At 73.3% G+C, this 56,679-nt stretch carries 44 protein-coding genes and 3 pseudogenes; 25 read left to right on the plus strand and 22 right to left on the minus strand.

Annotation, left to right across the window (positions count from 1 at the left end; all coding sequences use genetic code 11):
* On the minus strand, positions 1–858 hold an 858-nt coding region (locus ACVV2G_RS25520; RefSeq protein ID WP_453845108.1), incomplete at its 3' end, for an IS110 family transposase.
* Between the two features lie 419 nt (positions 859–1,277).
* Between ACVV2G_RS25520 and ACVV2G_RS25525 the strand changes: the two genes are divergently transcribed.
* From ACVV2G_RS25525 to ACVV2G_RS25535, 3 genes are all read left to right on the plus strand, one after another.
* The gene (locus tag ACVV2G_RS25525; protein ID WP_453845109.1) at positions 1,278–2,147 is read left to right on the plus strand and encodes an SCO6745 family protein; all 870 of its coding nucleotides are present in this window, start codon (positions 1,278–1,280) and stop codon (positions 2,145–2,147) included.
* A 95-nt stretch (positions 2,148–2,242) separates the two neighbouring features.
* Positions 2,243–2,374, plus strand: coding sequence for an LPFR motif small protein (locus ACVV2G_RS25530; protein ID WP_010042827.1), 132 nt, complete (start codon positions 2,243–2,245; stop codon positions 2,372–2,374).
* 115 nt (positions 2,375–2,489) lie between these two features.
* Entirely contained in the window at positions 2,490–4,847 is a 2,358-nt protein-coding gene (locus tag ACVV2G_RS25535) for a Tex family protein (RefSeq protein ID WP_453845110.1), read from the plus strand.
* 58 nt (positions 4,848–4,905) lie between these two features.
* Here the strand turns inward: ACVV2G_RS25535 and ACVV2G_RS25540 are convergent, their stop codons facing one another.
* A complete protein-coding gene (locus ACVV2G_RS25540; protein WP_453845198.1) occupies positions 4,906–6,549 on the minus strand; it encodes an ABC-F family ATP-binding cassette domain-containing protein in 1,644 nt (547 codons plus the stop codon).
* Positions 6,550–6,905: 356 nt separating this feature from the next.
* Between ACVV2G_RS25540 and ACVV2G_RS25545 the strand changes: the two genes are divergently transcribed.
* On the plus strand, positions 6,906–7,859 hold the full coding sequence (locus ACVV2G_RS25545) for an FAD-dependent oxidoreductase (protein ID WP_453845111.1): 954 nt from the start codon (positions 6,906–6,908) through the stop codon (positions 7,857–7,859).
* A 263-nt stretch (positions 7,860–8,122) separates the two neighbouring features.
* Here the strand turns inward: ACVV2G_RS25545 and ACVV2G_RS25550 are convergent, their stop codons facing one another.
* From ACVV2G_RS25550 to ACVV2G_RS25560, 3 genes and pseudogenes are all read right to left on the minus strand, one after another.
* Entirely contained in the window at positions 8,123–9,853 is a 1,731-nt protein-coding gene (locus ACVV2G_RS25550) for a BCCT family transporter (RefSeq protein ID WP_453845112.1), read from the minus strand.
* An 83-nt stretch (positions 9,854–9,936) separates the two neighbouring features.
* Positions 9,937–10,461, minus strand: a pseudogene (locus ACVV2G_RS25555) (carboxypeptidase); the annotation flags it as partial.
* 134 nt (positions 10,462–10,595) lie between these two features.
* Positions 10,596–11,501 (minus strand): NADP-dependent oxidoreductase, encoded by a 906-nt coding sequence (locus tag ACVV2G_RS25560; protein WP_453845199.1) that lies wholly within the window; start codon positions 11,499–11,501, stop codon positions 10,596–10,598.
* Positions 11,502–11,806: 305 nt separating this feature from the next.
* On the opposite strand from ACVV2G_RS25560, the gene ACVV2G_RS25565 reads away from it, so the two are divergent.
* Positions 11,807–12,163, plus strand: a complete 357-nt coding sequence (locus tag ACVV2G_RS25565; RefSeq protein ID WP_453845113.1) for a MerR family transcriptional regulator — start codon at positions 11,807–11,809, stop codon at positions 12,161–12,163.
* 306 nt (positions 12,164–12,469) lie between these two features.
* Here the strand turns inward: ACVV2G_RS25565 and ACVV2G_RS25570 are convergent, their stop codons facing one another.
* Positions 12,470–14,428, minus strand: coding sequence for a Xaa-Pro dipeptidyl-peptidase (locus ACVV2G_RS25570; protein ID WP_453845114.1), 1,959 nt, complete (start codon positions 14,426–14,428; stop codon positions 12,470–12,472).
* Between the two features lie 322 nt (positions 14,429–14,750).
* Here ACVV2G_RS25570 and ACVV2G_RS25575 point away from each other — a divergent pair, with 322 nt between their 5' ends.
* Complete coding sequence (locus ACVV2G_RS25575; RefSeq protein ID WP_453845115.1) at positions 14,751–15,548, plus strand: MerR family transcriptional regulator; 798 nt, start codon at positions 14,751–14,753, stop codon at positions 15,546–15,548.
* A 9-nt stretch (positions 15,549–15,557) separates the two neighbouring features.
* Here ACVV2G_RS25575 and ACVV2G_RS25580 read toward each other — a convergent pair whose 3' ends face one another.
* Genes ACVV2G_RS25580 through ACVV2G_RS25590 form a run of 3 tightly spaced genes read right to left on the minus strand, consistent with a single transcriptional unit; the run spans position 15,558 to position 20,314 of the window.
* A complete protein-coding gene (locus ACVV2G_RS25580) occupies positions 15,558–17,756 on the minus strand; it encodes a 3-hydroxyacyl-CoA dehydrogenase NAD-binding domain-containing protein (RefSeq protein ID WP_453845116.1) in 2,199 nt (732 codons plus the stop codon).
* 48 nt (positions 17,757–17,804) lie between these two features.
* A complete protein-coding gene (locus ACVV2G_RS25585; protein WP_453845117.1) occupies positions 17,805–19,019 on the minus strand; it encodes an acetyl-CoA C-acetyltransferase in 1,215 nt (404 codons plus the stop codon).
* An 11-nt stretch (positions 19,020–19,030) separates the two neighbouring features.
* Positions 19,031–20,314: a CaiB/BaiF CoA transferase family protein gene (locus tag ACVV2G_RS25590; protein WP_453845118.1), complete on the minus strand. Its 1,284-nt coding sequence runs from the start codon at positions 20,312–20,314 to the stop codon at positions 19,031–19,033.
* A 205-nt stretch (positions 20,315–20,519) separates the two neighbouring features.
* Here ACVV2G_RS25590 and ACVV2G_RS25595 point away from each other — a divergent pair, with 205 nt between their 5' ends.
* On the plus strand, positions 20,520–21,704 hold the full coding sequence (locus ACVV2G_RS25595; protein WP_453845119.1) for a saccharopine dehydrogenase family protein: 1,185 nt from the start codon (positions 20,520–20,522) through the stop codon (positions 21,702–21,704).
* A gap of 181 nt (positions 21,705–21,885) precedes the next feature.
* Here the strand turns inward: ACVV2G_RS25595 and mmpA are convergent.
* Positions 21,886–22,029, minus strand: a pseudogene (gene mmpA, locus ACVV2G_RS25600) (morphogenic membrane protein MmpA); the annotation flags it as partial.
* A gap of 216 nt (positions 22,030–22,245) precedes the next feature.
* On the opposite strand from mmpA, the gene ACVV2G_RS25605 reads away from it, so the two are divergent.
* Positions 22,246–22,440 carry a hypothetical protein gene (locus ACVV2G_RS25605; RefSeq protein ID WP_453845120.1) on the plus strand — a complete coding sequence of 65 codons (195 nt, stop codon included), beginning with the start codon at positions 22,246–22,248 and terminating at the stop codon, positions 22,438–22,440.
* Here the strand turns inward: ACVV2G_RS25605 and ACVV2G_RS25610 are convergent.
* Entirely contained in the window at positions 22,428–23,129 is a 702-nt protein-coding gene (locus ACVV2G_RS25610; RefSeq protein ID WP_453845121.1) for an endonuclease V, read from the minus strand. The two genes, ACVV2G_RS25605 and ACVV2G_RS25610, sit on opposite strands and share 13 nt — an antisense overlap.
* A gap of 356 nt (positions 23,130–23,485) precedes the next feature.
* Positions 23,486–23,815: a plasmid stabilization protein gene (locus ACVV2G_RS25615; protein WP_453845122.1), complete on the minus strand. Its 330-nt coding sequence runs from the start codon at positions 23,813–23,815 to the stop codon at positions 23,486–23,488.
* A gap of 374 nt (positions 23,816–24,189) precedes the next feature.
* Here ACVV2G_RS25615 and ssgD point away from each other — a divergent pair, with 374 nt between their 5' ends.
* Positions 24,190–24,606 carry a spore wall synthesis regulator SsgD gene (gene ssgD, locus ACVV2G_RS25620; RefSeq protein WP_453845123.1) on the plus strand — a complete coding sequence of 139 codons (417 nt, stop codon included), beginning with the start codon at positions 24,190–24,192 and terminating at the stop codon, positions 24,604–24,606.
* A 205-nt stretch (positions 24,607–24,811) separates the two neighbouring features.
* On the opposite strand, the gene ACVV2G_RS25625 is transcribed toward ssgD, so the two are convergent.
* A complete protein-coding gene (locus tag ACVV2G_RS25625) occupies positions 24,812–25,483 on the minus strand; it encodes a GOLPH3/VPS74 family protein (RefSeq protein ID WP_453845124.1) in 672 nt (223 codons plus the stop codon).
* A 351-nt stretch (positions 25,484–25,834) separates the two neighbouring features.
* Between ACVV2G_RS25625 and ACVV2G_RS25630 the strand changes: the two genes are divergently transcribed.
* Positions 25,835–27,460: an ABC-F family ATP-binding cassette domain-containing protein gene (locus ACVV2G_RS25630; RefSeq protein WP_453845125.1), complete on the plus strand. Its 1,626-nt coding sequence runs from the start codon at positions 25,835–25,837 to the stop codon at positions 27,458–27,460.
* Positions 27,461–27,734: 274 nt separating this feature from the next.
* Positions 27,735–28,709, plus strand: a complete 975-nt coding sequence (locus ACVV2G_RS25635; protein ID WP_453845126.1) for an acyl-ACP desaturase — start codon at positions 27,735–27,737, stop codon at positions 28,707–28,709.
* A gap of 126 nt (positions 28,710–28,835) precedes the next feature.
* Here ACVV2G_RS25635 and ACVV2G_RS25640 read toward each other — a convergent pair whose 3' ends face one another.
* The 3 genes from ACVV2G_RS25640 to ACVV2G_RS25650 form a co-directional block, all read right to left on the minus strand.
* Positions 28,836–29,081 carry a WhiB family transcriptional regulator gene (locus tag ACVV2G_RS25640; protein ID WP_453845127.1) on the minus strand — a complete coding sequence of 82 codons (246 nt, stop codon included), beginning with the start codon at positions 29,079–29,081 and terminating at the stop codon, positions 28,836–28,838.
* A 383-nt stretch (positions 29,082–29,464) separates the two neighbouring features.
* Positions 29,465–30,514: a LacI family DNA-binding transcriptional regulator gene (locus ACVV2G_RS25645; protein WP_453845128.1), complete on the minus strand. Its 1,050-nt coding sequence runs from the start codon at positions 30,512–30,514 to the stop codon at positions 29,465–29,467.
* A gap of 217 nt (positions 30,515–30,731) precedes the next feature.
* Positions 30,732–31,742 carry a multicopper oxidase domain-containing protein gene (locus tag ACVV2G_RS25650; RefSeq protein ID WP_453845129.1) on the minus strand — a complete coding sequence of 337 codons (1,011 nt, stop codon included), beginning with the start codon at positions 31,740–31,742 and terminating at the stop codon, positions 30,732–30,734.
* 199 nt (positions 31,743–31,941) lie between these two features.
* On the opposite strand from ACVV2G_RS25650, the gene ACVV2G_RS25655 reads away from it, so the two are divergent.
* On the plus strand, positions 31,942–34,419 hold the full coding sequence (locus ACVV2G_RS25655) for a ThuA domain-containing protein (protein WP_453845130.1): 2,478 nt from the start codon (positions 31,942–31,944) through the stop codon (positions 34,417–34,419).
* A 14-nt stretch (positions 34,420–34,433) separates the two neighbouring features.
* A complete protein-coding gene (locus ACVV2G_RS25660; RefSeq protein WP_453845131.1) occupies positions 34,434–36,632 on the plus strand; it encodes an OmpL47-type beta-barrel domain-containing protein in 2,199 nt (732 codons plus the stop codon).
* A 1-nt stretch (position 36,633) separates the two neighbouring features.
* Here ACVV2G_RS25660 and ligD read toward each other — a convergent pair whose 3' ends face one another.
* On the minus strand, positions 36,634–37,659 hold the full coding sequence (ligD, locus tag ACVV2G_RS25665) for a non-homologous end-joining DNA ligase (RefSeq protein WP_453845132.1): 1,026 nt from the start codon (positions 37,657–37,659) through the stop codon (positions 36,634–36,636).
* A 323-nt stretch (positions 37,660–37,982) separates the two neighbouring features.
* Between ligD and ACVV2G_RS25670 the strand changes: the two genes are divergently transcribed.
* Positions 37,983–39,050: an ATP-dependent DNA ligase gene (locus ACVV2G_RS25670; RefSeq protein WP_453845133.1), complete on the plus strand. Its 1,068-nt coding sequence runs from the start codon at positions 37,983–37,985 to the stop codon at positions 39,048–39,050.
* A 22-nt stretch (positions 39,051–39,072) separates the two neighbouring features.
* Here ACVV2G_RS25670 and ACVV2G_RS25675 read toward each other — a convergent pair whose 3' ends face one another.
* Positions 39,073–40,263, minus strand: coding sequence for a zinc-dependent alcohol dehydrogenase (locus ACVV2G_RS25675; RefSeq protein WP_453845134.1), 1,191 nt, complete (start codon positions 40,261–40,263; stop codon positions 39,073–39,075).
* Between the two features lie 211 nt (positions 40,264–40,474).
* Here ACVV2G_RS25675 and ACVV2G_RS25680 point away from each other — a divergent pair, with 211 nt between their 5' ends.
* Complete coding sequence (locus ACVV2G_RS25680; protein WP_453845135.1) at positions 40,475–41,446, plus strand: DUF3048 domain-containing protein; 972 nt, start codon at positions 40,475–40,477, stop codon at positions 41,444–41,446.
* Here ACVV2G_RS25680 and ACVV2G_RS25685 read toward each other — a convergent pair whose 3' ends face one another.
* Positions 41,447–41,911, minus strand: coding sequence for a MarR family winged helix-turn-helix transcriptional regulator (locus tag ACVV2G_RS25685; protein ID WP_453845136.1), 465 nt, complete (start codon positions 41,909–41,911; stop codon positions 41,447–41,449).
* Between the two features lie 223 nt (positions 41,912–42,134).
* Between ACVV2G_RS25685 and ACVV2G_RS25690 the strand changes: the two genes are divergently transcribed.
* The 7 genes from ACVV2G_RS25690 to pcaDC are packed head-to-tail and all read left to right on the plus strand — an operon-like array spanning position 42,135 to position 48,618.
* Complete coding sequence (locus ACVV2G_RS25690) at positions 42,135–42,890, plus strand: CoA transferase subunit A (protein ID WP_453845137.1); 756 nt, start codon at positions 42,135–42,137, stop codon at positions 42,888–42,890.
* The gene (locus ACVV2G_RS25695; RefSeq protein ID WP_453845138.1) at positions 42,890–43,534 is read left to right on the plus strand and encodes a CoA transferase subunit B; all 645 of its coding nucleotides are present in this window, start codon (positions 42,890–42,892) and stop codon (positions 43,532–43,534) included. Before ACVV2G_RS25690 ends, ACVV2G_RS25695 begins: the two co-directional genes overlap by 1 nt.
* Complete coding sequence (locus tag ACVV2G_RS25700) at positions 43,531–44,772, plus strand: thiolase family protein (RefSeq protein WP_453845139.1); 1,242 nt, start codon at positions 43,531–43,533, stop codon at positions 44,770–44,772. The genes ACVV2G_RS25695 and ACVV2G_RS25700 overlap by 4 nt, the downstream gene beginning before the upstream one ends.
* Positions 44,773–44,789: 17 nt before the next feature.
* Positions 44,790–45,563, plus strand: coding sequence for a protocatechuate 3,4-dioxygenase subunit beta (gene pcaH / locus ACVV2G_RS25705; RefSeq protein ID WP_453845140.1), 774 nt, complete (start codon positions 44,790–44,792; stop codon positions 45,561–45,563).
* Positions 45,564–45,569: 6 nt separating this feature from the next.
* Entirely contained in the window at positions 45,570–46,175 is a 606-nt protein-coding gene (gene pcaG, locus ACVV2G_RS25710; RefSeq protein WP_453845141.1) for a protocatechuate 3,4-dioxygenase subunit alpha, read from the plus strand.
* A complete protein-coding gene (pcaB, locus tag ACVV2G_RS25715; RefSeq protein WP_453845142.1) occupies positions 46,172–47,500 on the plus strand; it encodes a 3-carboxy-cis,cis-muconate cycloisomerase in 1,329 nt (442 codons plus the stop codon). The genes pcaG and pcaB overlap by 4 nt, the downstream gene beginning before the upstream one ends.
* Positions 47,497–48,618, plus strand: coding sequence for a bifunctional 3-oxoadipate enol-lactonase/4-carboxymuconolactone decarboxylase PcaDC (pcaDC, locus tag ACVV2G_RS25720; RefSeq protein WP_453845143.1), 1,122 nt, complete (start codon positions 47,497–47,499; stop codon positions 48,616–48,618). Before pcaB ends, pcaDC begins: the two co-directional genes overlap by 4 nt.
* A 34-nt stretch (positions 48,619–48,652) precedes the next feature.
* On the opposite strand, the gene ACVV2G_RS25725 is transcribed toward pcaDC, so the two are convergent.
* Positions 48,653–51,331 carry an ATP-binding protein gene (locus ACVV2G_RS25725; RefSeq protein WP_453845144.1) on the minus strand — a complete coding sequence of 893 codons (2,679 nt, stop codon included), beginning with the start codon at positions 51,329–51,331 and terminating at the stop codon, positions 48,653–48,655.
* Positions 51,332–51,576: 245 nt separating this feature from the next.
* On the opposite strand from ACVV2G_RS25725, the gene ACVV2G_RS25730 reads away from it, so the two are divergent.
* Positions 51,577–52,596 (plus strand): DUF2510 domain-containing protein, encoded by a 1,020-nt coding sequence (locus ACVV2G_RS25730; RefSeq protein ID WP_453845145.1) that lies wholly within the window; start codon positions 51,577–51,579, stop codon positions 52,594–52,596.
* Positions 52,597–52,740: 144 nt separating this feature from the next.
* Here the strand turns inward: ACVV2G_RS25730 and ACVV2G_RS25735 are convergent, their stop codons facing one another.
* Positions 52,741–53,355: a TetR/AcrR family transcriptional regulator gene (locus ACVV2G_RS25735; protein WP_453845146.1), complete on the minus strand. Its 615-nt coding sequence runs from the start codon at positions 53,353–53,355 to the stop codon at positions 52,741–52,743.
* A 249-nt stretch (positions 53,356–53,604) separates the two neighbouring features.
* Here ACVV2G_RS25735 and ACVV2G_RS25740 point away from each other — a divergent pair, with 249 nt between their 5' ends.
* Positions 53,605–54,414, plus strand: a complete 810-nt coding sequence (locus ACVV2G_RS25740; protein WP_453845147.1) for a phosphatase PAP2 family protein — start codon at positions 53,605–53,607, stop codon at positions 54,412–54,414.
* The gene (locus tag ACVV2G_RS25745) at positions 54,411–55,391 is read left to right on the plus strand and encodes a DMT family protein (protein WP_453845148.1); all 981 of its coding nucleotides are present in this window, start codon (positions 54,411–54,413) and stop codon (positions 55,389–55,391) included. Before ACVV2G_RS25740 ends, ACVV2G_RS25745 begins: the two co-directional genes overlap by 4 nt.
* Before the next feature lie 116 nt (positions 55,392–55,507).
* On the opposite strand, the pseudogene ACVV2G_RS25750 reads toward ACVV2G_RS25745, so the two are convergent.
* Positions 55,508–56,353, minus strand: a pseudogene (locus tag ACVV2G_RS25750) (phospholipase domain-containing protein); the annotation flags it as partial.
* Positions 56,354–56,679: the final 326 nt, after the last annotated feature.

Consider the following 56,679-nt stretch of genomic DNA (forward strand, 5'->3'; position numbering starts at 1 on the left):
GGTCCTGACGCCGACGCCGGGCATCGACGTCAGGACCGGGGAAAGAGGGTGGGCCTCCAGCAGGGCGTTGATCTGGGCTTCCAGAGCCCGGCGCTGGGTGTGGACGGCGGCGAGCGAGGCGGCCAGGGAGGGCACGACGATGTCGAGGGTGCCGGTGCCGGGCACGACGACGGTCTGCTCGTCGAGCGCGGCGAAGACGTCGTCGATCAGCCGGACGGCCATGCGTGGGGCTTTCGGTCGGATCAGGTCGACGAGTCTGCGGCGGCCGGCCTTGCGCAGGGCGGACGGGGAGCCGTAGCGCTCCAGCAGCCAGGTGACGGCCTGGTGGTCCAGGCGCGGGCCCAGGACGCGTTCAAGGCTGGGGTGGAACTGGGTGAGCAGGCCGCGTATCCGGTTGGAGGTGCGGGTGGCCTCGGCTGCGAGGTCCTGGTCGAAGCCGACGAGGACCGTGAGTTCGGCGGTGATCTCGTCGGTCAGTTCCAGGGACCGCAGGGTGTGCGGCATGGTGCGGGCCGCGTCCGCGATCACCGCGGCGTCCCTGGCGTCGGTCTTGGCCTCGCCCGGGTAGAGATCGGCGATCCGGCGCATCGCCAGTCCGGGCAGGTAGGCGACCTTGCAGCCCGCGTCCCGGGCCACGGTCAGGGGCAGGGCACCGATCGAGGCGGGCTGGTCCACGATCACCAGGACGGTGCCGAACTTCGCGGCCAGCTTGTCGAAGACGGCCCGCAGCTTCGGCTCGCTGTTGGGCAGCTGCTTGTCGAAGACCTTCTTCCCGGCCGGGGTGAGGCCGTGGCCGTGGTGAGTGGTCTTGCCGACGTCCAGGCCCAGGAACACGCCCACGTCTTCGGTGTCGAACATCGCGCCCTTCTCGGGGTGTCGAACGTGCCGGCCTCGGCAGTGGTGTCGTACTCGCGCATCCACGTTATGCAGACCTGCCGTCCGCGAACTGCCCGGCGTTGCGCCGGACCGGACGGTGGCCGGACCTCTGATCAGCGTCTCCGACGGCACCTCCCGGGCCCGGTGACACCACCCCCCAGGTCATCCGTCCGACAGGGGGCAAAAGTCATGCCGGACCCGGAGGCCAGCGGCCCCGTTGCGGGACCGCGGAAAACATAACGGGGGCGATGGGGCCGGAGGGTGCGGAATCACTCGGTGGGTGCTGGACGCAAGCGGCGCCGGTACGCGGCCGGGGCGGTGCGGAGGGCCCTGCCGGCGGCGCGGCGCATGGCCTCCGGGGGGTCCGGAGGACGTACTGAGCGGTTGGTAACGTGCGGAGCATGACAACTGCCGCCCTCGACCCACGCGCCGGCCGCCGCTGCCACAACGCGCTCAACACGCTGCACTCGACGCACTACTTCTCGCCCGACCTGGGCCGGGAACTGGGTGCCGTCGGGATCACCGACCCCCGGGCCGTGAATTTCGCGGCACGCGCCGCCGCGCTGGGACCGGTCGGCGCCGGCGCGGTGACGGCGACCTTCTACAACTACAAGCACGACCTCGTCGCCCGGCACGTGCCGGCGGTGTGGGAGACCGCCGCGCCGCAGCAGGTACTGGCCGCCCGCCTGCGTGCCGTGGACGCGACGCTGCGCCGGCTGCTGGGCGAGGAGACCGTGGCCTCCCCGGAGATGTCGGAGGCGGCCGGGCTGGCGCTGCGCGCCGCCGAGGGCTGCACGCGCTGCGCCCGCCCGTTGTACTCGGCCCACGCCGACCTGCCCGTGCCGAAGGCTCCGCACCTGGCCTACTGGCACGCGGCGACCCTGCTGCGCGAGCACCGGGGCGACGGCCACCTCGCCGTGCTGGCGGCCGCGGGCCTCGACGGCCTGGAGGCGCTGGTGACGCACACCGCGACCGGCAAGGGCATGGCGCCGAAGTGGGTCCTCAGCACCCGTGGCTGGACCCGCCGGGAGTGGAACGCGGCGGCGGACCGGCTGCGCGGGCGCGGGCTGATCGACGAGGCCGGAGAGCTGACCGGGGCGGGCGCGGCGCTGCGCGACGACATCGAGCGGGAGACGGACCGGCTGGACGCCGCCCCCTACGCGCACCTGGGCGCGGAGGGCGTGGCGCGGCTGACGGGACTCGCAACGGCGTTCGCGCGTACGGCACTCGGCGCGGGCGCCTTCCCCGCGGACCTGCTCGGGAAGGCGTGAACGCCGGTCCGGACACGCGGCGGGGCATGTCCGGCCGCCGACGAGGTACCCGTACTGTCCCGGCCGGAGGGGCCGGGAGAGGAAAGGGGCTGTTCGTGTTCCGTGCCATTGCAGACGTCCTGCGCCAGATCGGTGGCGCCATCGCCACCGTCGTGACGCTTCCGTTCCGGGCCCTGGCCCGGCTCTTCGGCGGAGCCTCGTCCTCCACCCGCAGCCGCAGGGTCTGACCACGGACCCGGTACCGGCGGTCCCGACCCGGCCCAGGTGGCGCCCTGATCCCCGATCTGCGGCGCCACCTGCCACAATTGCCGCGCAACCTCTGTGAGAAGGCGGTACGGGATCGTGACGACACCCGGGTCCAGCGCGTCCAGCGACGTGAGGTCCATCGAGAGCAGGATCGCCGAGGAGCTCGGCGTACGGGAGCGGCAGGTGCGGGCCGCGGTGGAGCTGCTCGACGGCGGCTCGACGGTGCCCTTCATCGCCCGCTACCGCAAGGAAGCGACCGAGATGCTCGACGACGCGCAGCTGCGCACGCTCGAGGAGCGGCTGCGCTATCTGCGGGAGCTGGAGGACCGCCGCACGGCGATCCTCGACTCGGTGCGCGAGCAGGGCAAGCTCACCGAGGAGCTGGAGGCGCGCATCCGCGACGCGGAGACCAAGGCGCGCCTGGAGGACATCTACCTGCCGTTCAAGCCCAAGCGGCGTACGAAGGCGCAGATCGCGCGGGAGGCGGGCCTGGAGCCGCTGGCCGAGGGCCTGCTGGGCGACCCGTCGGTGGACCCGCTCGCCGCGGCGTCCGCCTTCGTCGACGCCGACAGGGGTGTGGCCGATCCGCAGGCCGCCCTGGACGGGGCGCGCTCGATTCTCACGGAACGGTTCTCCGAGGACGCCGACCTGATCGGCGAGCTGCGCGAGCGGATGTGGGGTCGCGGGCGGCTCGCCGCCAAGGTGAAGGAGGGCAAGGAGGAGGCCGGCGCCAAGTTCGCCGACTACTTCGACTTCGCCGAGCCGTTCACCGACCTGCCCTCGCACCGGGTCCTCGCGATGCTCCGCGGTGAGAAGGAGGGCGTCCTCGATCTCGTCCTGGAGCCCGAGGAGGCCACCGACGGCCCGTCGTCCTACGAGGGGATCGTGGCGAGCCGGTTCGGGATCGCCCACCGCGGCCGGCCGGGTGACAAGTGGCTCGCGGACACCGTCCGCTGGGCCTGGCGCACCCGCATCCTGGTGCACCTCGGCATCGACCTGAGGCTGCGGCTGCGCACGGCCGCCGAGGACGAGGCGGTGAACGTCTTCGCCGCCAACCTGCGCGACCTGCTGCTGGCCGCGCCGGCGGGCACCCGTGCGACGCTCGGCCTGGACCCGGGTTTCCGTACGGGCGTGAAGGTCGCCGTGGTCGACGCGACCGGCAAGGTCGTGGCCACGGACGTGATCCACCCGCACGTCCCGGCCAACCGCTGGGACGAGGCGATCGCCAGGCTGGCGCGGCTCGCCCGGGAGCACGCGGTCGAGCTGGTGGCCATCGGCAACGGTACGGCGTCCCGCGAGACCGACAAGCTCGCCGGCGAACTCATCGCCAGGCACCCGGAGCTGAAGCTCACCAAGGTGATGGTGTCCGAGGCGGGCGCCTCCGTGTACTCCGCCTCCGCCTTCGCCTCCCAGGAACTGCCGGACATGGACGTCTCGCTGCGCGGCGCGGTGTCGATCGCCCGCCGGCTGCAGGACCCGCTGGCCGAGCTGGTGAAGATCGACCCGAAGTCGATCGGGGTCGGCCAGTACCAGCACGACCTGTCCGAGGTGAAGCTGTCCCGCTCCCTGGACGCGGTGGTGGAGGACTGTGTGAACGGCGTGGGCGTGGACGTCAACACGGCGTCGGCCCCCCTGCTCTCCCGGGTGTCCGGCATCACCTCGGGGCTGGCCGAGAACATCGTCGCGCACCGGGACGGCAACGGGCCGTTCACGTCGCGGACCGAGCTGAAGAAGGTGTCGCGGCTCGGCCCGAAGGCCTACGAGCAGTGCGCGGGCTTCCTGCGGATCAGGGGCGGCAGCGACCCGCTGGACGCCTCCAGCGTGCACCCCGAGGCGTACCCCGTGGTGCGCCGGATGGTGAAGACCGCCGGGCAGGAGGTGGCCGGCCTGATCGGCAACACGTCCGTGCTGCGCTCGCTGAAGCCGGCGGACTTCGTGGACGAGGCGTTCGGTCTGCCGACGGTCACCGACATTCTCAAAGAGCTGGAGAAGCCCGGACGCGACCCGCGGCCGGCGTTCCGGACGGCCACCTTCAAGGAGGGCGTGGAGAAGATCTCCGACCTGTCCTCCGGGATGGTGCTGGAGGGTGTCGTGACGAACGTCGCGGCGTTCGGGGCGTTCGTGGACGTCGGCGTGCACCAGGACGGCCTGGTGCACGTGTCCGCGATGTCGAAGAACTTCGTGAAGGACCCGCGGGACGTGGTGAAGCCCGGCGACATCGTGCGCGTGAAGGTGATGGACGTCGACATCCCGCGCAAGCGGATCTCGTTGACGCTGCGGCTGGACGACGAAGCCGCTCCGCAGGGCGAGCAGAAGCGGGAGCGCGGGGGACGGCCGCCCAAGCAGCGGCAGCAGCGTCAGCCCGCCGGAGGGAAGAGCCGGCCGGCATCGGCCGGGTCCGCTTCCGCCGACGGGGCGATGGCCGACGCGCTGCGGCGGGCCGGGCTGGCGTAGGCGCTCGGCGTGCTGGCGTAGGCGCTCGACGTGGTGGTGGGGGCGGGGGCGGGCTGGGTCACGCCGGCGCCTCCGTCACCTTGCCGTCCGCCACCTCCAGGCGGCGGGTCACGCGCACCGAGTCCAGCATGCGCCGGTCGTGGGTGATCAGCAGGAGCGTTCCCTCGTAGGCGTCCAGAGCCGATTCCAGCTGCTCGATGGCCGGCAGGTCCAGGTGGTTGGTCGGCTCGTCCAGGACGAGGAGGTTCACGCCCCTGCCCTGGAGCAGGGCCAGCGCGGCCCTCGTGCGCTCGCCCGGGGAGAGGGTCGACGCCGGGCGTACGACGTGGTCCGCCTTGAGCCCGAACTTGGCCAGGAGGGTGCGGATCTCGGCCGGTTCGGTCTCCGGGGCCGCCGTGCGGAAGGCGTCGAGCAGGGCCTCCCGACCGTAGAACAGCTTGCGGGCCTGGTCGACCTCGCCGAGCAGGACCCCGGAGCCGAGGGCCGCGTGTCCGGCGTCGAGCGGGACGCGGCCCAGAAGGGCGGCGAGCAGCGTGGACTTGCCCGTGCCGTTGGCTCCCGTCACCGCCACCCGGTCCGCCCAGTCGACCTGGAGGGAGACCGGGCCGAGGACGAAGTCGCCCCGGCGGACCTCGGCGTCGCGCAGGGTGGCCACCACCGCGCCCGAGCGGGGCGCCGAGGCGATCTCCATGCGCAGGTCCCACTCCTTGCGCGGTTCCTCGACGACGTCCAGGCGCTCGATCATGCGCTGGGTCTGGCGGGCCTTGGCGGCCTGCTTCTCGCTGGCCTCGCTGCGGAACTTGCGGCCGATCTTGTCGTTGTCGCTCGCCTTGCGCCGGGCGTTCTTCACGCCCTTGTCCATCCAGGTGCGCTGCATCTGGGCCCGGTCCTGGAGGGCCGTGCGCTTGTCGGCGTACTCCTCGTACTCGTCGCGGGCGTGCCGGCGGGCCACCTCGCGTTCCTCCAGGTACGCCTCGTAGCCGCCGCCGTAGAGGTTGATCTGCCGCTGGGCGAGGTCGAGTTCGAGGACCTTGGTGACGGTGCGGGCGAGGAACTCGCGGTCGTGGCTGACGACGACGGTGCCGGCCCGCAGGCCGGACACGAAGCGTTCGAGGCGTTCCAGACCGTCCAGGTCGAGGTCGTTGGTGGGCTCGTCCAGGAGGAAGACGTCGTAGCGGGACAGGAGGAGGGAGGCGAGGCCGGCCCGTGCCGCCTGGCCGCCGGACAGCGATGTCATCGGCTGGTCCAGGTCCACCGTCAGGCCCAGCGCTCCGGCGGTCTCCTCGGCGCGGTCGTCGAGGTCGGCGCCGCCCAGCGCGAGCCAGCGCTCCAGGCCGGTCGCGTAGGCGTCGTCGGCGCCGGGCGCGCCGTCGACCAGCGCCTGGGTGGCCTCGTCCATGGCGCTCTGGGCCTCGGTGACGCCGGTGCGGCGGGCCAGGAAGGCGCGGACCGTCTCACCGGGCCGGCGCTCCGGCTCCTGCGGGAGGTGGCCGACGGTGGCGGTCGGCGGGGACAGACGCAGTTCGCCCTGTTCCGGCGCGGTCAGCCCGGCGAGCATCCGCAGGAGGGTGGACTTGCCCGCGCCGTTGGCCCCGACGAGTCCGATCACGTCGCCGGGGGCGACGACGAGGTCGAGCCCGGTGAACAGGGAGCGGTCGCCGTGGCCGGCGGCGAGGTTCTTGGCGACGAGGGTGGCAGTCATCAGACCGTCGATCCTAGCGGCGGTCCGCGTCCCGTTCGGCCGGGTTCCCCGTGCGTCACCGCCGCCGCCCGTACGCGCCCCGGTGCCCGCGTCACCAGGCAGGGCGCCCCCTGCACCGTCCTGGTCCCGGTGCCTGCGGGGCACGGAGGCGGAACAGCGGAGGACGTCCGTCGACACCAAGTCCACGAAGTCCACGCAGTAGAGGGGGTGGGCCTGGTGGGCGCCGCCGGCGAGGACTCCCTTGGCCCGCATCGCCGGGGCCGGCCCGAAGACCGCGTACCCGACAGCCACGCGGTGCGTCTTCCCGGCGCGGGGCGGGTCTGTCACGGCGGGACGTGTTCGACTACGGTCCCCGTGTGGAACGCGGACGAGGTGACGACATCGTCGTCGTCGGCGGCGGGGTGATCGGGCTGACGACGGCCGTCGTTCTCGCCGAGCGCGGGCGGCGGGTACGGCTGTGGACGCGGGAGCCCGTCGAGCAGACCACCTCGGCGGTCGCGGGCGCGCTGTGGTGGCCGTACCGCGTCGAGCCGGTCGCCCTGGCGCGTGCGTGGGCGCTGCGCTCGCTCGACGTGTACGAGGACCTGGCGGTGCGGCCCGAGGAGAGCGGCGTCCGCATGGCCGAGGGGGTGCTGGGCGAGACCGGCCTGGACGCGGTGGACACGTGGGCGGCGGCGCGGCTGCCGGGGCTGCGGGCGGCGACCGCGCGGGAGTACGGCGGCACGGGGCTGTGGGCGCGTCTGCCGCTCATCGACATGTCGACTCACCTGGCGTATCTGCGGGCGCGGTTGGTGGCGGCGGGCGGCGTGGTGGAGACCCGCGCGGTGACCGCTCTGGCGGAGGCCGGGGCGCCGGTGGTCGTCAACTGCACGGGGCTGGGGGCCCGGAAGCTGGTGCCGGACGCATCGGTGCGTCCGGTGCGCGGACAGCTGGTCGTCGTGGAGAACCCCGGCATCCGGACCTGGATGGTCTCCACCGACCCCGTCTCCGGGGAGATGGCGTACTTCTTCCCGCACCCCGGCCGGCTGGTCCTCGGCGGCACGGCGGAGGAGGACGCCTGGTCGCCCGAGCCGGACCCCGCGGTCGCGGACGCGATCGTGCGGCGGTGCGCGGCGCTGCGCCCCGAGATAGCCGGGGCGCGGGTCCTGGGCCACCTGGTGGGGCTGCGCCCGGCACGGGAGGCGGTACGGCTGGAGCGCGAGGCGCTGCCGGACGGGAGGCTGCTGGTGCACAACTACGGGCACGGCGGCGGGGGCGCCACCGTGGCCTGGGGCTGTGCACGGGAGGCCGCCGACCTGGCCTCCCGCTGACCATCGACAGCGGACAGCGGACAGCGGACAGCGGACTATGGGCTATGGGCTGTGCGGGCTGCGGGCTGCGGGCTGCGGGCTGCGGGCTGCGGGCTGCGGGCTGCGCAGTGTCGTTCGGCGCTGACGGTGGAGGGCCGGCACGCGTGTGCGTGCCGGCCCTCCACCGGTCCCTGACTCCCGGCCGGCCCCCGCCGCCGGGGAGCGGCCCCGGCGTTCGGGTCAGTGGCGCTCGGCGACCGGCCCGGCGGTGCCTGCCGACCGGGTCAGTGGTGCTTGCCGATCGGGTCGCCCTCCACGTCCGTGCCGGGACCGGGGCCGATGCGGATCTCGAAGTCGCCCTCGTACTGCTTGTGGCCCTCGACGACGGCCAGCTCCACGGCTTCGGAGGCCATCTCGCCGCGCACGATCAGGGGGTCGCGGCGCAGATCGCGCATGAGGGCGACGCACATGCCGATCATCACGACGACGAAGGGTGCCGCCGCGAGGATCGTGAGGTTCTGCAGACCGGTCAGCGCGTCTCCCCCGCCGCTGCCGACCAGGAGCATGATGGCGGCGACCGCTCCGGTCACCACGCCCCAGAACACCACCACCCAACGGCTGGGTTCCAGCGCGCCCTTCTGCGAGAGGGTGCCCATCACGATGGAGGCCGCGTCGGCGCCCGACACGAAGAAGATGGCGACGAGGATCATCACCAGCAGGCTGGTGACGGTGGCGATGGGGTACTCCTGGAGCACGGCGAAGAGCCGGCCCTCCGGCGTGGTCTCGTCGCCGAGCCGGTTCTGCTCCTGGAGCCGCATCGCCGAACCGCCGAAGATCGCGAACCAGATCAGGCTGACGGTGCTGGGGACGAGGATGACACCGCCGATGAACTGACGGATGGTCCGGCCCCGGCTGATGCGGGCGATGAACATACCGACGAAGGGTGTCCAGGAGATCCACCACGCCCAGTAGAAGACGGTCCAGCTGCTCAGCCAGTCCGCCACGCCCTCGCCGCCGCTGATCTCCGTGCGGCCGGCCATCTCGGGCAGGTCGCCGAGGTAGGTGAAGACCGAGGTCGGCAGCAGGTCGAGGATGAGGATGGTCGGACCCGCGGCGAAGACGAACACCACGAGGAGCAGGGCCAGCACCATGTTGGTGTTGGACAGCCACTGGATGCCCTTCTCGACACCGGAGATCGCGGAGGCCACGAACGCCACGGTCAGCACCGCGATGATGCCGACCAGCAGGCCGCTGCTCACCTTGTCCATCCAGTCGAGCTTCTCGATGCCGGAGCCGATCTGCAGGGCGCCGAGGCCGAGCGAGGCGGCGGAGCCGAAGACCGTCGCGATGATGGCCAGGATGTCGATGACCCGGCCGCTGACGCCGTTGGCGTGCTTCTCGCCGATGAGCGGGGTGAACACGGCGCTGATGGTCTGGCGGCGCCGCCTGCGGAAGGTGCTGTAGGCGATGCCGAGGCCGACCACCGCGTAGATCGCCCACGGGTGGAGGGTCCAGTGGAACAGGGTGGTGGCCATGGCCGTCGCCATGCGGTCACCGGTGTCGGCGGGGCTGGTGCCCGGCGGAGCGGTGTCGAAGTGCGCCAGCGGCTCGCTGACGCCCCAGAACATCAGACCGATGCCCATGCCCGCACTGAACATCATGGCGACCCAGGACACCGTGCGGAACTCGGGTTTCTCGCCCTCGGCACCGAGGTGGATGCGGCCGTAGCGGCTGGCCGCGAGCCAGAGGGCGAAGACGACGAATCCGGAGGCGGCCAGCACGAACGCCCAGCCGCCGTTGTGCATCAGGCCGCCGAGCATGGTGTCCGAAGCGTTCTCCAACGAGTCGGTGCCGGCGGCTCCCCAGATGACGAAGGCGAGGGTCAGGACGGCTGTGACGCCGAACACGATCCAGTCGGTACGGGGCTTGTGCTCCTGCCCCGGGAGGCCCGCTTCCGAGCCCGGCAGCGCACCTCTTTCCTGATGGTCCTTGTCGCTTGGTCGGTCCTGCGTCACAGGTGGCACCTTTCAAGTCGGTGAGGCTGGAAACAATCCTCCGCTACGCCCTTACCACGTGCGACGCAGAACTCACCTCTTGAGCAGCGGGTATCGGGTTCACCCGCCGTCAGGTGGTACGTCGCCCGCTCGTTCACGAGCAGCGGCACGAGGGCACGCAGTGGCTGGCACAGCGGTACGTAGGCGCCCTCCTCCCCGGTCCGGCGCGCTTGTACACCGTGGAGAGCCAGTTCGTCCCCGATCTCCTCGTACCGGGCGGGGCCGAGCCGGTGGCCGCAGGGCGGCTCCTGGATCACCTCTCCGGCTTCGGGCGGCTCGTTGTCCGCGCCGCCCGGGCACACGGGCCCGGTGTCGGCCAGGCCGGACCACCGGGCCGCTTCGGTGGCCGCCTCGATGCGTGCGCGTCGCTGGTCCGCGTGGTGAAGCAGGCCCTTCAGGGCCGCGAGCCGGGAATCCACCCGGCGCCGGTTGTCCGGGGCGTCGTCCGCGCCCTCTGCGTCCGTGAGGGCGTCGACGCGGCTCTCGATGAGCAGGCCGACCGACTGCTTCACGCCGCACGTGTTCCGCAGGATGCGCTCCTGGCCGTCTCCGGCGGTCCGCCTGACCGGGACGAGGTGCCCTGGAGATCGACCCGCTCCGGACCGCCCGTTCGCCGGTACCGATCGAGGCCACACGGGCCCCGCAGGCCCGCACGTTGCGGGTTACCCACCTCGTGGGCCTGTTCCGATACGGATCGGTCTGTTCAGATGCAGATCACGATCTTTCCTCGGGTGCGTCCGCGCTCGGCGCGCGCGTGGGCGTCGGCGATCCGCTCCAGGGGGAAGGCCTGGTCGACACGGGGCGTGTAGCGGCCTTGCCGGCCCAGTTCCGCCGCCGCGGACAGGAGGGTGGAATCGTTCTCCGCGTTGACCACATGCGTGCCCAGGCGCTGCCCGCCCGCATGGTCGGCGACCGTCGCGACGCGCTTCGGGTCACCTGTGATCGCGACGAGGTCGTCCAGCGATCCGGAGGCCGCGGTGTCGAGCGCGACGTCGACTCCGTGCGGGGCGAGAGCGGACAGACGCTGCGCGAGGCCGGGACCGTAGGTGGTGGGAACGGCGCCGAGTGCGGTGAGGAACTCGTGGTTGCGTTCACTGGCCGTCCCGATCACAGTGGCACCTTGCGCTACGGCGATCTCGACCGCCGCGCTGCCCACGCCACCGGCGGCGCCCTCGACGAGAAGCGTGCGCCCCGCAAGGGAGCCGAGCGCGTTCAGGCCGCCCATCGCGGTCACGGACGCGAGACCGGCACCAGCGGCCTGCTCGTCGTTCCACGTGTCGGGGGCGTGGGCCCAGGCCGAGAGGATGAGCAGCTCCGCGGTCGCCCCGGTGACACCGCCCAGCCCGAAGACACGGTCGCCGATGCTCACCCCCTGCACCCCGTCGCCGATCTCGTCGACCATCCCGACGCCGTCACGCCCGGGAATGGCGGGCAGCTCCAGCGGAATCAGCTGGTGCAGGGCGCCGGCGCGCAGCTTCCAGTCGATGGGATTGACGCCGGCCGCCGCGACGCGGACACGGACCTCACCGGGTCCGGGGTGCGGGTCGGGGGCCTGCTCGATCACCAGGCTCTCCGCTCCGCCGTATTCGTGGAACCGGGCTGCGCGCATCATGGTCTGCCTTACTTCGACGGGCCGGAATGACGTGTTCATCCGACGCTCGCCACCCTAAAACCTGACGTTGACGTGAGGTGCAAGCCGCACCTGCCGCCCGGCCGGAGGAGGGCGGGCGCGGATGGGTGAGGGGGCCGAGCGGGCGGGGCGAGCGTGGGGACCTGTGCCACTACTCGGTGCCGGCAACTACTCGGTGCCGGCAACGGTGCGATCGGCCCCCAGGGCTGCCCCCGGGGGCCGGTGTTGCTAGCCTGAATCTGACGTCGACGTGAGGTACGAGCGGGAGAGGAGTGACCTGCGTCATGCGCATCGGACAGCTCGCCAGGCGGTCCGGGGTCAGCGTGCGGGCCCTGCGCTACTACGAGGAACAGCGGCTTCTGGAATCGACGCGGACGCCCGGTGGCCAGCGTGACTATCCCGACGAAGCGCTGGAGCGGGTCCAGCTCATCCAGGACCTCTTCGCGGCAGGCCTCTCCAGCCGTACCGTCGTCGAACTCCTGCCGTGCGTGAGCACCGGCGTCGCGACCCCCGCCATGCTCGACCAGCTCGTCATCGAACGCGACCGCATCGCCGCACGCATCGAGGACCTGACCCGCGCCCGGGCCAAACTCGGCCGCGTGATCGAGAATGTGACCGCGGCGAACGTGGCGCGGGGCTGATCAACCGTTCGCGAGGGGTGGGGCCCCGGCCATGACCGGATCAGCCGCCGCAGCCTCTCCGACCGGACCACGTCCACGAGCGGACAGCAGGGGTCCGGGCGGCCGGCGGCTGGATCGACCACGCCATCGATGCCGGAGAGGCGGACGCCGGGCCGGCCCGCCTGCTGAAAGCAGGAGTAGCAGCACCTCTGCAGCGGCAAGACCCTTTCCGCTGGCGGCGTGGTGTGCGGCCACTGCGGCCGTGGCTCGCGGGGGCCGGCACGGAGTGGGGGGCCGCGGTGGTCACGGTGAGGGCGCCCAGGCGGTTCACCGGCCTCCCTCGGGGACGCGGTGGGTCGTGCGCGGCGCGGACACGCCGTCGAGGGGCGCGGGCGCGGGTGCGGCGGTCGCCGTACCGGCGGTGGCCCTGGCGAACGCGGCGGTGCCGCCGACGAACGGTACGCGTGCCGACGTGCGGGAGAGGTCCAGCGTGAGGGTCGGCGTGTCGGCGGGCGGGTCGATGAGGTCCTCGTCGGTGCCCGCGACGATCAGCGCGAGGCGGTGGCCGGCGGGGACGACGTGGTCGGTGGCCGCCAGGTCCAGGGTGAGGGTGTACGGCTTGCCCGGAGTGAGCGGACGCCCCCGCCACTTGGACGCGTGGAGGCCGAGGTCGGCCCAACCGCGGCTGACGACCGTGAAGTCCACGTCGGCCGTCTTCGCCGCCGTCTCCAGGTAGCAGGAGCTGTCACCCGGCGTGCTCGGGCCCCAGCAGGTGCGGTCGGTGAGGGTGCTGATGCCCTCGCCGGGGCCCGCGTAGTCGCGGATGGTGGCGGGGCCGAGGTCGACGAGTACGGCGGAGAGGTGGGCCGTCGGCGTGCTGGACCGCGCCGTGACGGTCACCTCGGAGGGGCCGGACAGGCGCAGGTCGCGGGTGAGCGGGCCGGTGACGAATCCGGCCTTGCCCGGCGTGGACTCGTCGATGTGCGCGGCCCAGTCCGTCTCGCCCAGCGCGGGGTCGTCGGTGAAGGTCTCGGTGCCGTGGTCGCGGCGCAGACCGAGGGTGCCGACGCCGGGCCGAGCGCCGTCGCCGGGGCGCAGGGTCGTGGTGGCCGTGGAGCGCGGCGGCCAGGTCCTCGACGTCTCCCACTGGCCGGGCCGGCGTTCGATGTCGGCCATGGGCTCGCGGTCGATGCCGTTGTCGTAGCCGAGGAGTTCGTGGTCGAACCAGCGGTGGAGGGTGTCGACCCACTCGGCGCGGCGGAAATCGAAGGGGTCGACGTGGCCGGTCTGGGAGAGCCAGATCTTGCGGTCGACGCCGTTCTTCGCGAGGGCGTTCCACCACGGTCCGACGTGCTGCATGCGGACGTTGAGGTCCTGCATGCCGTGGACGAGGAAGACGCTCGCCTTGACGTCGCCCGCGGCCTTGACGTAGTCGCGCTCGGTCCACAGCCCGGTCCAGTCGCCGGTGCGCGGGGCACCGTCGACGAGCCGTTGCTGGACGGGGTCGCACTGGGTGCGTGCGTCGGGGCTGTTGACGTAGTCGGACAGCCAGTCGGGGCCGGAGCCGTAGAGCGGGGCGCCCTGGCTGAAGTAGTAGTCGTACCAGGAGGAGATGGCGGCGATCGGGACGATGGTCTCCAGGCCCTCGACGCCGGTGGCGGCCACGCCGTTGGCGATGGTGCCGTCCCAGCTCTTGCCGATCATGCCCGTTCTGCCGTTGGTCCAGCTCGCGGCGGCGCGCTCGCCGCCGGTGCGGGTGGTGTACGCCTTCGCGCGGCCGTTCAGCCAGTCGACGACGGCCTTCGCGGACCGGATGTCGGAGCGTCCGCCGACGTCGACGCAGCCGTCGGAGCGGTTGGTGCCGGCCAGGTCGACGCCGACGAAGGCGTAGCCGCGCGGCACGAAGTAGTTGTCGTAGTACAGGGGCATCCGGTCGATGTCGCCGTCTGCGTCGTACGCCTTCTTCTGGCTCTCGTTGCCGCGCCCGCAGCAGGAGTAGTACGGGCTGGCGTCCATGATGACGGGGATCTTCCGGCCCTGCCGCGCGGGTTCGCGGGGGCGGACGATGTCGACGGCGACGCGGTCGTCCTCGCCGTCGCCGTCCCCGTCGTGCCCCGTGTCCACCCAGACGGCCTCGCGGACGGCGTCGTCGTAGGAGTGGACGGGTTCGCTCTGCCGCGGTGCGGGGTGGGCCGCCGCGACCGGCGTGAGGAAGGTTGCCAGGAGAGCGGCCGTGGCCGCCGTCGCGAGCGGTCTCCAGATCGTGAAGCGCATGCGTATCGGCATGCGCGGACGGTACATCGGTCAACTGCCGTGCAGAAGAGGGCCTTCGGTGACCCGGACGGCGGCGTCCCGCGCCCCCGGCCCCCGGCGACCCCCGCCACCGGTTCCGGCCGGCGGCGCGGCGCGGACGAGCCCTTCGTGCGTCCGTACTGCAACGACGCCCGCACCGCCCTGCGCGGCGGGACCAGGGCCGCACCTGGCCACGACTGCGTCGTCGTGCGGTGGCTCGTGTCACGCGGCGTGACTCCGCACACGATCGGTCGGCCGTCTCCACGGGGTGCGCAGGAGGTGTCACAGCACGGGTGGGACAGCGATACTGCTGCACATGACGACGACCGACGCCGAGGAGCCGGTGGCCCTCACGATCGACGAGCTGGCGGCGCGGGCCGGTGTCACGGTGCGCACGGTGCGCTTCTACGGCACCAGGGGACTGCTGCCGCCGCCCGCGATCGGCCCGCGCCGGGTCGGGCGCTACGGCGGGGAGCACCTGGCCCGGCTGGCGCTGATCGAGGAGCTGCAGCACCAGGGCATGACGCTGGCCGCGATCGAGCGGTACCTCAAGCAGCTGCCGCCGGACCTGAGCGCTCACGACCTCGCGCTGCACCGCGCGGTGGTGGCCTCCTGGGCGCCGGAGGCGGTGGAGCGCGTCACGCGTGAGGAGCTGGGCCGTCGGGCGGCCGCCCTGCGGGGCCGGCCGCTGACCGACGCGGAGGTGGACCGCCTGGCGGCGATGGACGTCGTCGTCCGGGACGCGGACGCCCCGGACGGCGCCGCCTACCGCCTCGACGCCGGGCTGCTCCGGATCGGCGTCGAACTGCTCGACGTGCCCTTCTCCCCCGAGACCGTCCTCGCCGCCCGTACCGCCCTGCTCGAGCACTCCCGCGCCGCCGCGCGCGACCTGTCGCGGCTGCTGCGCGACGCGGTCGCCGAACGCGACGCGCGGGACGTGCGGTCCCTGTCGGCCCACATGCACCCGATCGTGGTGCAGGCGCTGCTGACCACGTTCCAGCGGTCGCTGCGCGAGGAGCTGCGGGAATGGCTCGCCAAGGAGCCCGGCACGGGCGACGGCAGGAAACCCGGCACGGGTGCCGGCGAGGAGCCCGTGCCGGGGTCCGACCGGTGATCCGGCCGCTCAGCGGGCGTCGGTGAAGACCTCCCCCTTGTCCGCCTTCTCCACCAGGAGCGCGGGCGGCGTGAAGCGCTCGCCGTAGCGGTCGGCCAGCTCACGCGCCCGGGCCACGAAACCGGGCAGTCCGGTCCCGCGCCCCGCGCCGCCGTCGTAACCGTTGATGTACTGGAGGACGCCGCCCGTCCAGCCGGGGAAGCCGATGCCGAGGATCGAGCCGATGTTGGCGTCGGCGACGGAGGTGAGCACGCCCTCCTCCAGGAGCCTGACCGTGTCGAGCGCCTCCGCGAAGAGCATGCGCTCCTGCATGTCCTCGAAGGGCATCTCGTGGCCGGGCCGGGTGAAGTGCTCGCGCAGGCCCGGCCACAGTCCCGCCCGCCTGCCGTCCTCGCCGTACTCGTAGAAGCCGGCGCCCCCGCTGCGGCCCGGTCGGCCGAACTCGTCGACCATGCGGTCGATGACGGCCTCGGCAGGGTGAGCGGTCCAGGTTCCGCCGGCCTCCTCCACGGCCCGCCGGCTCTCCTCGCGGATCTTCCGCGGGAGGGTGAGCGTCAGCTCGTCCATCAGGGAGAGCACCCTGGCCGGGTAGCCCGCCTGGGCCGCCGCCTGCTCGACGGACGCGGGCTCGACGCCCTCGCCGACCATGGCCACGCCCTCGTTGATGAAGTGGCCGATGACCCGGGAGGTGAAGAAGCCGCGCGAGTCGTTGACGACGATCGGCGTCTTGTTGATCTGCCGGACCAGGTCGAAGGCGCGGGCCAGCGCCTCGTCGCCGGTCCGCTCGCCCTTGATGATCTCGACGAGCGGCATCCTGTCGACCGGCGAGAAGAAGTGCAGCCCGATGAAGTCGGCCTGGCGCTCGACGCCCTCGGCCAGCGCGGTGATGGGCAGCGTGGAGGTGTTGGAACACAGCAGCGCGTCGGGGGCGACGACGTGCTGGATCTCCTGGAAGACCTTGTGCTTGAGGGAGGTGTCCTCGAAGACCGCCTCGATGACCGCGTCGCAGCCCGCGAGGTCGGCGGCCTCGGCGGCCGGCGTGATGCGGGCCAGCAGGGCGTCGGCCTTCTCCTGCGTCGTGCGGCCCTTGGCGACGGCCTTGGCGCACAGTTTCTCGGAGTAGCCCTTGCCCTTGAGAGCCGACTCCAGGGAGACGTCCTTGAGGACGACGTCGATGCCCGCGCGGGCGCACGAGTAGGCGATGCCGGCGCCCATCATGCCGGCGCCGAGGACGGCCGCCTTGGTGACCTTGCGGGGCTCGACGCCCTGGGGGCGGTTGGCTCCGGAGTTGACGGCCTGGAGGTCGAAGAAGAAGGCCTGGATCATGTTCTTCGAGGTCTGGCCCGCGGCCAGCTCGACGAAGTAGCGGGCCTCGATGACCTGCGCGGTCTCGAAGTCGACCTGGGAGCCCTCGACGGCGGCGGCCATGATGCTCCGCGGCGCCGGGTAGGGGGCGCCGTTGGTCTGCTTGCGCAGGTTGGCGGGGAAGGCCGGCAGGTTCGCCGCGAACTTGGGGTGGGAGGGGGTGCCGCCGGGGATGCGGTAGCCGGGCCTGTCCCAGGGCTGGGCGGACTCCGGATGGGCGTCGATGAAGGCGCGGGCCCTGGCCAGCATGTCCTCGCGGCTGTCGGCGACCTCGTCGACCAGGCCGTTCTCCTGGGCGCGGCGCGGGTTGTACTGGGTGCCCTGGAGCAGGACCTTCAGCAGCGCGTCGGTGATGCCGAGCATCCGGACGGTGCGGACCACGCCGCCGCCTCCGGGGAGCAGGCCGAGCGTGACCTCGGGGCAGCCGATCTTCGAGCCGGGGGCGTCGAGGGCGACGCGGTGGTGGCAGGCGAGGGCGATCTCGTAGCCGCCGCCGAGGGCCGCGCCGTTCATGGCGGCGACGACCGGCTTGCCGAGGGTCTCGATGCGCCGCAGGTCGCGCTTGATCGCCATGCCGCCGTCGAAGAGGTCCTGGGCGGTCTCGGGCGTGACGCGGATCAGGTCGCGCAGGTCGCCGCCGGCGAAGAAGGTCTTCTTGGCGGAGGTGACGATGACGCCGCGGATCGAGTCCTTCTCGGCCTCCAGGCGGTCGGTGACCGCGGCGAGGGACGCGCGGAACGCCTGGTTCATGGTGTTCGCCGACTGGTCCGGGTCGTCGAGGACGAGGGTGACGACGCCGGTGTCGTCCTGTTCCCAGCGGATGGTGGTGCTCTCGGTCGTCATGGCAGGGGTCTCCAGTGAGGTCTTCGGTGGCCGCGGTTCCGCAGGGGGTCAGACGCGCTCGACGATCGTGGCGATGCCCATGCCGCCGCCCACGCAGAGGGTGGCGAGGCCGTAGCGCTTGTCCTGGCGCTCCAGTTCGTCGACGAGGGTGCCGAGGATCATTGCGCCGGTGGCACCGAGGGGGTGGCCGAGCGCGATGGCGCCGCCGTTGACGTTGACCCGGTCCAGGGACAGGCCCATGTCCTTCACGAAGCGCAGGACGACGGCCGCGAAGGCCTCGTTGATCTCGACGAGGTCGATGTCGTCGATGGTGAGTCCGGCCTTGGCGAGGGCCTTGCGGGTGGCGGGGGCGGGGCCGGTGAGCATGATGGTGGGCTCGGAGCCGGACACGGCGGCGGAGACGATCCGGGCGCGCGGGGCGAGGCCGTAGCGGTCACCGACCTCCTTGGAGCCGATGGCGACCAGGGAGGCGCCGTCCACGATGCCGGAGGAGTTGCCCGCGTGGTGGACGTGGTCGATCTTCTCGACCCAGTGGTACTTCTGCAGCGCCACGGCGTCGAAGCCGCCGAGTTCGCCGATGTCGGCGAAGGAGGGCTTGAGCTGCGCGAGGGAGTCGGCGGTGGTGCCGGGGCGCGGGTGTTCGTCGTGGTCGAGGACGGTGAGGCCGCTGCGGTCCCTCACCGGCACGACGGACCGCCCGAAGCGGTTCTCCTTCCAGGCGGTGGCCGCACGTTCCTGGGAGAGGGCCGCGTACTCGTCGACGTCGCGGCGTGAGAAGCCCTCGATGGTGGCGATCAGGTCGGCGCCGATGCCCTGCGGCACGAAGTCGGTGGCGAGATTGGTCATCGGGTCGTTGAACCAGGCGCCGCCGTCCGAGGCCATCGGCACCCGGGACATCGACTCGACACCGCCGGCGAGAACCAGGTCCTCCCAGCCGGAACGCACCTTGGCGGCGGCCAGGTTGACGGCTTCCAGACCCGAGGCGCAGAAGCGGTTCTCCTGGACGCCCGCCACCGTGTCCGGCAGGCCGGCCGCGACGGCGGCGATGCGGGCGATGTCGGAGCCCTGGTCGCCGACGGGGCCGACGACGCCGAGCACGATGTCGTCCACGGCGGCCGGGTCCAGGTCCGGGAAGCGGGCGCGGATCTCGTGGATGAGGCCGACGACCAGGTCGACGGGCTTCGTGCCGTGCAGGGCGCCGTTCGCCTTGCCGCGTCCGCGCGGGGTGCGGATCGCGTCGTACACGTACGCTTCGGTGGTCACTGGCAGGCCTTTCACTGAGGGTTCGGGGCGGGGTTCTGGGCGGGAGCGGGCTCCGGGGCGGGCTTGGACTCCTGGGCGGGAGCGGACCCCGGGGCGGGTGCGGGTGCGGGCCCTGGTGCGTGGCCCGGGTGTCGGGGCAGGCCCCAGTCACGGGTGACGGCCTCGGTGTCGGCGCCCGGCAGGGCGGGCCCGGTGCGGACGGCGGTGGGGGTCGCGGAGAAGCGGGGCGCGGGGGCGGGCTGGGTGATGCCGCCGTGGTGCGAGAAGGTGCCGCGGGCGGCGAGGTGCGGGTGGTGCGGGGCTTCACGGAGCGACAGGACGGGCGCCACACAGGCGTCGGAGTCCGCGAAGACGGCCGCCCACTCGTCCCGGGTGCGGGTCGTGAACCGTGCGGCGATGGCCTCGCGCAGTTCGCTCCAGCGGGCCGTGTCCTCCCGGGCCGGTGCCCGGTCGGGGATGCCGAGCAGGTCCGTGAACTCGGCGTAGAACCGGGGTTCCAGCGCACCGACCGCCATGTGGAGGCCGTCGGCGGTCTCGTAGGTGCCGTAGAAGGGGCAGCCGCCGTCGAGGAGGTTGGCGCCGCGGCGGTCCTGCCAGCTCCCGGCGGCGAGCATGCCGTGGATCATCGAGGAGAGGTGCGCGGTGCCGTCGACGACGGCGGCATCGACGACCTGCCCGGCACCGCTCGCGCGCGCGTGGTGCAGGGCGGCGAGGACGCCGACGACCAGGTAGAGGGAGCCGCCCGCGTAGTCGCCGAGGAGGTTGGCCGGGACGGCCGGGGGCCCGCCCGGGGCGCCGATCATGCCGAGGGTGCCGGTGAGCGCGATGTACCCGATGTCGTGACCGGCGCGGTCGGCGAGCGGACCGTCCTGGCCCCAGCCGGTCATCCGGCCGTAGACCAGGCGCGGGTTGCGTGCGTGGCAGGGGCCGGGGCCGACGCCGAGCCGTTCGGCGACGCCCGGGCGGTAGCCCTCGATGAGCACGTCGGCGCGTTCGGCGAGGTCGAGGACCCGGGCCGGGCCGTCCGGCGACTTCAGGTCGGCCACCACCGAACGCTTGTTGCGGTTGGTGACGTCGCGGGCGGGGTCGATGCCGAGAACGGCGCCGCCGGGACGGTCGACGCGGACCACGTCGGCACCCAGGTCGGCCAGGAGCATGGCGGCGAACGGCCCCGGTCCGATGCCCGCCAGCTCGACCACGCGCACCCCGTCGAGCGGGCCCCCGGCCGGTTCCCCCGACGGTTCCCCCGCCGGTTCCCCCGCCGGCTCCCTCGCCGGCGTCCTCGCTCGCGACATCGGGCCCCCAGCCATGTGACACAGTTGATGTAACACCAGTGATGCTAGAAACGTGTTCCACCGGGCACAAGCCCCGGGCGAGCAAGCGCTTAGCCCATTATGGCCAGGCCCCTCTTCGGAGCGGCACCTCTCACGCTAGCCTCGGCCACCGGCGACGGCGCGTGCTGCGGGTCCGAGAACCGCCCACGGGCGACCAAGGGGTGACATGAGCAGGCTGAACGGGACTGACCGGCCGTACGACATCGTGCTCTTCGGAGCGACCGGCTTCGTCGGCGAACTCACCGCGGAGTACCTCGCCGCGCACGCGCCCGACGGGCTGCGCTGGGCGATCGCCGGGCGCAGTGAGGAGAAGCTGCGGCGACTGCGGGAGCGGCTGCCCGGCGGAACGGGCGTCGGCGTCCTGCGCGCGGACGTGACCGATCCCTCCTCGCTGCGCGCGCTCGCCGAGCACGCGCGCGTGGTGGCCACGACGGTGGGTCCGTACATCCGGTACGGCGACGCGCTGGTCGCCGCCTGCGCGGAGACCGGCGCGGACTATCTCGACCTGACCGGTGAGCCGGAGTTCGTGGACCTGACGTACGTCCGTCACGACGCTCGTGCGCGGGAGAGCGGCGCGCGGCTGGTGCACGCCTGCGGCTTCGACTCCGTGCCGCACGACCTGGGCGTGCACTTCACCGTGCGGCAGCTCCCCGAGGGGGTGCCGCTGACCGTGGACGGCTTCGTGACCGCCGACGCCGCCTTCTCGGGCGGTACGTTCGCCTCCGCACTGGGCCAGTTCGCGCGCGGCCGGCAGTTGCGGGCCGCCGCGCGGGAACGCCGGCGCCACGAGCCGAGGCTGGTGGGCCGCCGGGCGGTGACGCCGACGGGCAGGCCGCGCTTCGCCGGGGAGGTCGGCGCCTGGGCGCTGCCGCTGCCGCTGCCGACCATCGACGCGCAGATCGTGCGGTGTTCCGCGAAGGCCCTGGACCGCTACGGCCCCGACTTCCGCTACCGCCACTACGCGGCCGTGCGGCGTCTGCCCGTCGCGGTGGGCGGCGTGGCGGCCGTGGGGGCGCTGGCGGCGGCGGCCCAGGTCCCGCCGGCGCGGCGCTGGCTGTCCGGCCGGCTCCAGCCGGGTGACGGGCCGAGCGCCGAGAAGCGGGCGAAGAGCTGGTTCTCGGTGCGCTTCGTGGGCGAGGGCGGTGGCCGGAAGGTGTTCACCGAGGTCACGGGCGGCGACCCGGGATACGACGAGACGGCGAAGATGTTCGCCGAGGCGGCGCTCTCCCTCGCCCTCGACGACCTGCCGCCGGTGGCGGGGCAGGTCACGACGGCCGTGGCGATGGGGGACGCGCTGACCGGGCGCCTGCGTGCGGCGGGGGTCCGCTTCCGGGTGGCCGCGACCCGCTGACGGCCGTCCCTGGGCCTGACCGACGGATCGGGTCCACCTTGACGGCCCTCCCGGGGGCCGGACCGACGGCCCCCGGGCCCCACCTTGACGGCCGTCCCGAGGCCCGGTCGACGGCCCGGGCCCCCCTCCCAAGGCCTGTTCGGCGGACGGGCCCTCCCCGCTCGCCTGCGGACGGGCCCTGCCCCGCCCACCCGGCGATGGTGTAGATCATCCCGCCGGTCCAGGCCAGCCCCGCTGCCACGGCGAGCACCAGGCCGGCGACCACCGTCCGCTCGACGGGCCGGCCGAGCCGGTGGGCGGACTGCTGGGGTGCGCGCTGCGTCGTCGTGCGACCAGCCCGGCGCCACCGGCGGAGCGCGCACATCCGTACGGATACTCGGTCGGCCCTCAGGTCCCGCGCGGGTACCGGGCCCGGCCCGGACCGCGGGCAGCGCGCGACGGCCTGCACCGCCGTTTGAGACTTTTCCCGTCCCGGCGCCCCGGTGTCCGCCTCCGAGCACACCCAAGTGCCAACAAGGAGTTCAATGAAACCCTTGAAGGCATGAAGTTCCTTCTCGAAGTCACCATGGACGAGGGCGCGCTCGCCGAGGACCCCGCGGGCGAGCTGCAGCGGATCCTGCGGTACTGGGGCGGCAACCTGAAGCACTACGCACTGGACCCCGGTGACGGTGCGGCGATCCACGACTCCGCGTACCGGGAGGTGGGCCGCTGGAGCGTCGAGGATCAGGCCGGGTAGGTGACCGACCGCAGGGCCTCGCGGCACAGGGCGTCCGCCCTGCGGGTGGTCTCCGGCAGTCGGTGGGCCGGGGCCAGCGCCAGCGTGTGGGCGCAGGCGTTGGCGAGGCTCACGCGGTGGCCGACGGAGACGAAGACCGGCTTGACACCGTCGCGCGTACGGACGGCACGCCCGACCTCCTCGGTGCCGGAGAGCAGCGGGGACGTACTGCCGCGCACCGCGCCCGGGTCGTCGTACGTGAAGGTGAACGGGTTCTTGGCGACGCCGATGGTGGGCAGGCCGGTGAGGACGCCGAGGTGGCTGGCGAGGCCGAAGCGGCGCGGGTGGGCCAGGCCGTAGCCGTCGCAGACGACCAGGCCGGGCGCGCAGGGCAACGCCTCCAGGGCGGCGAGGACGGCCGGGATCTCCCGGAAGGCGAGCAGGCCGGGCACGTACGGAAAGGAGATCCGCCCGACGGCCGTGGCCTCGGCGACGACGGCGAGGGTCGCGGCGTCCAGCACCACGGCCGCCGCGGCGACCACGTCCCGGGCGTCGTCGTAGGCGACGTCCACGCCGGTCACCCGGCCCGTGCCGGGCGGCGGACCCGGTTCGTCGAGCACCACCCGGGCCCGCAGTCCGTCCTGGACGGCGCGGGCCCGTTCCCCGGTCGCGGGCCAGTCGTCGGGGATCTGCACGGTCACGGTCGTCATGGTGGCCGCAACCCTACGGGACCCCGGCGTACGCTCGCGATCATGTGCGTACTGGGGCTGCCCTGCACCGCCCCGCTCGACGCCCTCGACGCCGTGCTGGACGAGCACGTGGCGTGGCTCGGCCCGCCCTACGGACAAGGGCCCTCCCTGGCGCCCGGACGCCAGGAGCCCCGCGACGGCGGGGTGGTCATCGCCGTCGCACAGGACCGGGCGCGGATCGGGGGGAACCACCGCGGGCGGCCCCTTCGTCGGGGCCGGCGGGTGCGCGTACCGCGTCACCGGGTTCGCCGCCACGACGACGGCACCGGCGCCGGAGCGTTACCGGGAGACGCGGGCCCGAGGGGCCGCTCCACGGCTCACTTGCCCAGCGCGCGCTGCAGCTCGCCCTTGTTCATGCGCGAACGGCCGCTGAGGTCACGGCGCTTGGCCTCCTGGTACAGCTGGTCGTAGGTGGGCCCCTGGGGGCCCTGCCGGTTGCCGGACCGCCGGCCACCGCGCCTGCTCGGCGACTCGCCCTGCGTGGACGTCCGGCTGGCGGTCTTCGACTCGCCGGACCGGGCGCGTTCCTTGTTCACCGTCCGGGCCGCGATCTCCTTGGCGCGGCCGGTGCTCTCGCCGCGGTCCTCGGCGCTGTCCTTGATGTGCTCGTACTGGCGCTCCCGCTTGGAGCTCGAACCGCGTGGCATGTCCGCTCACTTCCTCTCGCGTTCGGCGAACGGGTACCCACGGTGCGGACGGACACCCGGCCCCGCACGAAGCCGGAACTCCGGCCGGGCGGACCGCGCCGTGTGCCCCGTGCCGTCCGAGCGCCTCGTGGCGGGCGAAGCCGGTCCACGGTCCCGGTGCCGTACAGGGGGCCTCGGGCGGCGCACCGCGGGGGACGCGAGTGTCCCAAGTGCCCTGGGAGGCACACGAGGAGAGTCACGTCACTCCCGTGCATGAACGCGGTGACAGAGGTCACTAGGTCTTCGTGTGCACGGATTGGCTGATTCCGTCGTCTCTTCCAGTGCCCGGCCCGAACCACCCCGAGCCCGTCCAGCCGTCACGAGGGAGCAAGGCGTTGTCCACCGTCATCGAGCAGCCCGTCGAGGCGCGTCTCGTCGCCGCCGCACCGCGTATGCCGAACATTCCCGCCACGCTGCGCTACGACCGCAGCGACCCGTTCGCCGTCCGCATGACCTTTCCCGCTCCGGCCACCCTCGAGGGCGTGGACGTCTGCTGGACCTTCTCCCGCGAGCTGCTCATCTCGGGGATGCAGGAGCCCGACGGTCACGGTGACGTGCGGGTGCGGCCGTACGGGTACGACCGCACCGTACTGGAGTTCCACGCGCCCGAGGGCACCGCCGTGATCCACGTCCGCTCGGGCGAGCTGCGCCGGTTCCTGCACGCCACCGGCGAGCTGGTGCCCCTCGGCCTGGAACATCTCCAGCTGGACCTGGACCACGATCTGGCGGAGCTGATGCGCGGGACCTGCTGACCGCTCCGGGGCGCGGCTGCGGTGCGTGGGTCCAGGGCCCGCCCCCGGTCCGGGACGCTCCCCCTTCGGCCCCTCCGGCTTCGGTTCGCGGCTCGGCGTTTCCGGCGTGCGCCCCGGTTCGTCGATCCGACTCCCGGTCCCCGCCCGTGTACCTGCCTCCGCCTCGCCGTGCCTGTGCCTGTGCCCCCGGACGCCGATGCGGCGTTCAGCCTCCCGTCGACGCCACGGCACGCGCCGTCTCGGCGCTCACCGCTCCCCACACCTCGCCCACGATCTTCCGCAGGCCGGGCGCCGCCGCCCCGCTGCGCTCGATCAGCTCCGCGATCCTGCTCTCCCGCCGCGCGCCCGTCCCGGCGGGACCGAGGGTGCGCAGTTCCGCGGCGGCCGCCAGCGCGGCGACGGCCGCGTCCCGTTCGGAGGCATCCCCTGCCGGTGCCGGGCCCTCGATGGCGTACCGCGTCTCCTCCCGGAGCACCGTGGCGGCGGCGACCCGCGCGAGCACGTGGTCCACGGACGGGAAGACGCCCAGTACACGCTTCTTCTCCGCGCGCAGGTACCCGTCGGCCACCAACTGCTCCCGGACGGCGTCGAAGGTGGTACCGGCGTACAGCCTCACCCAGCTGCGCCACCGGTGCGGCATCGACTCGCGGACGAGGTCGAGGAGCCCGTCGAGGACCGCGTCCCCGGTGCGGGAGTCCTGGTCGACGGGGGTGGCGATGCCCTCGTCGTCGATGAGCAGACCGCGCTGGGCCAGCTCGGTCAGCGCGCCGGCGCGCACCAGGTGGTGCACCCGGGCGGTGTCGGCGCTCCCGGGTCGTGCGGGGTCCCAGGCCAGCAGGCAGAGCCGGGCCGGCAGTGAGAGCGAGCCGTTGGGCACGGGGCCTCCTCAGGGCCGTGGGAGCGGGCGGGCCGAGCCACGGGCCGGGCCGGAGCACCGGCCCGTAAAGGCGTTGACAACCCACCCTGCCACTCCTAAGTTTTGTAGCGCTTCTGTCGCCGCCGTTGGGAGAAGGACGTTGCTCGTCTGAGGTCCTGAGACACCACGTCCCCCACGTCACGCGGGGACGTCGCGTGCGACCTCGGCGTTCGAGCCGTCCTCGCGGAGCAGGGCTTTTCCCATGCCCCGTGTTCCCGGGCCCCTCCTCTCGCCGCCCTGCGGCGGTCGCCGCCTCCGGTGTCTCGATACGCGTTTGCCCCTGACCGCATCGAGCAACCGCGAAGGCCCCGTATGTCTGCTTCCATCACCTGTACCTCCCTCTCCTTCGCCTGGGCCGACGGCACCCCCGTCTTCGACGGACTCGACACCTCGTTCGGCCCCGGCAGGACCGGACTCGTCGGAGCCAACGGGTCGGGGAAATCGACCCTGCTGAAGCTCATCGCCGGGCAGCTCAGCCCGGTCGACGGTGTCGTCCGCGTGTCGGGCGAGGTCGGTCACCTCCCGCAGAACGTCACGCTCGACACCGCGCTGCGGGTCGACCAGGCGCTCGGCATCGCCGCGCGCCGGGCCGCGCTGCACGCCATCGAGGCCGGCGACGCGGCCGAGGAGCACTTCGAGACCGTCGGCGACGACTGGGACGTCGAGGAGCGCGCCCTCGCCGCCCTCGGCGAACTCGGCCTCGGCCACGTCGGGCTCGACCGCACGGTCGGCGAGGTCTCGGGCGGCGAGTCGGTCCTGCTGCGCCTGGCCGCGCTGCTGCTGCGCCGGCCCGACGTCCTGCTGCTGGACGAACCCACCAACAACCTCGACCTGTACGCGCGCAGGCGGCTGTACACGGCCGTCGGGACGTGGCCGGGCCTCATGGTGGTGGTCAGCCACGACCGGGAGCTGCTCGACCTCGTCGACCAGACAGCCGACCTGCGCTCCGGCTCGATCACCTGGTACGGCGGCAACTTCTCGGCGTACGAGGAGGCGCTGGCCGTCGAGCAGGAGGCGGCCGAGCGCCTGGTGCGGGTCGCCGAGTCCGACCTGCGCCGGCAGAAGCGCGAGCTGACCGACGCCCAGGTGACCCTCGCCCGGCGCAGGCGCTACGGCCAGAAGATGTACGACACCAAGCGCGAACCCCGCGCGGTGATGCGGTTGCGCAAACGCTCGGCACAGGAGTCCGCCGGCAAGTACCGCATCCTGCACGAGGAGAAGCTCGCCGAGGCCAGGGAGCGGCTCGACGACGCGGTGGAGGCGGTGCGGGACGACGACGTGATCCGGGTCGACCTGCCGTGCACGGCCGTGCCGCCGGGCCGGTCGGTGCTCACGCTGCGGGAGCTGGAGCTCGCGCACGGCGCGCGCGTCGAGCGCGGACTCGATCTGCACGGCCCCGAGCGGATCGCGCTGATCGGACGCAACGGCGCGGGCAAGACGACGCTGCTGCGCACGATCGCCGGAGAGCTGGAGCCGGTGTCGGGCGAGGCCACGGCCCACGTCCCGCTCCGGTTCCTGCCGCAGCGCCTGGACGTCCTCGACGGCGGGCTGAGCGTCGCCGAGAACGTGGCCCGGTTCGCGCCGGGCGCCACCCCCAACCGGATCCGGGCGCGGCTCGCGCGCTTCCTGTTCCGGGGCGCCCGCGCCGACCAGGAGGCGGCGACGCTGTCCGGCGGTGAACTCTTCCGGGCGACGCTGGCGGCGCTGATGCTGGCCGAGCCCGCGCCGCAGCTTCTGATGCTGGACGAGCCGACGAACAACCTGGACATGGCGAGCGTCCGGCAGCTCACCACCGCGCTGGCGTCGTACCGGGGAGCACTGATCGTGGCCGGCCACGACATGCCGTTCATGGAGTCGCTCGGCATCACGCGCCGGCTGCTGATGGAGGAGGGAGAACTCAGGGAGATCACGCCGGAGGCCGGCCCGTATCCCGCCTAGCGTTCGCCCAGCGTCGCTCGGAGGGTGGGGGACGTGCCTCTCGGTCCGGCCGCGGGGACTCCACGGCCGAGTCCCGCGCACGTCACCCGTCCGGCCCCCGGCCTGCGTGTCTCCGCGCCGTGGCGCCCCTGCGAGCGGCGCTGATCAGCGCCCTTTACGGCACCTTTAACCTACGGTCTCGTAACCTACGGTTTCGTAGCCTACGATTCCGTAAGTTCCCGGCACCGCTCGCCGGACGCGTTCCGTTCCCTCGCACGTCCCCCTGGAGTTCTCTGTGACGACCGTCTCCCCGCACCTCGGCACCTCCGCCGACTGGACCGACGCCCGGCTGCTGTACGCGCTGGAGGAAGTGGTCGAGACCGAACTCAACCGGCACCTGAAGGTCACCAAGGACTGGATGCCGCACGAGTACGTGCCCTGGAGCGACGGCCGCAACTTCCCCGGGTTCTTCGAGGACGGCGAGGCCTGGGAGAAGGGCCAGTCCCAGGTCACCGAGATCGGCCGGATCGCCCTGGTGGTGAACCTCCTGACGGAGGACAACCTCCCCAGCTACCACCACGAGATCGCGAGCCTCTTCGGCCGGGACGGCGCCTGGGGCACCTGGGTGCACCGCTGGACCGCGGAGGAGGGCCGGCACGGCATCGTGATGCGCGACTACCTGCTCGCCTCGCGCGCGGTGGACCCGGACAAGCTGGAGCAGTTCCGCATGGCCCACATGAGTGAGGGCTTCGAGTCGGACAACCGGCACTCGATGCTGCACTCGGTGGCCTACGTCGCCTTCCAGGAGCTGGCCACCCGCATCTCGCACCGCAACACGGGCCACCAGTCCGGCGACCCGGTCTGCGACCGCATGCTGGCCCGCATCGCGACCGACGAGAACCTGCACATGGTCTTCTACCGGAACCTGCTCAAGGCCGCCTTCGAACTCGCCCCCGACCTGACGATGCAGGCGGTGCGGGACGTGGTCGTGAACTTCCGGATGCCCGGCCACGGCATGCCCGGTTTCGAGCGGGCCGCCGCGCAGATGGCGATCGGCGAGGTCTACAACGTGCGCATCCACCACGACGACGTGATCCAGCCCGTGCTGCGCTTCCTGAAGATCATGGAGATCGAGGGTCTCGGCCCCGAGGGGCAGCAGGCCCAGGAGGAACTGGGGCTGTACATGGGCGGCCTGGACGCGGAGGCCGCCAAGTTCGACGAGAAGCTCGCGGCGCGCAAGGCGCGGATGGCGGCCCGGGCGGCGGGCTGACCGGCCCCGCCCGCCCCGCCGCCCGACTGCCGTCGCCCGCCCCGCCGCGCGGCTGCCGTCGCCCACGGGCCGCGGGTTCCTGCGGCGCGGTGTCGCGCACGTCGGGGGCGGGGCTGCGGGCGTGGTTCAGGGCGTGGTCCGCCGCAGTGCCAGCCGCTCCTTCTCCGACAGCCCGCCCCAGACTCCGAAGCGCTCGTCGTTGCTGAGTGCGTACTCCAGGCAGGCCGAGCGGATCGGGCAGAGGGCGCAGATCCGCTTCGCGTCGCGTACGGAACTGCCGGGCTCGGGGAAGAAGAAGTCCGCCCCCGTCTGTGCGCACAACGCCGCCTCCTGCCAGGCGAGGTCGGGTGTCGCGATCGTGTCGGTGTGCATGGTCAGAGCCTGCCGGGCGACGAAAAACGTTCGATCAACGCCCGATCAACGCCCCGGCGCCGGGCCTGCGGCCGACCCGATGGTCCCCCGCCCCGGGCGGACGCGCACGGCGGCGCGCGGGAGCGGGTGCCGGCGGTCGGCGGTCGGCGGTCGGCGGTCGGCGCGAGACTCGGCAGCGGCACGGGCCGGCCGCTCCCGGCATGCGCGGCACGGCGCCGGGACGACGAACCCCGGGCGGTCCCGGTCGCGGGACGGCACCTCGTCGGGGTGCGGGGCCGGGGCCCGTCCGTCGGCACCCCGGGGCCGTGGGCCCGGATGGGCGGGGTCGTGCGCGGCGTCGTCCGCCGGGTGGGCCGGGGTGATCCGGTGCCTCGTCTCCCGCCTCAGGCGCTCGCGCGGCGGACCAGCGTGGTGGGCAGGACGACTCCCGAGGAGGTGTCGGCCGTGGTCGCTCCGAAGTCCCCGGCGACGGCGCCGCGGTCCAGGCCGCGCAGCAGCAGACGGGCCATCAGCCGCCCCATCTCCTCGATGTCCTGGCGGACCGTGGTCAGCGGCGGATCGGTCTGCTCGGCGACGGGCAGCATGTCGTCGAAGCCGACCACGGCCACGTCGTCCGGCACCCGTCGGCCGCGCTCGCGCAGCACCCGCAGGGCGCCCGCCGCGGTGAGGTCGTTGGCCGCGAACACCGCGTCCAGGTCGGGGCACCGGTCGAGCAGCTCCCGCATCGCCCGCTCCCCGCCGCCCGAGGTGAAGTCCCCGCGTGCGATCAGCTCCGGTCCGGCGCCCCCGCGGACGTCGCGGAAGCCGGCGAGCCGGTCGGCCGCGGACGTCTGGTCGAGCGGGCCGGTGACGTGCGCGACCCGGGTGCGGCCGAGGCCGGTCAGGTGGAGCACGGCGTCGCGGGCGCCGCCGCGGTTGTCGCTGTCCACGTACACCACGTCGTCCCGGCCGTCGTCCCAGCCGGGCCGGCCGCCGAACACGGTGGGCACGCCGGCGCTGCGCACCAGGCCGGGCAGGGGGTCGTCGAGGTGCAGGGAGAAGACGAGGGCGCCGTCGACATGACCGCCGGCCAGATAGCGGCCGACCCGGGCGTGGTCCTCACGGCCCTCGGTGAGCAGCAGCACGAGCTGGTTGTCGTGGGCCGTCAGTTCTTTGCTGATGCCGCGGAGCTGCTGGGCGAAGTAGGGGTCGGCGAAGACCCGGGCCTCCGGTTCGGCGGCGACCACGGCGACGGCGTCGTGGCGTCTGGTCACCAGGCTGCGGGCGGCCTGGTTGGGCACGTAGCCGAGCTCCTCCACCGCGCGCCGGACCCGCTCGGCCAGCGCGTCCCGCACCCCGTGCGCCCCGTTGACCACCCGGGACACGGTGGCCCGCGAGACCCCGGCGTGTTCGGCCACGGCCTCCAGGGTGGGACGCGGCGCTGTCTGGCTCACTTCGGGGCTCCTCGTCGGCGGCTGCGGCTCAGGATAGCGGCAGCCACCGGGCGGGAGAGAGCGCTCTCCGTGCGCGGAACGCGCTTGCGCGCACGGGCGGCGAGGCCCGAACATCGGCACATGTTCCCGGGAAAGGTCCACGAGTCCTGATCACTCGTGCCGACGCCGGGCCGCGGCGTCCACCGCACTGAGGGGCGGCCCCGGCCGGGGCCGCCCCTCAGTGCTCGTGCGCGGGAGCCTCCACGGTGCCCGCACCGTGGCCGTGCGCGTGCGGGTCGTATCCGGGAATGGTGCCGTCCGCCTTCTTCACCAGGAACAGTCCCACCATCCCCATGTCGGAGTGGCTCTGCACGTGGCAGTGGTACATCCACGCCCCGGCGCCGACCCCCTCCCCCGCGATGATCTGGAAGCCGAAGGAGTCCGCCGGCCCGGTGATCTTGTTGTCGATGACCCGGCTGGGGTCGTCGGGCCCGGTGAGCATGCCGGTGCGGTTGTCGGCCCAGCGGTGACCGTGCATGTGGAAGGTGTGGTAGTACTCGCCGTGGGTGATCATCACGATCTCGACGCGGTCGCCCACCGTGGCCTCGAAGTCGGGACCGGTGTGCGGCTTGCGGTTGTTGATGAGCATGTCGTTGAAGACGATCGTGTGCGTGGCGTCCGGCAGCACGTCGCCCTTGCGGCGCACGATCACCGGCCCGTACAGGCCCTTGCGGATGCCGCCGGTGCCGTGTTCCGTGCCGACGACGTGGTCGTGGTAGTGCCAGTAGCCCGCGCTGCCCGACCGCCAGGTGCCGTCCGCGCGGCGGCCGGGCTTGTGCGTGCGCCAGGTGTACGTGCGGGTGCCGCCGGGTTCGACGTCGCTCTTGTTCATCGCGGTGCCGTCGCTGGAGATCTCGTAGTCCAGGCCGTGGACGTGCAGACTGGCCCGCACGTCCATCGTGTTCGTGAACTCGATGTGCAGCGTGTCGCCCTCGTTGAGCTCGATCGGCGGGCCGGGGACGGATGCCTTGCCCTTCTCGAAGCCGTAGCCCATCTGACCGTCGGCCAGCTTCTCGGCGTACATCCTGATGTGTCTCACCTCGCCCCCGGCCGGTGCCGTCCTCGCGGTGGCCCCGTCGGCCTGCGGGGCCTCCGCGGCCGCCCCGGCGGTCTCCGGAGCGATGGACAACGATGTCGCGACGGCTGCGCCGCCCAGCAGTACCCGTCGGTTGAAACCTCGCCTGTCCATGCCCAACTCCCCACGCCTGTACGGAATTTGCGGAGACGCAGCCCTGAGTGGCTGTGATGAACCTGTGGGACCGTACCGGCTGCCGTCGCGTTTATCCACGGTCAGGACAAAGTTCGTTCGATCCCGGTCATACCTCTTGGCGAACCACGCAAAGAGGTCTAGCTTCCTTGGCGCTGCTGCCGTGACCGAGGAGGTGCCCATGCACTTGACCGGGTTGAGCGCGAGAAGAAGAGGCTGGGCGGCGTTCGCGACCGCCGGTTTCGTCGCCGCGGGATTGCTGTCCGGCCCCGCCGCCAGCGCACGTCCGGCGCCGGACCCGCCCGTGACAACGATGTCGATCAAGTCGCCGCCCGGCGGCACCGACGTACGGGTGCTGATCTTCTACGGCTCCGCCGCGTCCGGGGACGAGTCTCCGGTCGTGAACGCCGGGATCGCCGCCATCGAGCGGATCGGGCTGTCCGGCCCGGCGAACGAGCGTTTCGCGGTCGAGGCCACGGACAACGCCTCGGTCTTCACCAACGAGAAGAGGCTCGGCCGCTTCCACGCGATCGTGTTCCTGACCGGCGGCGGCGACGTCCTCGATCCGGAGCAGGAGGCGGGTCTGGAGGCGTACATGGAGGCCGGCGGCGGTTTCGTCGGCGTCCACGACGCGGCCCGCGCGGAGCCGTACTCGGACTGGTTCACCGGTCTGGTCGGCGCCCGCCCGGCCGCCTCCAGCCCCGCCGAGGTCCAGCGGGCCACCATCGAGGTGGGTGACCGGCGTCATCCGGCCACCAAGGACCTGCCGATGGAGTGGAAGCGGCCGGACACGTGGCTGAACTGGCAGAAGAACCCGTCCGGTGACGTCCACACCGTGGCCCGGGTGCGCGAGTCGACGTACGCACCCGGTGCGGGCGCCAACGGCGCGGACCACCCGGTCAGCTGGTGCCGGGACTACGACGGCGGCCGGTCCTTCTACACCGGGATGGGCGGCACGGTGTCGTCGTACGACGAGACCGACTTCCGCGCCCATCTGCGCGGCGCCCTGCTGTGGACCACACGGCTGGCGCGGGCCGACTGCAAGGCGACCATCACCGGCAACTACCGGGCCGAGCGTCTGACCGAGCCCAACCAGCCCGGCCTGAACGACCAGATCGGCGAACCGCACGGCCTGGTCACCGCACCCGACGGCCGCGTCCTCTACATCGGCCGGGGCGGCGCGGACGCGTCCCGGCCCGTGATCACCGACTGGAACAACCCGGACGTCGGCAAGGGCAGGGGCGAGATCCACGTCTGGGACCCGAAGACCGGCGAGGTCACGCTCGCCGGTGCGCTGACCGTCTTCGGCAACAAGGGCGGCGGCGACGAGCTGACCAAGGTCGAGGAGGGCCTGCTCGGCATCGAGCTGGACCCGGAGTTCGAGGACAACGGGTGGGTGTACCTGCACTACACGCCGCACTCCGAGATCGACCGCGAGACCCGCATGGCCGAGCGGCGGGTCTCCCGCTTCACGCTCGACCGGGCCACGGACAAGCTGGACCTGGGCAGCGAGAAGGTGCTGCTGAAGTGGCCGGTGCAGATCCACAGCTGCTGCCACGCGGGCGGCGGCATGGCCTGGGACTCCAAGGGCAACCTGTACATCGCGACCGGTGACAACAACTCCAGTGGCTTCAGCGACGGTTACTCGGGCAACAACCCCGAGCCCCACTTCAAGGGCGTGTCCTTCGCCGACGCGCGCCGCACGGCCGGCAACACCAACAACCTCAACGGCAAGATCCTGCGCATCCACCCGGAGCCGGACGGGACCTACACGCTGCCGGAGGGCAACCTGTTCACCGGGAGGGAGACCGCCGAGGGCGGCGGCAAGACGCGCGGCGAGATCTATGTGATGGGCGTCCGCAACCCGGCGCGCATCTCCGTCGACCAGCAGACCGACACCCTGTACGCGGGCTGGGTCGGCCCGGACGCCGGTGCCCCGTCGCCGACGTGGGGCCCGGCCAAGTACGACACGTTCGCCGTGATCACCGAGGCCGGCAACCGCGGGTGGCCGTACTGCATGGGCAACAAGCAGCCGTACCGGGACCGGAACCTGCCGGACCCGTCGAAACCGCTGGGCTGGTACGACTGCGACGCCCCGAAGAACGAGTCGCCGAACAACGACGGCCTGGTCAACCTGCCGCCGGTGACCGGCAACAACATCTGGTACTCGCCGCAGGGCGGCGGCCCCGACTTCCCGCGCGACGAGAACGGCGTTCCGTCGTACGAGCAGGACGAGGCCACCTACAGGCTGCCCTGGCTCAAGGGCGGCGGCCAGGCCGCGATGAACGGCCCGGTCTACCGCTACGACGCGGACAGCACCAGCGCGACCAAGTGGCCCGCGTACTGGGACGGCAAGTGGTTCGTCGGTGACTTCTACGACGCCGACCAGCCGCGCAACGCGGTGCTGATGGACCCGAAGACGCAGGGCGACGGCGGTCTGCCGGTGCACTCGGAGTCACTGAAGAAGATCGTGCCGGTCGGCAACGACGGCATCAAGAACCTGATGGGCTGGAAGTTCGGCCCGGACGGCGCGCTGTACGTCCTCGACTACGGCCGCGGCTTCTTCACCTCGGACTCCAAGTCGGCCCTGTGGCGGGTCACCTACGAGGGCGGCGGCCCGACGCCGGCCGCCGGACAGCTGGCGAGGGGGACCGAGTGATACGCCGACGAAGAATGTGGGCCGCACTGCTGGCCGGTCTGCTGATGATGCTCGGACTGCAGGCGACGTCCGCCTCCGGGCAGCCCGGGGGCGAGGCGCGGGCCGCCGCCGCGGACCAGGTCCTCACCTGGACCGCCGGGAACGACATCACCGCGTACACGTCGGCGCCCGAGACGGCGGTGGCGGGTCCGGCCACGATCGTCTTCGAGAACAGCGAGGCGACCGGCAACACCACCGGCATGCCGCACACGCTGACGTTCGTGACCGGCGACCCCGGGTACAACAGCGACGTCCAGCTCAACATCCTGGCCAGCCCCTTCGACGACCAGGGCGGCAGGCACACCGCCGAGGTCACCCTCACCCCGGGCCGCTACCTGTACCACTGCACGATCCCCGGCCACGGGGAGATGAAGGGCGTGCTCGTGGTGACCGAGGGCGGCGGTGCCGAGGACACCACGGCACCCGAGACCTCGGCCGAGGTCGGCGGCGTGCGGAACGCCGACGGCGCGTACGTCGGCTCCGCGTCGGTGACGCTCGGCGCCACCGACGAGGGCGGCTCCGGCGTCGAGCGGATCGAGTACGCCGTCGGCGCCGACGACGCCTGGCAGCCGTACACCACGCCGGTCGTCGTCGACCAGGTCGGCGAGCACACCGTGCGCTACCGGGCCTTCGACAGGGCGGGCAACGCCGCCGAGGAGAAGAGCGTCACGTTCACCGTGGCCGCCCCGGACACCGACGACACGACCGCGCCGGAGACCTCGGCGACGGTCAGCGGTGAGAGGGTCTCCGACGAGGAGGACAGCGCCTACATCGACATGGCGACGGTGACCGTCACCGCCTCGGACACCGGCTCCGGCGTCAACACCATCGAGTACGCCGTCGGGGACGGCGCCTGGCAGGCGTACACCGCGCCCGTCATGGTGCACGCGGTCGGCGAGCACACCGTGCGCTACCGCGCCACCGACAAGGCGGGCAACGTCGCGGCCGAGAAGAGCGTCGCCTTCACCGTCGTCGCCGCTCCCCCCGAGGACACCGTCCCGCCGGTGACCGGCGCGACGGTGGAGGGCGACAAGAACTCCGCCGGCGCGTACGTCGGCAGCGCCAGGGTGACCGTCGGCGCCACGGACGAGGGCGGCTCCGGGGTGGCCGGCGTGGAGTACTCGCTCGACGCCGGGCCCTACCTGGCGTACACCGGGCCCGTGGTCGTCGACCGGGTGGGCCGGCACACGGTGAGCTACCGGGCGAGCGACAAGGCGGGCAACACCTCCGAGCCGCTGACCGTGAGCTTCACGGTGGTGTCGGGCCAGGTGCCGCCGCCGCCCTGCCCGGAGTACGACGAACGCCTCACGGTGATCGTCGGCACCGTCGACACGGGTGTGCCCAACCGGGTCACGAACAACCGGTGCCGGATCAACGAGCTGATCGAGGACGAGAAGGACTGGTCGTCGCAGCAGCTCTTCCTCAAGCACGTCCGGGAGGTCATGGACCGGCTGCTGGACGAGGGTGTCGTGGACCGGCGGGAGTACCGGGCGGTCAACCAGGCCGCCCGTCAGTCGGGGATCGGCGTGCCCGGCCAGACCGAGGGCTACCGCGCGATCCTGGACGGCTCCCCGGAGTCCTTCGCCCAGTGGCAGCAGGTGGGCGGCGGTTCGTTCGCGCTGAACGACGACGGCTCGATCACCTCCGGCACCAGCACGCCCGGCATGGGCATGCTGTGGTTCCCGGAGCGCACGTACGGGGACTTCTCGCTGAAGCTCCAGTGGCGAGACGACGCGCCCGGCACGGCGAACACCAACGGCGGCGTCTTCGTGCGCTTCCCGCAGGTCCACGACCACCCGGAGGAGTCCCGGCCGGAGTGGGTCGCCATCAAGTACGGGCACGAGGTGCAGGTGTTCGACGGCCCGTCCGGCGACATGTACAAGTCGGGGTCGGTCTACGGCTTCGACCGGGTGGGCCTGGCCGGCGCCGGGGTGACGGAGAAGGGCACCTGGAACGACTACGAGATCCGGGTGGTCGACCAGCACTACTCCGTCTACCGCAACGGCGTGCTGATCAACGAGTTCGACAACACCGGTGGCCAGGACTTCTCCCCGCCGCGCTCGGACGACCCGGGCACGGACGGGCGGCGGTTCGCCTCCGGCTACCTCGGTCTCCAGGTCCACGGCACGACGGACGTGGTGTCGTACCGGGACGTGAGGATCAGGGAGTTGTAGCTCACCCCTCGTGAGGGCGCGGCTTCTTCGCGCGGCTCGGCTGTACCCGGCTGGGTTCCCCCGGCATCTTCGGATACTCGGGCGGGTACGGCAGATCGGCGAGCCCGTGGTCGTGCTCGTCCTTCGTCGCCAGTTCCAGCAGGGCGTCGAGGGAGTGGGCCTCCTCGTCCATGCCCGCGTGCACGTCGCCGAGTGCGGCGAAGCGCGCGGGCATGGTCGTGATGTCGAAGTCCCGCGGGTGCGCGACGCCCACCTCGGTCCAGGTCAGCGGCGCGGAGACCGGGGCGTTCGGGCGGGGGCGCACGGAGTAGGCGGAGGCGATGGTGCGGTCCCGGGCGGTCTGGTTGTAGTCGATGAAGATGCGCTCGCCGCGCTCCTCCTTCCACCACTTGATGGTCACCCGCTCGGGCATCCGCCGTTCCATCTCGCGTCCGACGGCGATCGCGGCGCGCCGCACCTGGGTGAAGGTCCAGCGCGGCTCGATCGGCACGAAGACGTGGATGCCGCGTCCGCCGGATGTCTTGGGCCAGCCGTGCAGTCCGCCGAACTCCGCCAGTACCGCCCGCAGTTCGTGGGCGGCGCGGGCGGCGTCGTCGTAGTCGGTGCCGGGCTGCGGGTCGAGGTCGATGCGCAGTTCGTCGGGGTGGTCGACGTCGCCGCGGCGCACCGGCCAGGGGTGGAAGGTGAGGGTGCCGTACTGGGCGGCCCACAGCGCCGCGGCCTCCTCCGTGGGGCACATCTCGTCGGCGCTGCGACCGCTGGGAAAGGTGATGTGCGCGGTCGGGATCCAGTCGGGCATGCCCTTGGGCGCGCGCTTCTGGTAGAACCACTCGCCGGCGATGCCGTCCGGGTAGCGCTGGAGGGTGGTCGGCCGCTCGCGCAGGGCGCGCAGGAGGCCGGGCGCGACCGCCTGGTAGTACCGGGCCACGTCGAGCTTGGTGTAGCCGTGCTCCGGGAAGAAGACCTTGCCCGGGCTGGACAGCCGCACGGTCCGTCCGCCCGCTTCCAGTTCCACCGCTTCCGCCATGCGAGCCACGGTAGGCCCGCGGCGGGGACCTCGCACATCAGGCGACGGCCGCGGAAGCGGTGGCCGGAGACCGGTACGGAGGGAGGGGAAACCGGCGCACGACGAAGCGGGGCGTCACCGGTCGTGCGGGACCAGCCGTGAGGGACCGGTGGTGCGCGACCAGCACGGCGACCTGCACGGGGGCCCTGACAGACTGGCGGAGTCGCGCCGCGGGTGCGCGGCGGCGTCGACGCCCGGTCTCCCGGGGCGGTCCCAGATGCAGCAGGCTGATCACCCGGCACGCTCAACAAGCGGGGGCCGGTGGCCGCTCCTACAGTCGGATCATGGATCTGCCCGTCATGCCGCCCGTGAAGCCCATGCTCGCCAGGTCCGTGGCGAAGATCCCGCCGGGTATGCACTACGAGGCCAAGTGGGACGGGTTCCGGTCGATCGTGTTCCGCGACGGCGCCGAGGTCGAGTTCGGCAGCCGCACCGGCAAGCCGCTGACCCGGTACTTCCCGGAGCTGGTGGCGGCGGTGCGGGAGCGGTTGCCCGAGCGGTGCGTGCTGGACGGAGAGATCGTGATCGCGCGGGAGGGGCACCTGGACTTCGACGCGCTGACCGAGCGGATCCATCCGGCCGACTCCCGGGTGCGGATGCTCGCCGAAAGGACACCGGCCTCCCTGGTGGCCTTCGACCTGCTGGCGCTGGACGACGCGTCCCTGCTCGACGTAAAGCTCTCCGACCGGCGGGCGCTGCTGGTCCGGGCGCTGTCCGGGGTCACGCCGCCCGTGCACGTGGCGCCGGCGACGGACGACATCGAGGTGGCCCGGCGGTGGTTCGAGCAGTACGAGGGGGCGGGGCTCGACGGCGTCGTCGCCAAGCCGCTCGACCTGCGCTACCGCCAGGACGAGCGGGCCATGTACAAGGTCAAGCATGAGCGCACGGCGGACGCGGTCGTCGCGGGCTACCGCCTCCACAAGAGCGGTCCCGTGGTCGGCTCGCTCCTGCTCGGCCTCTACGACGGCGAGGGCACCCTGCAGCACGTGGGGGTGAGCGCGGCCTTCACCATGAAACGGCGCGCGGAGCTGATGGAGGAACTGGAGCCGCTGCGCATGGACGACGTGCGGGAGCATCCGTGGGCCGCCTGGGCCGAGGAGGCGGCGCACGAATCGGCCCGGCTGCCAGGCGCCCCCAGTCGCTGGTCGGGCAAGAAGGACCTGTCCTGGGTGCCGCTCAGGCCGGAGCGGGTCGCCGAGGTGGCGTACGACCACATGGAGAACGGGGCGCGCTTTCGGCACACGGCCCGCTTCCGCCGCTGGCGCCCGGACCGGACGCCGCGCAGCTGCACGTACGCCCAGTTGGAGGAGCCGGTCCGCTACGACCTCGCGGAGATCCTCGGCGGCCCGTGACGGGCTCCTCCCGGGCGCCCGGTCACGGCTGCATCAGGACCTTGACCGCGCCGTCCTGCTTCTTCTGGAACATCTCGTACGCGTGCGGCGCGTCCGTCAGCGGTACCCGGTGGGTGGCGAAGTCGTCGACGCCGAGCGGGTCCGCGTCCGTCAGGAACGGAATGATCTCGTCGCTCCAGCGGCGCACGTTCGCCTGCCCCATCCGCATCTGGATCTGCTTGTCGAACAGGGTGAGCATCGGCATCGGGTCGGCCATGCCGCCGTACACGCCGGACAGGGAGATCGTGCCGCCGCGCCGTACCAGGTCGATGGCGGTGTAGAGGGCGGCGAGCCGGTCGACGCTGAACCGTTCGGCGAGCGGGCCGCCGACGGCCCGGGGCATCACCGCCGCGGCCTGCTGGATCAGCTTGGCGGCGGCTCCGCCGTGCGCCTCGGTGCCGACCGCGTCGATCACGGCGTCGGGGCCCCGGCCGCCGGTCTCGTCCCGGATCGCGGCGACGAGTTCCTTCTCGTTGTCGAAGGACCGCAGGTCGTACGTCTCCACGCCCCGTTCACGGGCCCGCCGCAGCCGCTCCGGCACGAGGTCCACGCCGAACACCCGCCCGACCCCCTTGGCCCGGGCGATCCGGCAGGCCATGTCGCCGATCGGCCCGAGGCCGAGCACGGCGACGCTGCCGCCCTGGGGGACGCCGGCGTACTCGACCGCCTGCCAGGCGGTGGGCAGGACGTCGGACAGGTAGACGAACCGGTCGTCGGCCGGGCCCTCCGGCACCTTGATCGGGCCGTACTGGGCCTGGGGCACGCGCAGGTACTCGGCCTGGCCGCCGGGCACCGCGCCGTACAGACGGGTGTAGCCGAACAACTGGGCGCCCATGCCCTCGCCGGTGACCTGGGTCGTCTCGCACTGGGTCGGAAGCCCGGTGCCGCACATGTAGCAGTGCCCGCACGCGATCTGGAACGGCACCACGACCCGGTCGCCGGGCTTGAGGCCGGTCACCTCGGCGCCGACCTCCTCCACGATGCCCATGGGCTCGTGGCCGAGGATGTCACCCGGCGTCATGAACGGCGTGAGCACCTCGTACAGGTGCAGGTCGGAGCCGCACAACCCGGTGGACGTGACGCGGATGACCGCGTCCGTCGGCTCCTGGATCCTCGGGTCGGGCACCTCCTCCACCCGCAGGTCCCGCTTGCCCTGCCACGTCACTGCCTTCATCGCCTCGCGCTCCCTCCGTCGCCCCGTGCGGGCCGGTCCTGCGTGGCGGCCGGGTACCCGGCCGCCCCCCCGCCGAACCGCCGCCGGTTTCGTCCGAACAGCGGATCATGTGACGCGCACCGCGCGCCGTATCAGATTCGGTCAGGTATGGCACTAAATGCTTCCTGAAGCACACAATCGATGACAGAGGATGGGTGGGCGGGTGGTCGGAATGCGACGAAGGAAGCACAGGCGGCGCGGTGGCGCGCTGCTGACCGCGACGCTGGCGCTCTCACTGGGGGCGGCCTGCACGGCCGGCCCCGGGGCGGGGGACGACGCCCGGGCACCGGAACCGGCACGGTCGCCCACCGCGGACAGCCGGGCCTCGGTGCTCGCCGTCAAGGTCGACAACGTCCCCGCCGCCCGCCCGCAGTCGGGCCTCACGGCCGCGGACGTGGTCTACGTGGAACCGGTGGAGGGCGGGCTGAGCCGCCTGATGGCGGTCTACGCGACGGAACTGCCCGGGTCGGTCGGGCCGGTGCGCAGCGCCCGCGAGTCGGACCTGGAGCTGCTGCGCCAGTTCGACCGGCCGACGCTGGCCTTCTCCGGCGCGCAGAGCAAGCTGCTGCCGCTCATCGACCGGGCACCGGTGCGCGCGGTACCGCCGGACGACGAGTCCGGCGCCTACGTGCGTGACGAGGACCGGTCCGCCCCGCACAACCTGTACGTACGGCCCGGCCGGCTGCTGCCGAAGACTCCCGGCGCCGACGCCCTGACCACGGGTTTCCGCTACGGCGAGGCCCCCGACGGCGGCCGGGCCGAGACCTCCCGCACGGTGCGCTACCCGTCGGCGTCCTTCACCTTCACCTGGTCCGACAGCCGTGACCGCTGGCTGGTCGCCATGGACGGCGCCCCGGCCCGGACGGCCGAGGGCGGACGTCTGGCACCGGCGACGGTCGTCGTGCAGCACGTGACCGTCCGCGAGTCCGCCTTCCGCGACTTCCGGGGCAGCAACTCGCCCTACGTCGAGTCGGTGGGGTCCGGGACGGCCGAGGTGCTGCGCGACGGGCGGGTGTACGACGCGACCTGGAAGCGCGGCGGACCCGCGGACGGCACGTCCTTCACCGCCGGGGACGGTACGCCGTTGGACTTCGCGCGGGGCCAGGTGTGGGTGGTGTTCGTCGACGCGGCGAAGCAGCCCTGATCAGCCCGGGGCCACCGCGGGTTCGGCCGGGTGGCGGAGCCCTTCGGCGGCGTCCGCGACCCGGCGGATCAGGTCGAGGAGGACGGCCTGCTCGTCCGCGGCGAGCGGGGCGAGGAAGACCTGGTTCATCCTGGCCGTGCGCACGGCCAGCCTGCGGTGGACGCGCAGCCCCTCGTCGGTCGGGCGGAGCAGGGAGCGGCGGCCGTCCTGCGGGTCGCGGACCTTGTCCAGCAGCCCGCGCCGGCCGAGCCGGCTGACCACCTCGGCGATGGTGGAACGGTCCAGGCCCACCCGCTCCCCCGCCGTGCGCTGGTCCAGGCCCGGCTCGGCGACCAGGGCGTTGAGGACCGCGAACTGCGGAGAGGTGATCTCCTCCGAGACCATCGTGTTCCACAGCAGGTAGTGCGCCTGCTGCAGCCGCCGGGCCAGGTGCCCGGGGTGGGTGGTCAGGTCGACCGCGGCCATGTGCGCTCCTGTGGTCATTTCTGTTGGTGCACTGACGATACATCGGACCGGTATCGGCTGTCCGGTGACGCGACAGGCGATCCACCTCGCACGATGTGGACTCTTGACGCCCCGGGCGTCCGGTGGCAGCGTGTGGGGCACCTCGCTGAGATACTCAGTGCGCTGATTAATCGGCAGGACCGGTGCGCGGTTCCGGGCGCTTGGAAGAGATGGGGCTTCTCGGATGGACAAGGTGGTGGCCACGGCCGCCGAGGCGGTGGCCGACGTGCCGGACGGCGCGTCGCTCGCGGTGGGCGGTTTCGGGCTGTGCGGCGTGCCCGACGTCCTGATCGGGGCCCTGTACGAGCGCGGGACCGGCGGCCTGTCGGTCGTCTCCAACAACTGCGGGGCGATGGAGTCCGGACTGGCGGTCCTGCTGGCCGCGGGGCGGATCGCCCGCGTGACCGGGTCCTACATAGGCGCCAACAAGGAGTTCGCGCGGCAGTACCTGGGCGGGGAGCTGGAGGTGGAGATGATCCCGCAGGGCACGCTGGCCGAGCGGCTGCGGGCCGGCGGGGCCGGCATCCCCGCCTTCTACACCCCGGCCGGAGTCGGCACGCAGGTCGCCGACGGCGGGCTGCCGTGGCGCTACGACGGCTCCGGCGGGGTCGCGCTGGCCTCGCCGCCGAAGGAGGTCCGCGCGTTCGACGGCACCGAGTACGTGCTGGAGCGCGGCATCCGCACCGACTTCGCGCTGGTGCGGGCGGCCAGGGGCGACCGGCACGGGAACCTGGTGTTCAACAGGTCGTCGCGGAACTTCAACCCGCTGGCGGCGATGGCCGGCCGGGTGACGGTCGCGGAGGTGGAGGAACTGGTCGAGCCCGGCGGGATCGACCCGGACGCGGTGCACCTGCCGGGGATCTTCGTGCAGCGGGTGGTCGCGCTGACGCCCGAGCAGGCGGCGGACAAGAGGATCGAGCGGCGGACGGTGAGTTCCTGATGGCCTGGACGCGTACGGAGATGGCCGCGCGGGCGGCGCGTGAACTGCGGGACGGCCAGTACGTCAACCTCGGCATCGGCCTGCCGACGCTCATCCCGAACCACCTCCCCGAGGGCGTGGAGGTGACCCTGGAGTCCGAGAACGGCATCCTGGGCACCGGCCGGTACCCGACCGAGGACGAGGTCGACCCGGACCTGATCAACGCCGGCAAGGAGACCGTGACGGTCCTGCCGGGCGCCTCCTTCTTCGACTCGGCGCTGTCCTTCGGCATGATCCGGGGCGGTCACATCGACGTGGCCGTGCTGGGCGCGATGCAGGTCTCCGCGACGGGCGACCTGGCGAACTGGGCGGTCCCGGGCAAGATGATCACCGGGATCGGCGGGGCGATGGACCTCGTCCACGGTGCCCGCACCGTCATCGTGGTGATGACCCACACGGCCAAGGACGGCTCGCCCAAGATCCTCCGGGAGTGCGCGCTGCCGCTCACGGGCAGGGCGTGCGTGGACCGCATCGTCACCGACCTCGGCGTCCTCGACGTCACCGGGGACGGACTCGTCCTCGTGGAGTGCGCGCCCGGGGTGAGCGCCGACGAGATCGCCGCCAGGACCGACGCCGAGCTGACCGTCGCGAAGGGACTGAAGTGAAGGACGTCTACGTCGTCGACGCGGTGCGGACCCCGTTCGGCAAGTACAACGGCGGCTTGGCGGGCGTCCGCCCGGACGACCTGGCCGCGCACGCCGTCCGGGAGCTCCTCGCCCGCACACCCGCCCTGGACCCGGCCCGCGTCGAGGACGTGTACTTCGGCAACGCCAACGGCGCCGGCGAGGAGAACCGCAACGTCGCCCGCATGGCCGCCCTCCTGGCCGGCCTGCCCACCACCGTGCCCGGCGTCACCGTGAACCGGCTGTGCGCCTCCGGCCTCGAAGCGGTGATCCAGGCCGCGCGGGCCGTCGCCGTCGGGGACGCCTCGATCGTCCTCGCGGGCGGGGTGGAGTCGATGACCCGGGCGCCGTACGTGCTGCCCAAGTCGGACCGGCCCTTCCCCGCCGGGCACACCGAGCTGTACTCCACCACCCTGGGCTGGCGCATGACCAACCCGAGGATGGACCCGCAGTGGACCATCCCCCTCGGCGAGAGCGCGGAACTGATCGCCGACAAGCACGGCATCACCCGGGAGCAGCAGGACGTGTTCGCCCTCGCCTCCCACCACAAGGCCGCCCGGGCCCAGGGCGACGGCCTGTTCGACGCCGAACTCGCGCCCGTCCCCGTGCCCCGGCGCACGGGCGACCCGGTCGGCTTCGCCGCCGACGAGTGCGTACGCCCGACGGCCTCCCTGGAGGCGATGGCGAGGCTGAAGCCGGCCTTCCGCACGACGAGCGAAGCGGGACCGGGGTCCCCCCGTCCGGAGGCCGGGGGAGGCACCGTCACCGCGGGCAACGCCTCGCCGCTCAACGACGGCGCCGCGGCGCTCCTCCTCGTGGACGAGGAGGGCCTGGCGGCCACCGGCCGCGAACCCCTCGCCCGGATCTCGGCGACCGGTGTCTCGGCGACCGACCCGCACTACTTCGGACTCGCCCCCGTCGAGGCCGTGAACCGCGCCCTCGTCAAGGCCGGCCGCACCTTCGCCGACCTGGACGTCCTCGAACTCAACGAGGCCTTCGCCGCCCAGGTGCTGGGCTGCGTGGCCGAGTGGCCCGAGTTCGACCCCGCGATCCTCAACCCCCAGGGCGGAGCCATCGCCCTGGGCCACCCCCTGGGCGCCTCCGGTGCCCGCCTCGCCGGCACCGTCGCCCACCAGCTCGCCCGCAGGGGCGGCGGCACCGGCATCGCCACCCTCTGCATCGGTGTCGGCCAGGGCCTCGCCCTGGTCCTCGACCGCTAGTCACCCACGGGAACCCCATGACTCTCACCCAGCACGACATCGACGCGGAGATCGCGGCCGAGCGCGCCGCCTACGCCAAGCGGGTCACCGACGGCGGGCCCCGAGAGCACCACCCGCGCCGCGACTACGCGCCGTACCGCTCCTCGGTGCTGCGCCATCCGAAACAGCCGCCCGTCGCCATCGACGTCACCAAGGACCCGGAGCTGGTGGAGCTGTCCTCCCCCGCCTTCGGGGAGCGGGACATCACCGGGATCGACAACGACCTGACCCGGCAGCACGACGGGGAGCCGATCGGCGAGCGCATCACCGTCTCCGGCCGGCTCCTCGACCGGAACGGCAGACCCGTGCGCGGCCAGCTCGTGGAGATCTGGCAGGCGAACTCCGCCGGCCGCTACGCCCACCAGCGCGAGCAGCACGACGCGCCGCTGGACCCGAACTTCACCGGTGTGGGCCGCACCCTCTCCGACGACGACGGCTTCTACCGCTTCACCACCGTGCAGCCGGGCCCGTACCCGTGGCGCAACCACGTCAACGCCTGGCGCCCGGCGCACATCCACTTCTCGGTGTTCGGCTCGGCGTTCACGCAGCGGCTCGTGACGCAGATGTACTTCCCCGGCGACCCGCTGTTCCCGTACGACCCGATCCTGCAGTCCGTGACGGACGACGCCGCGCGGCAGCGACTGGTCGCGACCTACGACCACAGCCTGTCCGTGCCCGAGTTCTCCCTCGGCTACCACTGGGACATCGTGCTCGACGGCCCGAACGCCACCTGGATCGAAGAAGGACGCTGACCCGCCATGACGAGGATCGACACCAGCAGCCCGGAGCACGTGCTGCCCACGCCGTCGCACACGGTCGGCCCGTTCTACGGGTACGCGCTGCCCTTCCGCGGCGGTGAGGACATCGCGCCCACCGGGCATCCGGACACGGTCACCGTGCACGGGTACGTGTACGACGGCGGGGGCGACCCGCTGCCGGACGCGCTCGTGGAGGTGTGGGGGCCGGGTGCGGACGGCACGCTGCCGACGGCCGACGGCTCGATGCGGCGCGACCCGGCCTCCGGCGGCTTCCTCGGCCGCAACGGCGTGGAGTTCACCGGCTTCGGCCGCATCCAGACCGACGCGAACGGCCACTGGTACGTGCGGACGCTGCGGCCCGGCGCACGCGGGGGCCACGCGCCGTACGTCAGCGTGTGCGTGTTCGCGCGCGGCCTGCTCGTGCACCTGTTCACCCGGATCTACCTGCCGGGCGACGCGGCGCGGCTCGCCGCCGACCCGCTGCTGTCCCGGCTGGACCCGCACCGCCGCGACACGCTGATCGCTTCGGAGGAGGGCGGCGGGACGTACCGTTTCGACATCCGCCTTCAGGGCGAGGGCGAGACGGTCTTCCTGGAGTTCCAGTGACATCAGCTCCCGACACGGGTCTGCTCGCTCCGGGGTGGGCGGGTGCGCCGGCCGCCGACGCCACCGACGACCGCGCCTACCTCCGGGCGCTGCTCGACGCGGAGGCGGCCCTGACCCGGGCCCAGGCCGGGCTGGGGCTCGCCCCCGCCGGGGCGGCGAGCGCGGTGACCGAGGCGGCCGACCCGGCCCGTTTCGACGTGCGCTCCCTGGCCGAGCGCGCCCGGAGCGGCGGGAACCCGGTGATCCCGCTGGTGGCCGACCTGACCAAGGCGGTCGGCGAGGAGTTCGGGCCGTACGTGCACCGGGGTGCGACCAGCCAGGACATCCTGGACTCGGCGACGATGCTGGTCGCGGCCCGCACCCTGGACCTGCTGCTGCCCGGCCTCGGCCGTGCGGAGGCGGCGCTGGCCCGGCTGGCCGCCGAGCACCGGGACACGGTGATGCCGGGCCGGACGCTCACCCAGCACGCCGTGCCGACGACCTTCGGGCTGAAGGCGGCCGGCTGGCGGGCGCTGGTGCTCGACGCGCGGGACCGGATCCGGACCGTGCGCGACGCCCTGCCCGCCCAGCTCGGCGGCGCCGCGGGGACGCTGGCCGCCTTCGGGGCGTACGGCGCGACGGACCCGACGGCGCTGCCCGCGGCGTACGCCCGTGAACTCGGCCTGCGGACCCCCCTGCTGCCCTGGCACACCCTGCGCACGCCGGTCGCCGACCTGGCGGGCTGTCTCGCCCTCACCACCGGGGCGCTCGGGAAGATCGCGGCCGACGTGCTGACGCTCTCCCGCACGGAGCTGGGCGAGGTCGCCGAGGGCAACGGCGGCGGCTCCTCGGCGATGCCGCACAAGGCCAATCCCGTACGGGCCACGCTCATCGGGGCGGCGGCCCGGCGCGCGCCGCAGCTCGCGGCCACGCTGTACGGCTCCCTGGCCGCCGAGGACGAGCGGCCGGCCGGTGCCTGGCACGCCGAGTGGGAGCCGCTGCGGGACCTGCTGCGGCTGGCCGGCGGGGCCGTTCACGACGCCGCCGCGATGGCCGGGGCGCTCCGGGTGCGCCCGGACGCCATGCGCGCGCACCTGGGTCTCACGCACGGACTGATCGTGTCCGAGCGGCTCTCCGCCGAGCTGGCGCCGGTGCTCGGCCGGGCCCGTGCCAAGGAGCTGCTCGCCGACCTCGCCCGGCGGACGTACACCGAGGGCCGCGACCTCGGCGGTCTCCTCGCCGAGGTACCGGAGCTGTCCGGTGTCGACCTCGCCTCCCTGACCGACCCCGCCCGCTACACCGGCTCCGCCGGAGCCCTGACCGACCGTGCTCTGGAGCGACGTTGACCGTGCTCAACCACCTGGCCGAAGGCCCCGCCTCCGCTCCCCCGCTGCTGCTCGGGCCCTCGTTGGGCACCTCGTACGCGCTGTGGGACCAGGTGGCGCCCGAACTGTCCGCCGGGCACCGGGTGATCCGCTGGGACCTGCCGGGCCACGGGGGCTCGGCCGCGGACCTGATCGGGCCGGGCGCGACCGTCGGGGACCTCGCCGGCCTGGTGCTGGCGCTCGCCGACTCGCTCGGGGCGGAACGGTTCGCCTACGCCGGGGTGTCGCTGGGCGGCGCGGTGGGGCTGCATCTGGCCGTGCACCACCCGGAGCGGGTGTCGTCGCTGGCCGTCGTCTGCTCGTCGGCGCACTTCAACGGTGCGAAGGCGTGGGAGGAGCGGGCCGCGACGGTGCGCGCGGAGGGGCTGGCGAAGCTCGCCGAGAGCGCGGACGACCGGTGGTTCACCCCGGGATTCACCGTGCCGGAGCTGGTCCGGGACCACCGGGAGGCCGACCCCGGGGCGTACGCCGCCTGCTGCGACGCGCTGGCCGCCTTCGACCTGCGGGACCGGCTCGCGGAGATCTCCGTGCCGACCCTGCTGGTCGCCGGGCGGGAGGACCCCGCGACGCCGCCCGCGCATCTGCGGGAGATCGCCGACGCCGTGCCGGGGGCCACGCTGACCGAGCTGCCGGGGGCCTCGCACCTGGCGCCGGCGGAGCGGCCCGAGGCGGTGCTGACCGCGCTGCGGGCGCACTTCGGCGGCGGGGCCGGGCGGGGCATGGCGGTGCGGCGCGAGGTGCTGGGCGACGCGCACGTGGACCGGGCGCAGGCCCGGCAGACCCCCTTCACCGCCCGTTTCCAGGACTTCATCTCGCGCTACGCCTGGGGCGAGATCTGGACCGACCGGACGCTCTCGCGCCGTGAGCGCAGCATGATCACGCTGACGGCGCTGGTCGCGCACGGCCACTACGAGGAACTGGCCATGCACGTACGGGCGGCGCGGCGCAACGGGCTGACGACGGACGAGATCGGCGCGGTGCTGCTGCAGACGGCGGTGTACTGCGGGGTGCCGGCGGCGAACTCGGCGTTCGCGGCGGCCCAGCGGGTGCTGGCCGAGGAGGACGGCGCCGGCGGCTGACGTGCTCCGGCACGGGGGCGGGGGCGGGGGCCCCTCAGCCCCCGTGCCCCGCCGCCAGTGCTTGCCCGGCCCGCGCCGCCAGCCCGTCCGCACCGCACGACTCGGCCAGGGCCAGGCCGCGGCGCAGCTCCGTCTCCGAGCGGGCGGCGATGCCGTACTCGACGCGTGCGGCCGCGTGTTCGTACTGGCAGGGCGAGGCCTCCAGGTAGGTGACGGCCTGCGCGGCGAGCCGGACGGCGCGCTGGCCGGTCTCCAGGGCGGCGGCGCAGCGCAGGGCCTCCCCTATCGCGGTGTCCGTGCCGAAGCGCTCGGCCTGGCGGCGGGCGTCGGTGGCGAGCCGGGCGGCGCGGCCGGGGTCCTCCGTGGCGAGGGCCCGGGCCAGCTCGGTCGCCCAGGGATGCACGACCGGGTTGTACCTGCCGCGGGCGGCCGCCGCCTTCTCGGCGGTCTCCAGTTCGTTGACGCCCTCCTTGGCGCGGCCGGTGGCGAGCAGCAGCCGGGCCCGCACGGGACGCGGGTCGGGCAGCACGATCGTGGACGGGTACGGCGGGTCGAAGCCGTAGCGGTCGGCGACGGTGCGGGCCTCGTCGACGTGGCCGCGGGCGAGCAGCGTGTCGATCAGGTTGCAGGTCGCCGACCAGTACAACGGCAGTCCGCGGCCGACCCGTTCGGCGATGCGCAGCGAGGCGCGCAGGGACTTCTCGGCCTCCCTGAGCCGGCCCCGCCTGCGGTGGCCGAGGCCCACGTAGGCGTGCGCGAGGGCGAGGTGGCCGCCGCTCCAGCCGGCCGTCTCGTAGGAGCTGAGGGCCTCGGTGAAGAGTGCCTCGGCACGGTCGAGCCGGTCGGTGTACGCGTAGCAGTTGGCCAGCATCATCGGCAGTTCCAGACCCCACTCGGTGTCGGTCCAGCCGAGTCCGGGGGCGAGGCGGCCGTTGACGAGCGCCCGGTCGCACAGCTCGACGACCTCCTCGGCGCTCTCGCCCCGGGTCATGGCGTCGAAGCCGCGCAGGATGAGCAGGGCGCGCTCCGCGTTGTCGCGGCCGGTGCAGGTGCCGGCGAGTTCGGTGAGGCGCTCGGAGCGTCCGGGCGAGGGCGTCTCGCCGGGGTGGATGCCCTCCCACATGTACTGGACGGCCTGGAGCCGCAGCCGCACGGACGGGTCCTGGTTCCGGGCGGCCTCCGCCTGGACGGTGCGCACGGCCTCCTCCAGCTGGTCGTTGTGGAGGAGTGCCTCGGAGAGCCTGAAGACGGCGTTGACGCGCTGCTCGCCGTCCAGGCCCGGCAGGGCGAGGGCGGTGCGCAGGTGCCGGATGGTGGTGGCGGGCGCGGTGAGGAGGGTGGCGCAGCCCAGTTCGTAGAGGACCCGGGCATGCGTGTCGGGCAGCGGCGGTTCCTCCAGGGCGCGTTCGAGGCAGCGGCGGGCCGCGTCGGGGGCGCCGACGGCGAGGTGCTCGCGGGCCGCCTCGCGCAGCTGCTGGACGACCTCCGGGTCGTCGTCGGGATACACCTGCAGCAGATGACGGGAGGCGGCCGCGGCGCCGAGTCCGGAGTCGGTGACCAGCTGGGCCGCTATGCCGTGCATCGCCGTGCGCAGCGCGTCGGGGATGGAGTTGTACACGGCGGTGGCGATCAGCGGATGGACGAACTCCAGGTCGCCCGCGTCCGGCTGCGGGGCCCCGGGGTCGGGTTCGGTGAGGATGCGGGCGTTGCGCAGCAGTTCGGCGCAGCGGACGGCGTCGTCGCGGTCGAGGGTGGCGAGGCGGGCCACCATGCCGACGGTGATGCCGCCGCCGAGGATGGCCGCGGCCCAGGCGAACCGGGTGGAGTCGACGCCGAGCTGCTCCAGGCGGGCGACGAGGCCGCCGCCCCGCGCGGAGCGGTTCAGCGCGCGCAGTTCGTCGGCCTGCGCCTCGACCGGTTCCAGGTCGCTGTCGTGGACCTTGGCGAGGAGTTCGACGGTCTCGTAGGGATTGCCGCCCGTGACGGCCCACACCTCGCGGCAGAACGCGGCGTCGGCGTGGTCGCCCAGGGTGGACCGGGTGAGGCCGGCCGTCGCTTCGGGGGTGAGGGCGTTCAGCGGGGCGAGCGGGCGGCCCGCGGCGACGACGGCGTCCAGGTGGCAGGCGCTGTCCCCGCCGACCTCGCCGGGGCGGCGGGCGACGACGACCAGGACCGCGGTCTCGTCGAGCCGTTCGGCGAGCGCGGCGAGCCAGCGCAGGGTCTCCTGGTCGGCCCAGTGGGCGTCGTCGATCAGCAGGACCAGGGGCCACTCCCGGCGGGCGAGCCGGCGCACGGCGGCGACCAGGCCGTCGCACACGCCCTGCGGGTCGGCCTGCCGCTCCCCCGGGTCCGCTATGCCGAGGGCGGGGCCCGCGATGTCGTACCACTCGCCGAGGTACTCCCGCGCCTCCTCCGGGAGCATCGACACGAGCGCGGGCTGGAGCAGTTGGCGCACCACGTGGAAGGGGACGGACCTGAGGGTCTCGCCGCCGCGTGCCGACCAGACGGTGCAGCCGCGGGCCTCGGCGATGCGGCGGGTCTCGGCGAGCAGTGCGGTCTTGCCGAGTCCGGCCTCGCCCCGGGCGACCAGCAGGGTCCCGGAGGACGAGCCGTCGACGCACAGGGCGTCCACCGCCCGTGCGATGGTGGCGACTTCCTCGTCGCGCTCCCAGAGGGAGGCCGAGGCGGCGGCCGTCCGCCGTACCTCCGTCATCCCGCTACCTCCCCAAGTCGCCCGAATGACGTACAGACCCTGAGCCTATCCGTCCGGTCGCGCCCATGGTGCGCGGTCCGGGCAGCAGTTGCCGTGACGGGTGACATGCGGTAAGGCGCGGACGACGCGCCGGACCCGTCGTCAGCCGGTGAGCCGGTCGACTCCGCACGGGCCGCGGGGCGGGCGTGCCGCGATCGTGCCGGGCCTCTCATCCGGCTTTCACCGACGCCTCATACGGTGGGCCCATGACGCAGGCGACTCCTCCCGGGTGGTACCCGGACCCCGGACAGAAGAATGACGGTCCCGCCACCGAGCGCTGGTGGGACGGCACGGTGTGGACGGACCAGGTCCGCTCCGCGGGGCCGGCCGCCGCGTGGGGGCCTCCCGCGCCGCAGCCGGCACCGCAGCAACCCGCCCAGCAGGCGGTGCCCGACGGCGGGCCCGGGCCGTATCCCGTGCACCCCGGCTATCCGGGGTTCCCCGTCCAGCAGCCGTCCGCGCGGCGGCGCCGGCTGCGCACCGGCATAGCCGTCGCGGCGGCCGTGGCCGTGCTCGCCGGCATCGGTGCCGGTGTGTACGTGCTGGCCGACGACGGTACGGGCGACAGCGCGTCCTCGCAGCAGGACCGGCGCGCTCCCGGCGGACAGGAGGGGCCGTTCGGCGGCTCGGGCGGGGGCGGTGAGTCGCCCGCGCCGGGCTCTCCGGGCGAGTCGCAGCCGCCCACGATCGACAGCGGATCGGTCACGGACCCGGTCAGCGGGATCAGCCTGCCCATCCCGGACGGCTGGTCCGGGCAGCAGTTGTCGGTCGGCGCGACGGTGACCTCGGACGACAGCTACACGTGTCCCGGTGACACCTCCGCGACCTGCACCAAGGGCGGTGCCTACTCGGCTCCCGCGGTGGTGCTGGGCACCCGGGGCGACAGTGCCGAAGAGGTCGCGAAGGCCGACATCGAGGCGAACGCCGAGGAATCCTACGGCGGCGAGTCCTACGGCGGGATCACCTCGCACGACGAGCTGGCGTCCGAGGCGGTCACGGTCGCCGGGCAGCAGGGCTACCTGGTCCGCTGGAAGGCGGTCACCAGCAAGGGTGCGGACGGCTACGTCGAGTCGCTCGCCTTCCCCGCGCCCGCCGACCCCGAGCGCATCGTCGTCGTCCGCTTCGGCGTGGACACCGACGAGGAGCAGGCGGTCATCGACGAGATCACCGAGGGGATCCGGGTGGACTCCTCCCAGGGCGGCGGAGGCAGCGGTCAGGACGTCTGACCGTCCGGGGACGGCAGTCGGCCGGGCGGGGCGCCCTTCCGCTCAGAGGGCGTCCCACCCGGCCGGGGTGCGCGCCGCCCCCGTCCCCACGGTGCGGCGCGGACAGGCCGCCGTCCGGTCATCCCACGGACGGCGGCCTGGGTCTCAGGTCAGGCCCAGGGCCGGCAGCACGACGGCCTCCACGAATGCCACCAGGTACTCCGCGTCGGCCTGCTCGCCCTCGACGACGGGCCGCATCCGCAGCATGCCGAACATCTGGGCGGGCACGTACTCCAGCGCCGGGTGGCCGGCGGCCACCTCTCCCCGGCCGACCCCGCGGTCGAGGATCTCCCGGAGTGCGGCGATCTCCGGCTCGACGAGCGCCTCGCGCAGCGCGCACTGGAGTTCCGGGTCCTGCATGACCGAGTGGCCGAGCGCCTGGAGCAGCCCGGTGTCCTTGCCGGCCCCCTCCCCCGCGGCCCGGGCCGCCTGGCGCAGGTCCTCGGCGAGCGACCCGGTGTCGATGCCGGTGAAGCGCGCCCGGCGGCGGCTGCGCAGCGCGGCGGCCACGAACTGGGGCTTGGTCCTCCACTGCCGGTAGAGCGTGGACTTGCTGCACCGGGTGCTGGCGGCGACGCCCTCCATGGTGACGGCGTCGTAGCCGCAGGTCCGGATCTGTTCGAGCACGGCGTCGAAGAACTCCTGCTCACGCTGGGGCGTGATCTTGGAGCGGCGCGGCGTGCCGACCGTGTCCGGTCGGTCCTCAGCCTGCGACGTCATCGGCTCTGCTCCTCACTCCCAGCGGCGGTACAGCGGCGGTACAGCGTCACTCGAGGGGCCCGTGCTCCAGTGTGTGCCATGCCATCGATACGTCAGTGTACCGGTACCCGAGTGTATCGGTACACTCCCGTATCGGTACACTGGCGTATCGGAACGGGTTCGTATCGATGGGAACGGTCACATCCATCCGTTCCCGCGCGTCATACACCTGTGGACCGCACGCACCGCCGTCAGTGAAGGGGCCGGGGGATGAATGCCCGCACCGAGCCTGCAGAAGCGGGGCCGAACGCACCCGCGCGACCGCCTCTCGTCCGTGAGCTCCTGCTCGTGGCAGGGCTCTTCCTCGTGTACAAGCTCGGCCGGGGGCTGGCGACCGGCCACACCCCGGAGGCCTTCCGCAACGCCCACCGCGTACGGGACTGGGAACGCGCGCTCCGGCTGCCCGACGAGGGAACGGTGCAGTCCCTGCTCCTGCACGGCGACGCCCTGATCCGCACGGCGAACACCTACTACGCCGCGGTCCACTTCCCCGCGACCGCGGCCCTCCTGGTCTGGCTCTACCTGCGGCGACCGGCCCACTACGGCTGGGCCCGCCGGGTGCTGGCCGCGGTGACCGGCGCCGCGCTCGTGCTCCACCTGCTCTTTCCGCTCGCCCCGCCGCGCATGCTGGGCGCCACCGGGCTGATCGACACGGCCCGGGTCTTCGGCCCCTCGGTCTACGGCCCGCCGAGCGCCGACCAGCTGTCGAACCAGTTCGCGGCGATGCCCTCGCTGCACTTCGGCTGGGCCCTGATGCTGGCGGTCGCCCTGATCGTCGCGACCCGCTCGCGTCTGCGGTGGCTGTGGCTGCTGCATCCGCTGGTGACGCTGCTGGTCATCGTGGGCACGGCGAACCACTACTGGCTCGACGTCCTCGTGGCGGCGGCCCTGCTGGGCCTCGCGCTGGCGGTGCTCCGTCCGTCGCACCGCCCGCGGCGCGCCGTGGCCCACCGCGGGCCGCAGGCCCGTCGCCGGGTGGCGCAGCGGCACCGGCCCGAACTGGTGGGGACGGGCCGGTGAACGCCGCGCTGATCGCCGTCCTGCTGTCCCTGGTCTCCGCGTGTGCCTACGCCGCCGCGGCCGTCGCCCAGGAACGACTGGCCTCCCGCAGCCCCGGCACCGGTGCGCTGCGCCTGCTGGCGTCCGGCGCCTGGTGGTGGACGGTCGCCCTCAACGGATCGGCCGCGCTGCTGCACGTCGTGGCCCTCAAGTACGGCCCCCTGACCGTCGTCCAGCCGCTCGGTGCGCTCACCCTGGTCGCGGCGGTGCCGCTGGGGGCGCGGGTGGCGGGCCGGCGGGTGAGCGCGGTCGAGTGGCGGGGCACCGGACTGACGCTGCTGGGGCTGGGCGCCCTGTTGCTGACCGCCTCCGGGCCGGCGCCCGACGACGTGCTGAGCGTGCCCGAGGCGCTGGGGGTGTCCGGCGCGACGGCGGCCCTGATCGGCATGCTCGCGTGGCCCGGCGCCCGGCCGGGGCTGCGGCACGCGACGGCGTCCGGCATCGCCTCCGGGGTCGCCTCGGCCCTCACCCAGACCGTCACGGTCGCCGCCACGGACCGTTCGGGACCGCTGCTCGGCGTCCAGGTGATCGGGGTGGCCCTGCTGGTGTCCGCCTTCGCGGCGGGCGGGCTGCTGTTGTCGCAGACGGCGTACCGGGGTGGCCTGGGCGCGCCCCTGGCGGTGGTGACGCTGGCCAATCCGGTGGCCGCCGCGGTGATCGGACTGTTCCTGCTCGGTGAGCGGCTGCGGGGCGGCGCGGGCGGTGTGCTGCTGGCGCTGGCCGGCGCGGTGCTGGCCGCCTGGGGCGTCGTCCAGCTCAGCCGGGCGACGCCCCGGCGGCCCGACCACGCCGGTTCCGCGGCGGCCGTGCCGACGGCGGTGCCGGCCGGGCAGGAACCGCCGGGGCCGTCCGTGCCACCGGGGCCGCCGGGGCCGAGGCGGGCGGGGCCGGTGCTGGTGCCCCGGCAGCCGCAGCCGGGGCGCCTCACACGGCTGTAGCGGCCGTCAGTCCGTGACGATCGCGGGTGGCTCACCCACGGCCGGCCGTTCTCCACGTGGCCGGCGAAGCGCCGCAGGAACGCGGGGTCGGTCTCGGAGGTGACCGTCACGTCGTACCAGCGCCGGCTGCGGGTGAGGTCGACGGTGTGGCGCACGGTCGCCCCGGGGCGCACGGTGACGGTCCCGCCCCGGCCGCCGTAGGCGTTCGCGATCCGCAGGCGGGCCGTGCCGGTCCCGGCGTTGGTCACGGTCAGCCGCACGGCGTCGCCGGTGTGCCGGGCGGTGACCTCGGCACCGGGGGTCTCGTCGCGGCCCCGGAAGACGCGCAGGAAGCCGTTGGGGCCGTGCACCGTCAGGTCGTGGACGCCGTCGGAGTACGCCGGGTTCCAGGTGTCCGCGACGCTCTTGCCGGCCTCCGTGGTGCAGGTCCAGGGGCCGTCGGTGCGGTTGCCGGGGGTGACGAGGAACGCGGCTCCGGGGCCGGAGGCGAGCCGGAACCTCCCGGTCGCCGCGTCCACGGCGCCGTCCACGTGCGGGGCGTACCGCAGCGGGCGGGTGGGGCGCATGCCGGGCTCCTGCCGGGGCATGTCCGGGTCCGCGGGCGGGGCCGGACGGTAGTCGGGGTGGCGTACGCGGTCCGGCGGCTCGTAGACGTCGGTGTCCGGCAGGCCGGCCGGGCGGCTGTCGTGCCGGGAGAAGTCGAAGGCGGAGGTCGGGTCGCCGCAGATCGCGCGCCGCCACGGGGAGATGCCCTGCTCGCGGACGCCGAAGCGGCGCACCGTGAACCGGATGACCGAGGTGTGGTCGAAGGTCTCGGAACAGACGAAGCCGCCCTTGCTCCAGGGCGGGACGACCAGCATGGGCACGCGCGGGCCGAGCCCGTAGCAGGAGCAGGGGTGCCCATCGGCCGCCCGCCGCCAGGCCCTCGAACAGGGAGGAAAAATCGTTCGAACAGCAGGCATATTTCACGCCTAATTGGACGGCGACTGTTTCCGGCCCTACCGCGGCGCCCATCGCGTCGGTGCGCGGTAGGGCCGTCCGCGGCGTCGGGGCCGCCCCGCGAGGCGGTGTGGCGCCGTGGCCAGGGCACCAGAGCCGGCGGACGCGGAGGGCGGCGGCCGGCCTACGGGCCCCGGTGGCCCGGGACCGACGGCGGACCGGTGCGATATCCGCCGCGTTCCGCTCGGTCGGACACTTTCCGGCCACCTCGATCAGGCCCCGCGGACGGCCAATTGACTCCGGTCCGGTTCGCACGTGCGTGCGTTCTGTGTTCCGCCGGATCGGATCA

It is taken from the genome of Streptomyces sp. JK94 (genome assembly GCF_053613315.1).

Excerpts from the sequence above, each read along its gene's own strand:
- ACVV2G_RS25695 (WP_453845138.1), top strand. The coding sequence starts at position 42,890 with ATGGCCTGGACGCGTACGGAGATGGCCGCGCGGGCGGCGCGTGAACTG.
- ACVV2G_RS25740 (WP_453845147.1), top strand. The coding sequence starts at position 53,605 with ATGAATGCCCGCACCGAGCCTGCAGAAGCGGGGCCGAACGCACCCGCG.
- ACVV2G_RS25630 (WP_453845125.1), top strand. The coding sequence starts at position 25,835 with ATGTCTGCTTCCATCACCTGTACCTCCCTCTCCTTCGCCTGGGCCGAC.
- ACVV2G_RS25660 (WP_453845131.1), top strand. The coding sequence starts at position 34,434 with ATGTGGGCCGCACTGCTGGCCGGTCTGCTGATGATGCTCGGACTGCAG.
- ACVV2G_RS25565 (WP_453845113.1), top strand. The coding sequence starts at position 11,807 with ATGCGCATCGGACAGCTCGCCAGGCGGTCCGGGGTCAGCGTGCGGGCC.
- ACVV2G_RS25560 (WP_453845199.1), bottom strand. The coding sequence starts at position 11,501 with ATGCGCGCAGCCCGGTTCCACGAATACGGCGGAGCGGAGAGCCTGGTG.
- ACVV2G_RS25540 (WP_453845198.1), bottom strand. The coding sequence starts at position 6,549 with ATGACTGCCACCCTCGTCGCCAAGAACCTCGCCGCCGGCCACGGCGAC.
- ACVV2G_RS25605 (WP_453845120.1), top strand. The coding sequence starts at position 22,246 with ATGAAGTTCCTTCTCGAAGTCACCATGGACGAGGGCGCGCTCGCCGAG.
- ACVV2G_RS25590 (WP_453845118.1), bottom strand. The coding sequence starts at position 20,314 with ATGTCGCGAGCGAGGACGCCGGCGAGGGAGCCGGCGGGGGAACCGGCG.
- ACVV2G_RS25570 (WP_453845114.1), bottom strand. The coding sequence starts at position 14,428 with ATGCCGATACGCATGCGCTTCACGATCTGGAGACCGCTCGCGACGGCG.
- ACVV2G_RS25615 (WP_453845122.1), bottom strand. The coding sequence starts at position 23,815 with ATGCCACGCGGTTCGAGCTCCAAGCGGGAGCGCCAGTACGAGCACATC.
- ACVV2G_RS25735 (WP_453845146.1), bottom strand. The coding sequence starts at position 53,355 with ATGACGTCGCAGGCTGAGGACCGACCGGACACGGTCGGCACGCCGCGC.
- ACVV2G_RS25610 (WP_453845121.1), bottom strand. The coding sequence starts at position 23,129 with ATGACGACCGTGACCGTGCAGATCCCCGACGACTGGCCCGCGACCGGG.
- pcaH (WP_453845140.1), top strand. The coding sequence starts at position 44,790 with ATGACTCTCACCCAGCACGACATCGACGCGGAGATCGCGGCCGAGCGC.
- ACVV2G_RS25680 (WP_453845135.1), top strand. The coding sequence starts at position 40,475 with ATGCGACGAAGGAAGCACAGGCGGCGCGGTGGCGCGCTGCTGACCGCG.
- ACVV2G_RS25690 (WP_453845137.1), top strand. The coding sequence starts at position 42,135 with ATGGACAAGGTGGTGGCCACGGCCGCCGAGGCGGTGGCCGACGTGCCG.
- ACVV2G_RS25725 (WP_453845144.1), bottom strand. The coding sequence starts at position 51,331 with ATGACGGAGGTACGGCGGACGGCCGCCGCCTCGGCCTCCCTCTGGGAG.
- ACVV2G_RS25655 (WP_453845130.1), top strand. The coding sequence starts at position 31,942 with ATGCACTTGACCGGGTTGAGCGCGAGAAGAAGAGGCTGGGCGGCGTTC.
- ACVV2G_RS25595 (WP_453845119.1), top strand. The coding sequence starts at position 20,520 with ATGAGCAGGCTGAACGGGACTGACCGGCCGTACGACATCGTGCTCTTC.
- ACVV2G_RS25730 (WP_453845145.1), top strand. The coding sequence starts at position 51,577 with ATGACGCAGGCGACTCCTCCCGGGTGGTACCCGGACCCCGGACAGAAG.
- ACVV2G_RS25685 (WP_453845136.1), bottom strand. The coding sequence starts at position 41,911 with ATGGCCGCGGTCGACCTGACCACCCACCCCGGGCACCTGGCCCGGCGG.
- ACVV2G_RS25640 (WP_453845127.1), bottom strand. The coding sequence starts at position 29,081 with ATGCACACCGACACGATCGCGACACCCGACCTCGCCTGGCAGGAGGCG.
- ACVV2G_RS25525 (WP_453845109.1), top strand. The coding sequence starts at position 1,278 with ATGACAACTGCCGCCCTCGACCCACGCGCCGGCCGCCGCTGCCACAAC.
- ACVV2G_RS25650 (WP_453845129.1), bottom strand. The coding sequence starts at position 31,742 with ATGGACAGGCGAGGTTTCAACCGACGGGTACTGCTGGGCGGCGCAGCC.
- pcaG (WP_453845141.1), top strand. The coding sequence starts at position 45,570 with ATGACGAGGATCGACACCAGCAGCCCGGAGCACGTGCTGCCCACGCCG.
- ACVV2G_RS25580 (WP_453845116.1), bottom strand. The coding sequence starts at position 17,756 with ATGACGACCGAGAGCACCACCATCCGCTGGGAACAGGACGACACCGGC.
- ligD (WP_453845132.1), bottom strand. The coding sequence starts at position 37,659 with ATGGCGGAAGCGGTGGAACTGGAAGCGGGCGGACGGACCGTGCGGCTG.
- ACVV2G_RS25670 (WP_453845133.1), top strand. The coding sequence starts at position 37,983 with ATGGATCTGCCCGTCATGCCGCCCGTGAAGCCCATGCTCGCCAGGTCC.
- ACVV2G_RS25575 (WP_453845115.1), top strand. The coding sequence starts at position 14,751 with ATGACGACGACCGACGCCGAGGAGCCGGTGGCCCTCACGATCGACGAG.
- ACVV2G_RS25675 (WP_453845134.1), bottom strand. The coding sequence starts at position 40,263 with ATGAAGGCAGTGACGTGGCAGGGCAAGCGGGACCTGCGGGTGGAGGAG.